Below are 49,499 nucleotides of genomic sequence, written 5' to 3' on the forward strand. Positions count from 1 at the left end.
GCGGGGCATTTGCCCCGCTTTTTTCATGGTGGCTGATAGAAAAATGCTCTAAGTGTTTCATACGTCACGCTTTTATCCCCTGCAAACCGGGCAAAATATTGCGTTAGCTGACTTTATATTTGATACTACGAATCGCTTATGAACGGAATCTATAAGTAAGCTGGGTCAGGATCATCTAAAAAGAAAGCGGTTTTTCGAAAACCTGCGATACATCGTCGCGAACGACAACAAGGAAGCAATAATGAAGCGCCTACTTGCTAAAAGCATTCTGTTGGCTGGGGGAATGTCCTTATCATCTCATATTCTGGCGTTGGGCCTGGGTGAGATGGAACTGGACTCTGCACTGAATCAGCCCCTGAGCGCAGAGATCAAGCTTATTGATACGCAAGGTCTGACCAGCTCGGAAATAAAACCGAAACTTGCCAGTGCGGCCGACTTCGAACGTGCAGGTATTGATCGTTATCAATTCCTGACGCAGATGAAATTTTCGGTCAATGGTGACCGCATTCTGATCACCACTCGTGATCCGGTGAATGAACCTTTTCTGAATTTTCTCGTAGAGCTCAACTGGCCTGCTGGTCGTGTGCTTCGCGAATACACCGTTCTTCTTGATCCTCCAGTATTCGAAGAAGGGCGAGTTCAACCATTGGTTGCAGTGCCTGCTGGCTCTGTTCAGTCTCAGGCAACGGCGACAGCGCCTGAAGCGCGCCCTCAGCCTACGCCGGCTCCTAAGCGTTCAAACAATTGGCAGACGCCCGCTGCGCCTGGTACTTATAAAGTCCAGCCGAACGATACCCTCTGGGAAATCGCTTTAGCGACTCGCCCTGATGCGTCTGTGACTCCACAACAAATGATGATTGCTTTGCAGGACGTTAACCCTGGCGCGTTCATTAATGGCAATATCAACCGTCTGAAAACCCATACTGTTCTTGATATCCCTGACGCGTCCATCATCGAAACGGTAAACAACCGTGAAGCTGTTGCTGAAGTGGTACGTCAGAACCGCGAACTCAAGGCAGGGGTTGCTCAGATTGACGCGACCGGCCGCAATACCGATACCTCCGGTCCTCGTAAATCCACTGGCAATGGTGAAGTTCGCCTCCTTGCTTCCGAAGCAACGGGTGATTCGAATCAGTCGGGTGGTAGCGTCGCCGGTAAAGCGGGTGCTGCGGGTGCCGCTGAAACAGATCTTGCGATCGCTCTCGAGAACCTTGATAAGAGTCAGCGTGAGAATCAGGAACTGGTCGAACGTCTGAATGCGCTTGAAGAACAGCTTGCTAAAATGGAACGCTTGATCACACTGCAGAATGATCAGCTGGCCAGTATGCAGGCAGGAACCGAGTCTGCCCCTGAAGCAGCAGCACCGATCGCAGATTCAAATGCCGCTGTAACCGGTGAAGAACCGAATGCAGACGTCCCGGATGAAAGCCCAGCAGAACCTGCTGCCCAAACTGAAGAGGCTGAAGCAGGCGCGCCTGTCGCAGAGCAGGAAGCAGTATCTGACGAAGAGGCGACCGCGACTGAAGATGCAACGCCTGAAAGTGAAACTGGCGCAGTGGCCGAAGGTACCGATTACAACTACAGCGAAGGCGCAGCGGCTGAGTCTGAGCAGGCTGCTCCGGTTCAAACCGCAGAGCAGAAGGCCATGACTGAACGAGCGGCTGCTGAAGCTCGTCGTTCTGCAGCTGAATCAGACAAGAGTATCGCCGATAAGATCATGGCGATCCCGTATCCGTACTTTGCCATTGCAGCAGGCCTGTTGCTAACGCTTGTTTACGCGATAATGAAGCTGAAGGCGCGGAAAGAAGAAGACGCCGTTGCAGAAGCCGAGGCAGAACTGAATGCTGCTGAAGCCGCGGCTATGGCGCCTGATAACACTGAGCTTGATCTTCCTGATAATTCCGATCTGCCAGATTTCGATGACAACCTGTCTTCTGAAGCAAATGATGCTGGTTTCGGTAATTTCGATCTGGGTGATGAAGAGCTGGATAGCAATATCGAGTCTGATCTCTCTGATATCGACCTGGACGCATACGAAGATGCTGATGGTGAATATGAGACTGTCGGCCAGACAGAAGATGCCATCAGTGAGTCTGATATTTACATCGCCTATGGTAAGTTCGATCAGGCGATTGAGCTTCTGAAAGGAGCAATCGCTGCAGAGCCAGAACGTACGGATCTTCGTTTAAAGCAGCTTGAAGTACTCTCGTCCCTGGATGATGCCGAGGCGTTTGCTGAGGCAGAGGCCAACCTGATTGCGATTGGTGATACCGCTGCAAATGCAGAGGCTGCTGAGTTCAGACAGCAGCTGTCTAACCCGATTGAGCCAGAAATCCGCGCTGATGAAGCAGATGCATTAAGTCTTGACGGTGAGTTGCCTTCGATTGATGAATCGGCCGAAGACGAGTTTGAAGGTGGTATGGACTTCGGTGCGGCACTCGACTTTGGTGATGATGCAACGCCTGAAGATGATGGCATTGGTGCTCAGCTTGAAGAAGTGCCTGATCTGAAACTGGATGAGTCTTCGGACTTTGACGCGGAAAAAGAGGGCGTAGATATGTCCCTCGAAGATGACGCGCCAGAGCTGGATGATGACCTTCTTAATTTCGACATGGGCGATGATGACGAACTCTCCGCTGCGGCTCCTTCTGAACTGGCAGAAGACGAACTGGCAGCAGAAACGGATGACCTGGCGTCACTGGACGATGCTGGTGAGTTACCTTCTTTTGATATTGAGTCAGGTGATGATCTTTCTGCGGATCTCGAAGATATTACCGCTGAGCTTCCTGCGGAATCCTCTTCTGCGATTGACTTCAGTGTTGATGATTTTGATCTTGATGCAGACGAGCTCGTTGATTCAGCCGAAAGTGTCAAGGGCCCAGCTGATTCACCGGTTTCTGGTGAGTTGGCTGATGCAGATAATGATTTGTCACTGGATTTTGAAGTTGATGAAGCGTCACCTTCTAAGACCAATGAAGCGCTGGATGACTTGCTCGATCTTGATGAGGAGCCGGAAGCAGACTTAGATTCTCACTTAGCTGCGGACTTGGCCGACAGTGCCGATGAGTCGGATGACGACCTTCCGGAGCTGACTTTCGACACTGAAGAGTCTGCTGAGGTTGAAGTATCAGACTCAACTCAGGATGGTGTGGTTGAAGAAACGTCAACTGAAGACGTGGTAGATGAGAATTCAGAAGCCACAGAGCTGGCTGAGTCGTCTGATGAAAAGGCTGGTTCAGTTGATGAGGACGCGTTTGTCGCAACGTCAGATGAAGATGATCTGTCGGATGACAGTGTTTCAGAAGACCTTGAAGCTCTCATGTCCAGTGATGATGATCTGGCGGCTGGCAGTGATCTGATCGGGGGTATCGATCTTGATGAGCTAGCTGCAGCGGATGACGAGTTTGACTTCCTTGCCGGTACTGATGAGTGTGCAACGAAACTTGACCTGGCGCGTGCCTACGTCGACATGGAAGATGTCGATGGTGCGAAAGAACTTCTGCAGGAAGTTGTCCAGGAAGGTAATGACGCTCAGAAGCAGGAAGCGAAAGACCTGATGGATAAGCTCGCCTGAACGCATGACTGACTTAGAAGATGGCTACCGTCGCTACGCGGCGGTGGTCGAGTATAACGGTGCCTGTTTTCATGGCTGGCAACGTCAGAAACATCACGATGAACCCACCGTTCAGGCCGCTCTCGAAGCGGCCATTTCTGTTGTAGCCAACCACCCTGTCAGTGTCTCATGTGCCGGTCGTACTGACACCGGTGTGCACGCCACTCGTCAGGTAATTCACTTCGATACGAACGCTTATCGCAAAGACTATGGCTGGATGATGGGCGTGAATACACACCTTCCTGATGGTGTTGCCCTGCAATGGGTGGGAGAAGTCGGTGGGGATTTTCATGCGCGGTACAAGGCTCAGGCGCGTCGTTACCGCTATCTGATTTACGATAATCCATCCCGTATGGCACTGATGCACGATCAGTTAACCTGGTGGAAGTATCCCCTTGATGCTGAGCGTATGCATGAAGCAGCCCAGCACCTGGTGGGGACACACGACTTTACATCCTTCAGAGCGAAGGACTGTCAGGCGAAGTCTCCGGTAAAAGAGATGCATGCCATCTCCGTGAAACGTTTTGACCGTATACTGGTCGTAGAACTTGAGTGCAGTGCTTTCCTGTACCACATGGTGCGTAATATTGTTGGTGTGTTATTACCGATCGGGGAGGGCCATAAATCTCCTGATTGGATGAAAGAGGTTCTCGCGCTTAAAGATCGCTCGAAAGCAGGAATCACCGCGCCAGGTGGCGGGCTGTATTTCGTCGGGGTGAAATACCCAGAGCAGTTTGAATTGCCGTGTCAGCCATGGGGGCCTGCATTGTTACAGCCCCTGTTTGATCGTTAACGCTTAGGAGAGAGTCAGGTAATGCAAGTAGGTTTTCCGCGGTTTCTGGTCATGACGGTGTTGTCGTTGGTGTTGGCGTCCTGTGGTGGCGACTGGGGCCCGGAGGATGACGGTGATGGCTTTGGTGATCGGGATACCCCTGTCAGGACTGATGTTGCGCGACTGGCGTTGCATCAAGGAACGAATAACGGAACCGGTGCCACACATGAGCGTCAGGTGCGCTTCTTGCCTGATCAAGCGAGTTATGAGGATGCCTTGCTGAATTATGCCTCTGATGACAGTACGGCGCAGGACGTGGATTTCGATGTGTTCCAGCTACTCCTGATTGACATGGGTACTCGCAGTACAGGTGGTTACGCTATTGCTGTCAGTGATGTGTACGAAGAGGAGGGTATCGTGACGGCTGAGTTACGTTATACCTACCCGGAGTCGGACTGTTCGGTCACCGACGTTGAAACAACGCCATATCTTTTCTTACGACTGGAAACTCAACTACCGGTCGTATTGTCAGAAGAAGTGTCTTATACAGAATGTTGAATGGTTTCTGCTAAGGGCACGATTGCGCTTCTGGTATCATCGGGTGTTTTAACAGACTGAACGAGTTGTTATGCGCCGCACCAGGATCAAAATTTGTGGAATTACACGTGCTGAAGATGCAGATGCCGCTGTTGAGGCGGGCGCTGATGCACTTGGTTTGGTTTTCTATCCGCCTAGCCCACGTGCAGTCGATGTTGCTCAGGCTGTAGACGCAGTCGGCAACGTACCGGCTTTTGTCAGTGTAACTGCTCTCTTTGTAAATCCTACCGTCGAAGAGGTGCAAAGAGTACTTGATAGCGTTAGAATTGACCTTATCCAATTCCATGGTGATGAAGATGACGACTTTTGTCGACAGTTCAAACGCCCCTACATCAAAGCCCTCCGTGTCCGGCAAGCGTCGGATGTGGTGGCGTCGTGCATGCGCTTCCCTGGCGCACTGGCAATTCTCCTAGACAGCTATAAACCCGGAGTTCCGGGTGGTACAGGAGAGACCTTTGACTGGTCACTGATACCCGAAACTCCACCTAAGCCCATTATTCTTGCCGGTGGCCTTGAGCCTGACAACGTCGCATCTGCGATAACTCAGATTCGTCCTTTCGCTGTTGATATCAGTGGAGGTGTCGAAGCCTCTAAAGGCATCAAGGATCACCGCAAAATCGAAGAATTTGTGAACGAGGTGTATCGTGTCGATCAACACTACCGAGAAGCAAGCAACTGACTTCAATGTTGAAATGCCAGATGCCAATGGCCATTTTGGTATTTTTGGGGGACGCTTTGTCTCTGAAACCCTGACAGCCGCATTGGACGAGCTTCAGGAAACCTACGAAAAGCTGCGTAATGACCCAGAGTTCCAGGCGGAATTCGATAAAGAGTTGGCTCATTATGTTGGCCGCCCATCACCGCTCTATTTCGCTGAGCGCCTGACTGAGGAGTGTGGTGGTGCGAAGATTTATCTGAAGCGTGAAGACCTGAACCACACGGGCGCGCACAAAGTAAACAACACCATCGGCCAAGCCTTGCTCGCCAAGTTTATGGGCAAGAAAAAAGTGATCGCTGAAACCGGAGCAGGCCAGCACGGTGTCGCTTCGGCCACTGTCGCAGCCCGCTTTGGCCTTGAGTGTAAGGTGTTTATGGGCTCGACTGACGTCGAGCGACAGAAGCTTAATGTCTATCGAATGAAGCTGCTTGGTGCTGAGGTTGAATCAGTGACCTGTGGTACTAAAACGTTGAAGGACGCCATGAACGAGGCCATGCGCCACTGGGTGACCAACGTTGATGATACTTTCTACATCATTGGTACCGCTGCGGGTCCACACCCATACCCAATGTTGGTACGTGATTTTCAAAGCATTATTGGTCGTGAGACTCAGCGCCAGTGTGACGAACAGATAGGTCGTCAGCCTGACGCTGTGGTTGCATGTGTGGGCGGTGGGTCTAATGCCATTGGTATGTTCCACCCTTACATCAAATACCCAGAAGTCGAAATGTACGGTGTCGAAGCCGGTGGTCTGGGACTTCAGGGAGACGACCATGCGGCACCCCTGAGTAAAGGTAAGCCCGGCGTACTGCATGGGAACCGTACTTACCTGATGGAAGACGAAAACGGACAGATCATGGGTACACACTCAGTCTCGGCTGGTCTCGATTATCCGGGCGTGGGGCCAGAGCACAGCTGGTTAAAAGACGTCGGTCGTGCGAAGTACGTCGCTGCGACGGATGATGAGGCAATTGCTGCCTTCCATAAACTGACTCGCCTTGAGGGGATTATGCCCGCATTGGAGAGCTCACATGCGATTGCCTATGCCATGAAATTGGCGGCGACTATGGATAAAGACAAAGTTATCGTCGTAAATCTGTCGGGGCGTGGCGATAAAGACATACACACCATTGCAGAAATGGATGGTGTAACTGCATAAGCTGGAGTTTGACTGATGGATATCGTTTATTTGTTGGCTTTGGCCGTTTAAGATCCATCAGTCAGTTCCATGTCATCCATTTGTGCCTGCTTTTTGCTATCTACCTCATGCGCGGCAATTTCTTGTTGTGAAGTTGTAAGGCTGTTAAAGGCCCACAAGGAGCGTAGAACTGCAGGAGCAGACATAGCCGGAGTGGCGGTTGTACCTGTCGCAACGGCTTAAATGGATGTTTCAGCTTATCCACGGATTGACGGTATCCGGAAACAGATACCGGCTACAAGTAGAGTGAAAGACATGAGCCGAATTACAAAAACGTTTGAGCGTCTCGCCGAAGAGGGCAAAAAGGCGCTGATTCCATATATAACTGCGGGTGACCCGGATAAAGCCACCACTGTACCAATGATGCACGCCCTGGTTGAAGCAGGTGCGGATGTTATTGAACTGGGTGTTCCTTTTTCTGACCCGATGGCGGATGGCCCAACCATCCAGCTGGCCTGTGAACGATCTCTTAAACACGGTACGTCCCTGCGTGATGTTCTGGGTATGGTTGCTGAATTCCGCAAGACCGATAAAGATACGGCGGTCGTGCTGATGGGGTACCTGAACCCGCTAGAGGCCATGGGATATCCTGAGTTTGTCGAGCAAGCGTCAGCTGCCGGTGTTGATGGCGTACTGGTGGTGGATATGCCGCCGGAAGAGGCGCGAAGCGTCGATTCAATGTTTGAGGAAGCGGGGCTCGACTTTATCTACCTGCTTGCTCCGACCAGCACAGAAAAGCGTATTAAAACCATTGGTGAAGTTGGTCGTGGATACGTGTACTACGTGTCGCTACGAGGTGTAACCGGATCGGCTGCAATCGATGTTGACGATGTCGAACGGAATCTTGACCGTATCCGTCAGCACGTTAATGCGCCTCTGTGTGTTGGTTTTGGCATTCAGAACGCTGAAGCTGCTGCTAGGGTTTCAGAGGTCTGTGACGGCGTCATCGTTGGTAGTGCGCTGGTGAGTCGTATTGCTGATCAGGCTGATAGTCCGGCTCAAGCGATAAAAGACGTCTCTGGTCTCGCAGGCAGTATGCGCGAGGCGATGGATGCGAATGCCGCCGCGGAAGCCTGATCCCTCTGGAACTGTTTGATGCGCTATAGCTCCCCTGATGAATGGCTTCGATATCTCGAAGCCATTCACCCCTCTGGTATCGATCTTGGTCTTGAACGTGTTGCCCGTGTTGCGGCTCGCCTGGACTGTATAAAACCGGCGCCTCTGGTCATTCTGGTCGGTGGAACAAACGGTAAAGGTACGACCTCTGCGTTAATTGCTGCGCTGCTCCGAAAGCAGGGTAAACGAATCGGTATGTACAACTCTCCTCATATTCACCGCTACAACGAGCGGGTATCAGTTGATGGTGCTGATATCTCAGATGCCAATCTGTGTCGATCGTTTGAAGCGGTTGAGCGTGCGCGTGACGATATCACTCTGACATACTTTGAGTTCGGTACGCTGGCGGCACTTTGGCATTTTAAACAGCAATCGCTTGACGCGGTTGTTCTTGAAATCGGCCTGGGTGGTCGGCTCGATGCTGTGAATGTCGTTGATCCTGATATATCGGTGGTGACCAGTATCGGGCTCGATCATCAAGACTGGCTGGGTAACACCGTCGATGAAATTGCCTATGAAAAGTGCAGCATCGCACGCGCAGGAAAGTGGCTGGTCTGCGGCCAGCCAGATGCACCCGCGCGGGCGCTGGCAACGGTTAAGAACCTTGGCGGATATTTTGCGGCACGCGGTGATATGTTTGATGTGGCTGAGTCTGAGCAGCAGCTCATCGTGAGCTATACGGCTAACAATGAGCCTCGTACCGTCACTCTGGCTGAATATCATATCCCTCATCATAATGTGGCGACCGCTATACAGGTGCTGGCGCTTATTGATCAACTACCTCCGTCTGACGTTTTGTCAGAAACAGTATCGGGCCTTCGAGTCCCGGGTCGTTGGCAGAGCTGGAGCGATGGTTCTGCTAAGGTAGTGCTTGATGTGGCACACAACCCTCAGGCGGCCGCCTATCTGCGTCACCACATCGAAGAGCTGGACTGCCTCGTACTCGGGATGCTGAGTGATAAAGACGTCGCGGGCGTGCTAGAGGCGCTGCCCCCGTTCAAACGTCTTTACGTCGTGACTCTCACTGGCTGGCGTGGACTTGACCGGGAGGAGCTGGGAGCAAAAAGTCGCGCGGCAGGATTTACAGTCGATCAAAGCTTTGAAACTATGAGTGCCGCGCTGGAGTCAATTCCAGCAACGGGGACAACCTTGGTTGCCGGATCATTTCATACGGTTGAGGCCGCCGCTGAATGGCTTAAAGCCGGAGAGGGTAAATGGAACTCCATTTAAAAAAGCGAATTTTAGGTGCATGGCTGACAGTGACTGCGATTCTGGTCGTTGCGCCCATTGTATTGGATGGTTCGCGTACCCATATTCTTCTTGAGTCAGATGCCCCTGCGATGCCAGATACAGAACGGTGGGCGACCGAAGAATACGAACGTCAGGTAAGAAAAGATGTTGAGGCTCTGGCTTCCGGTGAAGCAACGGCGGATATATCTATGCCTCAGGTAGACGTTGTGGACCGGGATGATACCCCTGTGCCGGGCGTGCCAGCGGATCAGACGAAACTGGATCAGGATAACATTCCGTATGCCTGGACGTTACAGGTTGGTGCGTTTGGGCAGAGAGACAACGCCTATCGGTTTCGAGACCTGTTACGTCACGATGGTTACAAAGCCTACGTTCAGGAATTTCAGCAGGAAAAGATCACCCGGGTGTACGTTGGGCCTGAGCTGCGCAGAGCAGATGCCGAGAGAATACAGCGCCAGCTGAAGCAGCGGGGCGATATCTCTGAAGCCTATCTGCGTCGATACAAAGCAGAGAGCTGACGCGCTGCAATTGTCAATTCTTTTATAGCGCGCAGGCTCTGGTATACTGCGCGCTTTCTTTTCCTGCCGGGGCAGTAAATGACCATAATCGACTGGGTGATCCTGGGTATCATCGGCGTCTCAGGCCTGATCAGCCTGGTGCGTGGTTTTGTTAAAGAAGCCCTGTCTCTCGTGTCCTGGCTGGTTGCCTTTCTCGTTGCTCGCTATTTCAGCGGCAATCTCGCTACTCTTCTTGAAGACAGTATTGCGACAAACAGTGTTCGGTGGATGGTCGCTTTTGGTATCTTGTTTGTTGCGACTCTGGTCGTTTTGGCTATGGTAAATTTTCTGGTGGCTCAACTGGTGAAAGCCACTGGCTTGAGTGGTACCGACCGGGTATTTGGCATGGTCTTTGGCATCCTGCGGGGTGTCATCATCGTTGTTGCCCTGGTGTACGGAGCTCAGCTGACAGGGATTCCTCAGCAGGATCTCTGGTGGCAGGAATCGACAATTATTCCATATCTTGAAACGCTGGCGGACTGGGCGCGTAAAACGCTGCCTTCTGCGGTGAGTCAGGTGTTGGCAGCTTAATAAACTTCGCTTGTTTGAGGTAATACGCGCATGTGCGGAATAGTGGGTGTAGTTGGTAAGTCCCATGTTAACCAGGCAATCTATGATGCTTTGACGGTGCTTCAGCATCGTGGTCAGGATGCCGCAGGAATTGTGACCAGCTACGGCAACAAGCTTTGTCTGCGTAAGGACAACGGTCTTGTTCGTGATGTGTTCAGAACCCGCCACATGCAGCGGCTGTTGGGGAATATAGGTATCGGTCATGTCCGATACCCAACGGCAGGTAGCTCCAGCTCGGCCGAGGCTCAACCCTTCTACGTGAACTCGCCGTACGGGATCACGCTTGCGCACAACGGTAATTTGACGAACACAGAGCAGTTGGCGGAAGATATTTACCGTGAAGATCTGCGCCATATCAACACCACATCAGACTCTGAAGTTCTGCTGAATATTTTCGCGCATGAGTTGCAGGAACAGCGTCAGCTGAAACCGTCCCCGGAAGTTATCTTTAAAGCCGTGCGTAAAGTGCATGAGCGTATTCGCGGCGGTTATGCTGTGGTCGCTATGATTACCGGTTACGGCATTGTGGCTTTCCGTGATCCTCACGGAATTCGTCCTGCTGTATTTGGCCACCGTGATACGGAAAAAGGGCCGGAGTACATGGTTGCGTCAGAGTCCGTTGCACTTGATGCGCAGGATTTCAAACTGGACCGAGATATTGCGCCAGGCGAATGCGTTATTTTTACTGAAGATGGACAGCTGTTCACAGAACAGTGCGCTGAGCAGACAGAACTGACGCCATGTATCTTTGAGCATGTTTATTTTGCGCGTCCGGATTCAATCATTGATGGCATCGCCGTTTATAAAGCCCGCCTGCGCATGGGCGAGAAACTCGCTGATAAAATTATGCGTGAGCATCCTGATCACGATATTGATGTCGTGATCCCGATTCCTGACACCAGTCGTTCTTCGGCATTGGAGTTGGCGAATCATCTCGGTGTGAAATATCGCGAAGGCTTTATGAAAAACCGCTACATCGGTCGTACCTTCATCATGCCAGGTCAGCAGCTGCGCAAGAAGTCGGTTAAGCAGAAGCTCAATGCGCTTGACCTGGAATTTCGCGGTAAAAACGTACTTCTTGTCGATGACTCTATTGTGCGTGGTACCACGTGCGAACAGATTATTGAGATGGCACGGGAGGCGGGCGCGAAAAATGTGTATTTCGCTTCGGCAGCCCCTGCGGTTCGTTTCCCGAATGTGTATGGCATTGATATGCCGGCGAAAGAAGAATTCATCGCCCACGACCGGTCAACGGAAGAAATTGCAAGAGCCATTGGTGCAGACTGGCTCGTTTATCAGGATATCGAAGACCTGGTAGAGGCTTGTCTTGAGGGCGCGACAACCGATGCTAAAGCGTTCGACTGCTCCGTGTTTAATGGTGAATACGTCACCAAAGACATCAACGATGAATATTTCCGCCGCTTGAATGAATTACGTAGCGACGCAAACAAAACATTGCAGGTTATCGATAATGAAGCGATTGATCTGCACAACCAGAAAGAGGCCTGAAGACAATGGCAGACTTACCTGATTGGCCAGAGCGCTACCAATCTGACCTGACGGATGCAGAGTTCGATACTCTGGCAGTCCGTGCTGGCCAGATGCGCTCGCCGGAAGGTGAGCATGGGGAAGCGATTTTCCCGACGAGTAGTTATGTGTTTTCTTCTGCGGCCGAAGCGGCAGCGACCTTCGGCGGTGATCGGGACGGTAATGTTTACTCCCGTTATACCAACCCAACGGTAAGAACGTTTGAGGAACGTCTTGCCGCTCTCGAAGGCGGGGAGGCCTGCGCAGCAACTGCCTCAGGAATGGCAGCTATTTATGCTCTGTGCATCGCCCACCTGCAGGCTGGCGACCACATGATCTGCTCCCGCGCGGTGTTTGGCTCGACGACGGTTCTGCTGGAGAAATTTCTACGTAAATTCAACGTGGATATTACCTACGTTGATTTACTGGATCTTTCGGCTTGGCAGAATGCTGTTCAGGAAAATACCAAATTACTGTTCCTTGAGTCGCCATCCAACCCGTTGACGGAAGTTGCCGATCTCCGTGCAATTTCGGAAATCGCAAAATCAGCCGGAGCCTTGTTTGCCGTAGACAACTGTTTTTGTACACCTGCTGCCCAGCTTCCTCTGGCATTAGGTGCCGATCTTGTTGTGCACTCAGCAACGAAATACATCGATGGCCAGGGGCGGTGTCTTGGTGGTGCGGTGATTGGCTCACACGAGTTAATTGAACCCGTTATCGGCGTGCTCAGATCTGCAGGCCCTACGATGAGCCCCTTTAATGCATGGGTATTCCTGAAGGGATTAGAAACGTTATCGCTGCGCATGAAAGCGCATAGCGAAAATGCGCTGGCACTTGCTGAGTGGCTGGCAAATCATCCGAAAGTCGCGAAAGTGAATTATTGTGGCTTGCCTGATCACCCTCAGTACGAACTTGCAAAGAGCCAGCAGCGTTTATTTGGCGGTGTATTGTCGTTTGAGGTAAAAGGCGGTCGTGAGGAAGCCTGGAAAGTTGTCGATGCAACACGCATGATTTCAATTACCGCCAACCTGGGTGATACGAAAACGACAATCACGCATCCTGGAACAACGACGCATGGACGTTTGTCGGATGAGCAACGCGATGAAGCTGGGATTTCTCAGGCCTTGTTGCGCGTATCCGTCGGGCTTGAAAGTGTGGAAGATATTAAGCGGGATCTCGCACGTGGACTGGATGCTCTTTAATTTCCATTACACGCTGATGGATCAGACAAAAGGCTGCTAATTGCAGCCTTTTTTATTGCTGTCTGACGCTATTCGACCGGATTCGTACACTCGCTGTCTCCCGGAGAAAAGCGGCAGCGAATTTTACGCGCCAGTCTCAACATAACGGGATCATAGTAGCCTTCGCTGCGCAAACTCAGGCGAACTTTTTGAGCACTTTCACTGAGCGTCGTAAGATCCTCCGGCGATGGATTTATCCAGAAGCTCGCCGGTATATTACCCAGTTCTTTGTCGAGCACCCGCGCGTAGCTGTTGAATTTAAATAGAAAGTCTTCACGTAGAATCTGCGCCAGGCCCGGCGGAAAACGATCAGTATGACCAATTAACTGCAGTGTCGACTGCCCCAGAGGCATCGATAGCCCGCGTGTCTCACTTCCTGTGCGGCCGTTGGCCATTGCCAGATAGCTGATATCTGGAGCAACCATAAGTTCGGTAAGATCATTGGTAAACGTCTGTACTGTTGCTGGCATATCGCCGGTGCGGGTTCGGCCGCGAAGAGTATCCACCAGGCGAATAAAGCCGGTATCGGTATTTGCAACGGATACCGATTTTCCATCCAAAGAGCTGAGTGATGCTTTGTCGGCCGAATCGGCGTAAAGGCGGCTGTATCCAAGAGTGACCAGGCCGAGTGCGGTGTATTGGGTATTGGTCATGTGCTCAGCAATTTCTGGTTTAGCCAGTACTTGAGCCAGGAGTTGCAGGTGTTGTCTGTCGGGAAGGGCGCCGGGCGCTTCTGTGGTGGCAAGAAAACGGTTGAAGCGTTGTGCCGTCGCGCCACGCACAAGAATGGCGTCACAGGCCTCTTTGCTCACAAAGGCATCGACCATTTCCTGTTCATTCTGGTAGACGTCGATGGTCAATTGCATGCCATAGTGAAGTGAACGCAGCACCTGATCTTTCGCCGCCGTTGCTATTGGGCCTGCTTTACCAATCGGGTCCCAGATGCAGAACGTTCGCGGTAGGCGGCCGTCGGTCATCTCATCGCTGAGTAGTGTTTTGAGTGCCTTGACTCGCTTCTCAAGGGGCAGGTTCTGATTGAGAACAGCCGCTTCGAGAGTCTGGTGAGTCCGGATCTTATTCGTTGTATCTGCGATGCCTGGTCCAGCCACCAATAGAAAAAATAAGCAGAATGCCGGGAGTATTCGAGGGTTCTTCATTCAACGTCCTTTTTGTATACCCAGTTTACTCAGATTGAATGCAATTATACCGAGTCAGACACCTGTCTGTATTCGTCCTATGGATGTCTGGCTCAAGATGGCCCATAGCCTGCCTGAATGAAGGTGCGACTGGCAAGAGTGATCCATCCGTGAGTGATTTTTGCGGCTGTTTTTATGTGCGCAGTGTCTGTTTTTCGGAACGTTTCCCGATATTGTCGTTAGCTAAGCACTTAAAAACAGTCTGAGTGTCAGATACTCTTAGTGCTCTAATTTCCAGAGGTTTTTGCATGTCTGCCATTGAAGGGGCGTTATCCAGTCTTTCGAACGTAATACTCGGCAAGAATCAACAGTTAAAATTGTCTATGTGCTGCCTCCTTGCAGACGGACATTTGTTGATTGAAGACTTACCGGGGATGGGGAAAACCACGTTATCGCATGCTCTGGCTCAGGTGTTTGGACTCAAATACAGCCGGATTCAGTTCACCAGCGACCTTCTTCCAGCAGACATTATTGGCGTGAGCATCTTTGAAAAGAGCCCTGACTCAGGCGAGGGGGCCTTCCGGTTTCATCAGGGGCCGGTATTTGCTCAGGTCGTTCTGGCTGACGAGATTAATCGCGCGACGGCTAAATCTCAGAGCGCGCTTCTTGAGGCCATGGAAGAGCGACAAGTGACGGTTGAGGGACAAACCCGAAAGCTTCCCGAACCATTCTTCGTCATTGCGACTCAGAACCCTTCGTCACAGGGGGGAACCTTCCCATTGCCTGAGTCTCAGCTTGATCGTTTCCTTATGTGTCTTAGCCTTGGCTATCCGGACGCGCGTGCAGAGCGGGAATTACTTGAGGGCGTGAGTCGTCGTCACCTGGTGGATGAGCTTCAAGCCGTCATCAGTCCAGAGGCCCTTGCAGGGCTTCGTCAGGCCGTCGACGGGGTAAAGGCCTCGTCCGCTGTTCTGGATTATCTGCAGCGCATTCTGGCGTTCAGCCGCAATGACACACGCTTCACTCACGGACTCTCACCACGGGCCGGAATTGCCCTGCTGCGTGCGGCCAAGGCCTGGGCTGTCATTGATGGTCGTAGTTTCCTGATTCCCGAAGACGTGCAGGCGGTACTGGCACCGGTTGTCGATCACCGCCTCAAGCCGGGTGCTGCACGGCATATTCTTGAAAATGTCGCAGCCTTAGCCTGATATGGTCAAACGATTAAAGTCAGATAAGGATGGGTGGGGCAGGCGACTGTTTCAGTCTTGGCTGAATCGCAGAATTCCCCCCGTATCGCGGCTGGCTTTGTCTCACAAGAATGTTTTCATTCTTCCGTCGCGAACGGGGTGGGCTTTTGCTGGTCTGCTTCTGGCGATGCTGCTCACCGCCATCAATTATCAGAATTCATTGATTTATGGGCTGACGTTCTGGCTGGTCAGTCTTGGGCACGGCACGATCTGGCTGACGTTCCGTAATCTGTCGGGCCTTGAGATGTCTGCTGGCAAGGTGGAGCCTTGCTATGCAGGGGAGAGCCTCCAGTTGCCGCTTAACGTCTCTTCCGCCAAACACTGGTCCGTTGCCATTACTGTAGGGTATCCGGGAGAGACCGAGCAGGACTTCACACTGTCTCCGGGGGAATCCCTCGACGTCGCTATCGCTCGGCAGACCCGTAAACGAGGGCGCCTGCCGTTACGCCGAATAAGAATCGAAACGGAATACCCATTCGGTTTATTTCGCGCATGGAGTTGGGTTGCGTTGGATTTTGATGTGGTCATATACCCGAAGCCAGAGTATACGCCGGTGCACTTGTCTGTAGGTGACGGTGATGAGCTTGAGGGCTCAACGTTGGCATTGATAGGCCAGGACGATATATCGGGCATTCGTGAGTACGGGCGAGGGGACAGTCTGAACCAGATTTCATGGAAGCATACCGCACGAAGTGGATCACCCAAGTCGTTCGAGCGCGAGCAGGAACAAGGCGTAATGTGTCAACTGGATTGGGGGAGTCTTACGGGGCTTGAGCCCGAGGTACGACTTTCCAGGCTGGCCTCATGGGTCGATCAAGCTGAGGCCTTGGGTTGGAAGTATGGTTTGTCGATACCAGGCGTAGAAATACCAGCCGGCACGGGCAATGAGCATCGTCATCGCTGCCTGACGGCGCTGGCTGTCTGGGGGACTGAATAGTGATCGCAGTTGCTCTTCCAAGAAAGGCATTACTGCTTCAGGTGTTGGCCGTATTAAGTTCACTGTTGCCGCACTTAAGCTACTTGCCAATATGGCTATACCTTATGGTGGCCTTTGTTCTCGGCTGGCGTTGGTTGGTGTATACCGGGCATCTTTCATTTCCGGGGCGCTTTGCAAAACTCATCACGGTTATTCTTGCCTGTGTGGGTGTCTACACCTTAAGTGGTGGGCAAATATCGCTCGAGGGCAGCAGTGCCTTTCTTATTTCCGCAGGCGTACTGAAACTTCTTGAACTGGCGACAAGGCGTGATGGGATTGTTGTCGTTTTCATTGCTCTATTTATTCAAGCATCTGGGTTTCTTTTTCATCAGAGTATCCTGTACAGCCTTCATGGCATTGCGACCCTGGTATTAGCATGTGCAGCGATGGTTGCGACTCAGGCTGCGACCAGAACCGGCCTCGCTTCGCAGGTGCCTGTGTTCGGTGTGACTGCGAAACTTTTATTGACGGCTTTGCCGTTTATGCTGATCGTTTATTTTCTGTTTCCCCGCCTTGGGCCTTTATGGAGTGTCGCACTTCAGTCTGACTCTGCTTTGACCGGTCTGTCTGAACGACTGCAGCCAGGCGATATTTCGGAGCTTAGCCAGTCTTCTGACGTCGCATTCAGAGTAACCTTCGATGGTGATAAGCCATCCCGTAATGAACTGTACTGGAGAGCAATGACGCTCGATGAGCATGATGGGGATGGCTGGGATAAATCAGTGTTAGATGCTGCTCAGTTGCCTATGCCTGCGCTGACTGATGAAGCAGCCTATCGCTACGAAGTAATACAGGAACCAACCGGGCAGGCGTATCTTTTTTCACTGGCGGGGTCTGCCAGTCGTGATGCAGATATCGAGCTGACGGCAACTCGATTGCTGAGGTATGAGCGGCCCGTTTATCAACGTATCAGGTACGACGCAACGGCGCCGGTTAATCCCATCATTGGTCCGGCGTTTGATTCTGAACGGAGAGCCGCTCCCGATCTTTATCTCGCGCTTCCGGATGGTGTTAATCCGATGATTCGCGAGTGGGCCGTTCAACAGCCTGCAGAAGCCCGTCAGTTTGCGGAGGTTTTTCTCCAATACGTTAGAGAAAACCCCTTTTATTACACACTTAAACCGCCTCGCTATAGCGGCGATGATATTGATCAGTTTCTATTTTCAGGGCGCAGAGGTTTTTGTGAGCATTACGCGTCGGCGATGGCATTTGCGGCGCGGGCCGCGGGTATTCCATCGCGGGTCGTAGCTGGATATCAAGGGGGAGAGTGGCACCCGGACGGTTATCTGACAGTCAGGCAATACGATGCTCACGCATGGGTAGAACTCTGGGATGGCGAGCAGTGGTTCCGGGTGGATCCAACCTCTGCGGTAGCGCCTGACCGTATTGAGTATGGCCTGCAGCGAGCCTTGCTTGAGGAGGATACGTTTCTGGAGGAAAGCCCGCTATCTCCACACAGATATGCTGATATTGGATGGGTGAACAGTCTTCGCCTGCTATTGGATAATATTAACTACCAATGGAGTCGTTGGGTATTGGCCTACGACGGTGAAAGACAGAAAGGGCTTCTGTCTCGGTGGTTTGGGATCGATGCTCTCGTCGACGGTTTGTATGTCATCGCCGGTTCTATTGCGGGTCTGTTCGTCATTGGTGCTCTCTGGCAGTGGTGGCAGCAGCGGCCAGAGAAACGAACGCGTTTGATCCTCGGTTGGTCTGAGTTGCGCAACACTGCGGATAAAAAAGGAATTACGGTGGCCGAGGGAACCGCTCCTCTTTCACTATTGGCCGACATTGAGAGGGCGTACCCTTTGCTAGCAGATCAGTGTCATATAGCGCGATGCGCTCTGATTCAGGTCTACAAATCAGACGAAGAGCCAGTGTTGGAAAGAGCCGAGAAAAATCTGACTCGTCAGCTTCAGTTACTTAACCGGCAATTGCGCCGGGTTCGGCCAGGCACAGAAACAGCCGCTGCCGGCAATGTTAAGAAAAGGCCCGTATGACTCGCCAGCGAGCAGGCGCTCAATCATATTAGTAAACAGGGCTTCGTCGGAGAGGCTGCACAGTGCACCGAACCCATAAGCGCCAAAGTAAGCCAGTCTGGCGTCCTGATTCAGGACCGCCAGACCCGGGCTGGCGGTCAAAGGTAATTGATCAGCACCAGACGCTTTCACGACCAGAGCGTTAGGGTTGAGTTTGCGCGCTTCTGACAGGCGGCTTTCCGGCAGCGTTGCTGGTGCAAGAATAATAAAACGCACCTCTTTGTCCTCTGGCCATTGTTCAATGATGGCTCGTGTATGTCGGGCACTGACGTTATTGCACAAACAATCCGGGTTCCACAGATGAACGACTGTGACCGGAGCGTCTGCGCTAAGTGGATATTCAGCAGATACCCTTTGCAGTAGCGCTTTCAGACCTTGTTCAACCTTGTCTGGATTGCGCGCCTCAGGTGGAGCATCAGCTTTGACGAAGGGGCGAAGAGACTGCTGCTGAAACCACCACAGGCCAAATAGAGAGCCTGCCAGCCAAATAAGGATCAGTACTGAAACCAATAACGTTTTTTTGCGACCAGGAGCATCTGGGTCGAGAGTGACTGACATTGTTTCATGGCTCTGAAATAGGGGGCTTTTCTCAGCTACCCAATCACGGGCAGCCAGCGTTATCATACATGGCTTTTCAATTGTAACCGATTATTGGGAGTAGCCGTGCCTTTCCGGGTGTTGACCGCTGAGCAACTGATGGCTGAGTCACAGTCACGCGACCACTGGTTTCTGGTCGAAGTAACCGGTGAACATTGCGCGCCTTGCCGTGCGGTGGAGCAGCTCCTGTTGTTGCTCAAGCCCTCGCTGGATTCTCGTTGTTCCATTGTTCAGGTTCGCTCGGAGGAGTCGCCGGAATGGGTATCTGCTTGTCAGATCCGGACGGTTCCCTTGTTGCTCTTATACCATCTCGGCGAGGAAGTCGCGCGTGAGCAGAACAACCTGTCGATAGCGGGAATCAGGCACTTCTTAAAAGATCATTTGCCGTTCTCTGTAGAGCCTCAGGTTGGCGCTCTTCTCAAAGAGGGGAAGTTCGATCAACTGCGCACTGTCCTTGATCTGATGACCGATGAGGAATCACGTACAACAGAGGTACAGCGCGCCCGCTCATGGTTGTCGATGCGTGATCTTGAACTATACGGGTTTGAATCCAGCTTGCGGGATACTTTCTTTGACGAAGCAATCACCGGCGACTGGGATCGTGTCCTGGGTTCGCTAGAGGTCGCGGCCCGTACCGAGGGCCTTCGGGATCTGACTATCGCACTGGCGGACCTCATTCCTGATCGGAAGCTGGTGGCGCAGTGGCGTCGTAAAGTTACTTAGTTATACCGTTATCTATTTCAAATCTATCCACTTTAAGCACCTTTGCCAGGCCCAGCAAGAGCAATTAGGCCTGGTCGGATAATTAATCTGGAAGCCTGCGAGCGGCATTCTATAGTCAATCCTGATGACATAACGATCAATAGTGGAGTGACTATGCAGGGCGATCGCCTGAGTATTCGTCAGCGTTTATGGATAATGCTGTCAGCTGTATTTCTCATGGGTGTTATTTTTATGGCCATTGATTTTCACCAGTATCAGAGCCAGCTGGTGGATGAGAAAAAGCAGCAGTTGTCGGCTTTAGTTGAATCGCAGGCTAGTCTGCTTAGTGAGTTGCTCAGCAATGGTGGTAGCCTCAAGGATGGCCTCTCGGCACTTAATGGCTCGCGCTACCACGGTGAGGAATATTTTTTCGTGATTAACGAACAGTTAATTATGAAAATGCATCCGTTTAAACCCGTGCTCAATGATACCTCTGTGTCTAAGGTGCGCGACCCTGATGGGGTTTATCTGTTCCGTGAGATGAAAAAAGCGGTCGCAGAGGGCAATACCGGATTCGTTAATTATAAATGGCCACGCCCAGGGGCCGACGAGCCAGTGAGTAAACTCAGTGCGATCACACCAGTTGCTGGTTCAGATTTGTATATCGGTACGGGTGAGTATATAGACGATATACAAGCCGCTATCTGGGGTCGGGGAAGCTGGACTCTGCTTTCTCTCCTTATCTGGGGGAGCTTTATGTTGATCTGTTCACGATATATAACGGCGGCAATTTCGAAGCCCATTCGCAGAATTGAAGAAACAATGGCCAATCTCGCAGAGGGCGATCTCTCGTTTCATTGTGAGCGTTCTGGCGTTCCAGAATTTGATCGTATTTCTACGGCCATTAATAAAATGCGCTCGCGTCTGTCAGAATTATTAAGCCGTATTCGCGAAGACAGTGATCGTTTGAACAGAGAAGCAGACATTGTCGCGCGTTCGACGTCCGAGGTCAGTGCTGGTTCCGATACCCAGTCCCGTGAGCTGGATCAATTGTCAGTAGCGATGACGGAAATGGTTCAGACGACTCAGGTGCTTGCGGGTAATGCACGCGATGCTGCGAAACGAATGACTGAGGTTACGGATGCTGCGTCTAACGGTGCGAATTCGGTTTCAGCGGTGCGTAAGCGGGTTTATACGGTACTGAATCAGTTGGAAGGTGCATCGATCGCTATAACTCAGATGAATGCATCCGCCGAGCAGATTTCAAATGTCGCTGAGGTTATTGAGAGCATTTCCGAACAGACGAATCTTCTCGCTCTGAATGCCGCGATTGAAGCGGCACGTGCAGGCGAGTCCGGCCGTGGGTTTGCCGTGGTTGCGGACGAAGTACGCACACTGGCCCAACGGACGGGAGTGGCTACCAGCGAAATTAAAGACGTGATTGAAACCATAACGCAGGTCGCGAATGACTCTGTTCGCGCTATGCAGTTGAGTGCTAACGAGACAAAAGCCTGTGCGGATGAGGTGAATACAACGGAAGAACAGCTCGCTGGAATTTCAACCAATATGACATTGGTGAAAGATATCAATCATCAGGTAGCAGCAAGTGTTACACAGCAGGAACAGGTGGCTGCCGAAATGGATAGCAATCTGGCGAGGGTGGCGGAATCCGCTGATGGTCATAAGCACATTTCAGATATGTTGCGAGGCACTTCTGAAAACGTTGAACGCCTCGCGGAAGACCTCGCTGAACAGCTGAAGTGTTTCCGTATGGACGCAAACTGATCCGCATAAAAAAAGCCCCGCAGTGCGGGGCTTTTCTATTTCAGGTGACTTGCTGGGTTACCGGTCGTTATCGACTTTCCAGCTGCTCATCATTTTCTTCATGACCTTAGGAATAACGGTCAGATTTAAACCGATCCACTCGAACGCCGAGCGCGGCTTGGCATAAGCGGTCATTTTTAGCATCGTGTTGTACGACGCCTCATCAAACGGGAACCACCAAGCGTTGTTTTTACTGAGGGTCGGTAAAATATCCCAGTTCACAATTTTTGATTCAGCCACCTCAAGCAGCCCGAGTGCGCCGTGCGTGCGACCGATGCCTGATTCTTTTGGGCCGCCCCATTCTGTATTGCTCAAACCGTGGGTGTACAAGTGATCGTTGACGGTCACTGCACCGGCATGAAGCTGCTTAGCGACTTTTTTGCCATGAGCGTTGTTGCGTGTCCAGACAGAAGCTGTGAGACCGTACTGTGATTTATTAGCCAGTTCAATCGCTTCTGCTTCGGAGCGGACTTTAACGACGGGCATAAATGGGCCGAAGATCTCGTCCTGCATAAATTCCATGTCGGACGTTACGTTCGTCAGCAGTGTGGCCGGGAAGAAATACCCTTTTTGTTCACCAACTGCTTGTGACTGTGCGGCGATCTGAGCGCCGTTATCCAGTGCCATCTGAAGTTCTTTTTCAAGCTGCTGGAACTGTTTTTCTGTCGTTACTGAGCCCATGTCCGCATCGTGGCCATTATTGCCGTGACGCAGAGCCTTGGTTTTAGCGACCGCCATTTTGATAAAGTCGTCGTAGACTTTTTCATGAACATAAACACGCTTTACGCCACCACACGACTGCCCAGCGTTCTGATACGCAGCCCACATGCCGCCATTAACAGCACGTTCGATAGGGGCATCTTCGAGTACGACCATGGCATCGTTACCGCCCAGCTCGAGGCTACAAGGCACGAGGTATTCTGCACACGACTTCATGACCTGCTTACCTGCAAAGGTTGAGCCGGTGAAGAATATTTTATCGGCGCCGTTTTCAAGCATTGAGGACAGGACTTTAGAGCCCGAACCAACCACATGAGTAAACAGGCCATCCGGTAAGCCAGACGCTTTTACGACGCGCTCGATAGCTTCGCCGACCATTGGAGTCTGAGCGGCAACTTTGAGAACAACCGCGTTACCTGCCATTAAGCCCATAACAAGTTCACCGAACGGAATGCTGAATGGGTAGTTCCATGGGCTAATGATGCCGAGAACACCAATAGGTTGGAAAACCCGCTTCGACCATTTATTGAAGAACATCATAGATGCGGGAGGAAGCAGCTCGTCTTTCAGCACCTTAGGTGCATTTTTCGCGTACCAGGTACAGCTCATGATCGACGGAATAACTTCGGTATTCAGTGCATCGATTTTCAGTTTACCGTTGTCCTGGCTGATAATGCTGGCTAGTTCATCTGCGTTATCACGAATGTAATCCGCCATTTTTAATACGTAAGATGCACGCTCTTTATAGGACGTTTGTGCCCAGATTTTCTGAGCATCGCGCGCGCGATCAAATACCGTGGTGAACTCTTCCTGAGTTGTCAGTGGCAGACGACCGATTTCTTCAAGCGTCGCCGGATTGATACTGACTTCATACGCCACGTCTGGATTGGCTACATTCATGGTGAATTACCTGTGCGGGTTTCTGTAACTTTTGACGGCCAGATGGTAGCACAGTAATCCCCGCGCTGAACAAGTCGGTTCCGGCCTCACGGAGCGGGCGATATGGGCCAGTTTGTCGCCATGTCACACAGTGGGTATGTCGGGATAGCGGTGACTGACAATACGAAGTCTTAAAAGTAAGCAAATAGCTGCGCAGCTCAGACCAGCGATCAGGCCTATCCAGAATCCAGCGGCGCCCATAGGCTCGCTGAGGCCATAGGCCAGATACCAGCCGGTACCAAAACCAATGACCCAGTAAGAAAGAAAGGTAATTAACATGACCACGAAGGTATCTTCATACGCCCTGAGTGCCCCAGCTGCAGCGATCTGAATCGCGTCAGGAATCTGAAATATAGCGGCGTAAATGAGCAGGGCGGTACCGATTGAGACAACGGCTGGATCGGGCGAGTAGAGATTGGCGATCAGGCCCGCTCCCGAAAGAATCACCGCAGCATTAAACAACGCCAGGAGCAGATTGATCTTTACACCCAACCAGGCGCATTGGCGCGCTGGGTTGAGCGAATTTACGGATTCTCTGTTTTGTTCGCCGATGTAGTGGCCAACCCTGACGGTCAGGGCCATGCCGAGGCTCAGAGGCAACATAAAGGTCACTGACGAGACATTGAGTGCTACCTGATGTCCAGCGACGACGACCGGACCCAGGTCCGTCAGAAACAGGGCAATCACGGTAAACAGACTGACTTCGAAGAAAATAGCGACGCCAATAGGAAGACCGACACGACTCAGGCTTTTTACATGGGATATGACCGAGGATTGATAGACAGCCATCATGCGGATGCTTTGTTCGCTGCGATAGCGTCGGCAATCCCATTGCAAAGCCCATGTCATAAAACATACGACGATCGCACTTCCGATACCGCACCCAATGCCGCCCAGTTCCGGGAGAGGTCCCCAGCCGTAGATCAGAGCCGCATTCACTGGGATGTTAAGTAGCAGTCCCGTCAGCATGATACGCGTGACGTGGTGCGCCTGATCCACCGCCTCTGCATGAAATCTGAGTGCCAGGAAAATGCCGGAAACCGGCATCGCGACAGCGATGGCAAGCAGATAGTATTTTGCCGTTATTGCGGTATGCGCATCGGCAATCCAGTATGGCAGGGCGAACGCTATGCCTGCTGTTATGCTGCCGAGGAGTGCACCGGTGATCAGCCCTAATGAAATACCGGATGCAAGCAGCGCCTGTATCGCTGGTGAGGAAGCAAGTCCTGAGCGTGCTTTGGCGATGGCGGGTGATAGGGCGACAAGAACGCCTGCAAGAAACAGCCAAATCGGTGTCCAGACTGCACTGCCGATGGCAACGGCCGCGAGATCCCGTGTACTGACATAGCCCGACATCACGGTGTCGATGGTCCCCATTCCCACCTGTGCCAGCTGGGTGAGCAGAATTGGGCCAGTCAGTTTCAGAATCGCTTTGAGATCTGATGTTTGTTTATGCTGGAGCGGAGCTTGCTGTGCGGTAGACATGGCGAAACTGAGGTTGAACCGTATAATTGACAGGCGACGCTATTGTGCCTGCGCTTGATATCGAATAACAGAAAGAAAATGAACCCGCTAAAACAATCACACTCTGTCCCGCTGATCCCGGCAGATTTGATCGCTATTTTCGACCGGATCTTCAGCGATGCTGAGAATACACGCCTGGTGTCTGGTAGCGGTGAGCCTGAATACCTTCCGGCTGACACCGAAGTCGCCTATCACCGAGTGATATTTGCGCATGGGTTTTACGAGTCAGCACTGCATGAGATCGCTCATTGGTGCATCGCAGGCCCTGAAAGGCGCAAGCTTGTCGATTATGGTTACTGGTATGAGCCGGACGGTCGCTCAGCCGAGCGACAGCGGGAGTTTGAACAGGTTGAAGTGAAGCCCCAGGCGCTCGAGTGGATACTGTCTGAGGCCTGTGGCCGAAAATTTCATATCAGTACTGATAATCTCGATGGCGACCCGGTCTCTGTAGAGCAAGGGCGACAAAACTTTCGTGCGGCGGTGGTGACTCAGGCAGCTCTGTATCTCGAAAACGGGCTGCCAGCGCGCGCTGAGATATTAAAAGAGGCGCTATTGGATTATTATCATCGCCATACACTATTTGGTACGCACTTGTTCGTGCCAGAAGATATCTGAACGGAGATAGGTTTGTTAAAGAAACTGTTCAAATCCAACGCCTCAAAGCCGGCGCCGGAACCAAAGAAGCCCGCTGCTGCGAAAAAGGCCCCGGCTCAGAATAATAAGCCAGCACAGAACACGAAGAGTCATGGTTCTTCGCGCAACGCAGGGGCTGATAAGTCCGCTGCACAGAGTAGAAAGCAAAAGAAAGAGACGGTAGAAACACCATGGTCTCTGTCTGACTTCAATGTTGAGCCTCAGGAGGGCAAAACACGCTTTCATGATCTGCAGCTACCAGATTCTGTCATGCGCGGGATTCATGAATCAGGGTTTCAATATTGTTCACCGATTCAGGCCGAGAGTCTGCCTGCCGCTTTGACTGGTCGCGACATGATCGGGCAGGCCCAGACGGGCACAGGTAAAACAGCAGCGTTTCTGCTGACGATTTTTAACCGCCTTCTGACAGTTCAGCCGGAAGAACGTTTTGCCAGTGAACCCCGCGCCCTGATTGTTGCTCCAACGCGCGAACTGGCGCTGCAAATCGGTAAAGACGCCGATGCCTTGGGTAAGTACACTGGCCTGAATACACTGACTGTCGTTGGTGGTATGAATTACGACTCCCAACGCAAAATGCTGCGCGATCATGTAGTCGACGTGTTAGTAGCGACACCTGGGCGCCTGATTGACTTTATGCGTAGTCAGGACGTTTTTCTGGATCAGGTTGAAGTCCTGGTTCTGGATGAAGCCGATCGTATGCTGGATATGGGGTTCATTCCCGATGTGAAGCGTATTGTCCGTGGAACGCCGCCAAAAGAGTATCGTCAGACTCTGCTGTATTCAGCAACCTTCAATTTTGATGTGCGTATTCTGATTGATCAGTGGACCACAAATCCGATGAAGGTCGAGATTGAGCCAGAGCAGGTGACGACCGATCGTGTTGATCAGAAACTGTATCTCTGTGCTGAGTCCGATAAATATGGCTTGCTTGAACGGGTACTGACCGAAGAAAAGCCTGAGCGTCTGATTATCTTTGCTAATCGTCGGGACCTGACCCGTAACCTGTGCGATAAACTGAACAAAAATGGTCATGTAGCCGTTCTTCTATCTGGCGAGGTCAGCCAGGATAAGCGAGTCCGCACGCTGGAGCGCTTCCGTGAGGGGCGGGTGAATATCATGGTTGCAACCGACGTTGCTGGTCGCGGTATCCACGTTGACGGCGTCAGTCACGTTATTAATTACACCTTGCCTGAAGACCCGGAGGACTATGTTCACCGGATCGGCCGGACTGGTCGTGCAGGTGCCAAAGGTGTCTCTGTGAGCTTTGTGTCAGAGGATGATGCGTTCGTTCTGCCGGACCTCGAGAAATATCTCGGCACTAAGCTGGAACTGACGCAACCCTGAGGGGCCGGTTGGTTATGTACTGGCGGGTAATTCTGTGCATAGTGTTCATGGTTCCAGGTGCAGCAGCGCTGGAGCCGCAGGATGCAGCGAGTTATTTTGCAACCGACGCTGTAACCCCTCAGCAGGCTGAACAGTGCCTTGAAACCATGAAATCCCCGTTGATACATAACAGCGAGGGGGATCATGTGAATTCGTACTATTACTTTGGCGTGCATGGCGATCGGACCCTGATCGGCCTGGAGCGTGTGAAGGGTGCGGATTACTCTCAATATTTCAGCTTGTTAGTATTCGATCAGACGACCTTACTGGGTTATTACCGCAATATTGCCAGCCTGCCGCTGTTTATCGAGCAGGATGGGCAACTGTCGTTTCCGCGTGGTGTTGAACTGGCGGATACTATCTATATTCATCAGGGGTCCTTCCCGGCGCTTTGTCTGGCTGGTCAGGATTGCGTCGACTGGGTGTCAGTAAGTGCTGTGTGTGAGCTGAGTACGGATTGACCGTTCAAGCCATTCTGGGTCGTCTGCTGGTAAGTCGTGTCCTGCAGAAGGGTGCGTAAACAGGGGTTTCTTCCAGCGTCGTGCAATTCGCGCTGTGCATCCCGGTTTCACCAGTCTGTCGCCGGCAGCGTTATAGAAAAACACATCATCGACCGGAGCACTCGTAGGTCCCTTATAGCGACTTGCAGCAATCAGCTGGACGAATACGTTACGCCAGCGCAACGGGTGCTCGCTCGCAAAAGTAAGCCAGGGGGCGGATTCTCCGACGCCCAACTCGCGATTGATGGTCTGATCGAAAATGGTTCGCTCAAGCCGCAGGCGATCACCAAAACAAAACAGCAGCCTGAAAAATGATACTGCCGTCATGCGCTCCCACGGATAAGACATATTGGCCAGGCTGGTATTGATCATGTGGAGTGAGGTGATTTCATCGGGGTGCTGTCGCGCCCATTCTGCAGCAATCATTGCTCCCATAGAGACAGCAATAATGGTTACAGGACCTTGATGTGTGCTGCGAACCTGAGCGCGCACGCTCTCCATCATGGCTGGAATGTCCGGCGGGGTTGTTTCTGTATACAGGTAGCCGTTGCCCGGTAACTCCGGCTCAATAATCTGAAAGTCTTCGGCAAACCTTTCTGGGAACTTCAGCCAGTGATACCGACTGCGAATCAGACCTCGAAGAAAAACGAGTACCGGTTTGCCAGTGGAAGACTTCAAGTGCTTAACCTGTCACCAAATGCGGAAGAAGCGGTGAACGCTGAATTGAATCAGAGTGCCGGCATCGAAATCACCACCCAGGTTAGTGCGCTCGAGAGTGAGGCGATAATCCCAGTGGTTCCAGGTTCTGGCTGCACCAACACGGAAGTGCCAGTAATCATCAGCGGTTGAGCTACCAAAGTTGGTTGTGTCGTCAGTACCATCGAGGCGATGGTTGGCACCGTAAAGCTCAATGGAGAATGATCCGGTCTGAAAGGTGTAGGCTGTTTCCAGTGTGTGCAGGTTGTAGTCACTACCGTAGTAGCCATCAGCAGCACGATATCCCAGTGTCAGATTGTTATCCCACAGGAGTCGCAGTGCGGTCTCATTGTAGGCATCGCCTTTTTCGTCTGCGTCACCATGGAAGGTGAAGCGCGTGAGGCTGGCATCGACAGACCATGCCCTCCAGAGAGGAAGGTTGGCGCCAGCGTACATATCCCATTCAGAGTGCAGGCTGTCTGCGCTGCCGTGATCTACATTACTGCCCCAGGCGCCGGCATAGAACCCGGAGTTATGGGTGGCTGTCATGCCTGCCTGCCAGGCGGCCTTACCGCTGGTCTGACTGATGCCGTCGCGCACAAATTCAGAGGTGACACCGAGGTCGGCGGTGACATCGGCCAGGACAGAATGATGGCAGGTCAGTAAAGCGACTGACGTGAGTGATACAAGCAGGTGTTGCAGGCGTGGCATAAAATTAGGAAATCCGTCAGATACATCAGGCGCCTAGTGTAGCGGAAGCGACGCTCGCTTCACACTGCCGGTGTGATATTTCCACTCATTCCTGGATACCAGCGTTCCAGTGCTGACTGAAGAGCTCTGGTCTGGTCGGCGGCGGACTCCGGTGCCCATTGCGGCATGGTGCGTGCGGCAGACATCAGGAAGTCAAACAACACCAGGTGCCGACGCAGAATACGCTGTTGGCGGTGGGGTAATACCGGGTTAAACAGACCATGATAACGCAGTAGGTGGCGAGGATTTTTCTTTACCCAAAGCCAGGACCCCATTTCCAGAGTGATAGGAATAAAACACCCTTCTGGTTGCATGGCCCGGTAATCATCGTAGAGGTAATCCCACATGTCGCCGTTCGTGGTATAGCTGTGCGCCTGAGGTTCAAATAGATATTGCTCATGACTGGGGAAACTGTGTTCGAACAGCTCTGTCAGTGTATGCGCCGCACCTATGCCGGGCCATGGTGCTGTGCTTTTTGCGTAAGGAAACCACAGGCGATCGCGTGTGCCAAAGCCCGAGTGGCAATCAAGGCTGATGCAGTATTTCTGATCGCGCAGAGCGTGATGAATCGCGTCCGTTAATGCTTGATTTTCTGGCTCCATAGGCCCGCCTGCGATACCTCGGTACCACGGCAGGGAGGCGCTGATACGTTGCCCTCCCACCAGCCAGGGCGTTTTGCCCTCAGCTTCGACCGGTGCGTTTCGCATCAGGTCGACACCGTTTGGGTTGCAGCGAGTATTTTCTGCCATGCCGCCTGGATTAACTATAGGGATAATCAGCAGTCTTAGATGTTCAAGCTGATCCCGCACGACCGGGTCCCAGTGCAGTCGACGCACAAGGCTTTTCATAAATGAAAGAATGACCTGGGTGCCAATTCTTTCGACCCCGTGAACTCCACCAACGAGTGCGAGGACAGGCGCGTCTTTGGCTACGCTGCCCATTTCAAGAACGTAGAAAGGGAGGTGCTCGCCTTTATGCTGAATGTGAGCAGGCACGCGAATCCGCATGTACTGTTTGCCCTCTTCAATGAGGGACTCAAGTTCTGCCAGTTCTGGCAAAGCCGCGTTAAGGCGGGAAATGCGTTGAATCACGTTGAGGTGAACCTTATGCTCTTTGGCCTTTTGACTATATCTAACAGGTTATACCGCCAATGAGAAGCTTCCAGTCAACACCGGTGGACATGCCTGACAAACTGCGCGTTCGTCGTTGGCTGACTACTATCTGGCCCTTTCTTCTGGAGTATCGAGGTCGCGTCATCGGGGCGATGGCCTGTTTGTTGTTGGCTAAGCTGGCCAGCGTCGTTATGCCTTTTCTACTTAAGTATCAGGTTGATCATCTGGATGCCTCGGGCACCATTGGCGAAAACTGGTGGGCGGCCTTTCCGTTATTGCTGTTGCTGGCATACGGCGCTGTCCGTTTCATGACCGTGTTTGCAGGGGAGTTGAGGGACTTATTGTTCGGACGTGTTGCTGAACGGGTGATGCGCAGAATGTCGCTGGCACTGTTTCGTCATCTTCACAGTCTGAGTTTGTCATTTCATCTTGATCGGCAGACTGGGGCTCTGCAGCGCGACATCGAACGAGGAACAAACGGTATTTCGTTCCTTATGCGTTTTCTGATTTTCAATATTCTTCCGACGTTTCTTGAACTCGGTCTGGTTATTGTTCTGCTGCTGATTAATTATCCGCCCATTTTTGCGGGCATCACCCTGGTGGCCGTTGTGCTCTATGTTGCATATTCGGTGAAGATCACAGAATGGCGCACGCGCTATGTCCGTGAAGCAAATCAGATGGATTCATCAACGCATGCCCGTGCGCTTGATAGCCTTCTGAATTACGAAACAGTGAAGTACTTTACTGCGGAAGAGCGCGAGTCGAGTGACTATGACGGTTCACTGGCACGCTGGGAGAAAGCCAGGAGAATGAATCGTCTTTCTTTATTTACTCTGAACAGTGGGCAGGCACTGATTATTTCGGTGGCGATGGCCTGTATGTTGATGTCGGCAGCTCACTATGTGCTCGTCGGTGAAATGACTCTTGGTGATTTTACTCTGGTTAACGCCTTTATGTTTCAGCTGTTTCTGCCACTGAATTTTCTGGGGTTTGTCTATCGCGAAATTAAAGCGTCAGTGGCTAATATCGAGCGGATGTTTGTTTTGCTCGATATTGAAACCGATGTGCCTGACCGATCTGAGAAAACACTGAATATCAGCCGTGGAGAGGTGGTGTTCGATCATGTGGGGTTTGACTACGGTAATGGTCGAGAGGTGCTCAGAGAGTTGAGCTTTGCTGTGCCGGCGGGGAAAACACTTGCGCTTGTCGGTGGCAGTGGCGCAGGAAAGTCGACCATCACTCGCTTGCTGTTTCGCTTTTACGACGTGACTTCCGGACATATTCGTATTGATGATCAGGCGATTGTTGATGTTTCGCAAACGTCGTTACGGCGTGCTTTGGGGATTGTTCCGCAGGATACCGTTCTGTTTAACGATACACTCAGGAATAACCTTCTCTATGCCTGTCCTGATGCCAGTGACGCCGAACTTCAGGATGTGGTTCAGATGGCAAGCCTTGATCGGTTGATCGCAGAAACCCCTGCTGGCCTGGATACCGTTGTGGGAGAGCGCGGATTGAAGCTGTCTGGTGGTGAAAAGCAACGTATTGCTATTGCGCGTATGCTGCTCAAGAAGCCCGCCATTATGATCTTTGATGAGGCGACTTCCTCGCTGGACTCTGAAACAGAACGCAGCATCATGAAAGAGATTCGCAGGGTGTCTGAAGGACATACTGCGTTGATTATCGCCCATAGATTGTCGACGGTGGTTGATGCCGATGAAATAGCAGTTCTGGAGGATGGTCAGATCGTGGAGCGCGGCAAGCACAAAGAGCTATTGCAGCGGAATGGCCGGTACGCCGCACTATGGCAAGCCCAGCAAGCGTCGGGCGAGATTGACTGATGCACTTATTATTGATTGATGCAATGAATCTGATACGCAGAGTCTATGCTGCGGTCGAGGATTCTGAGTTTGCTGCCGAAGCCACGCGAAATAAAGTGATAGACATCATCGGCGCCAGTCTTCATGGGCGGGGTGCGACGCACCTGCTGATGGTATTTGAAGATCAGAAAACCACCTGGCGTCATCGTCTCTGGCCAGAATATAAAGCCGGTCGGCTACCTATGCCCGATGCGCTGGCCAGCGAGCTTGCAGCACTGCGAGCTGATCTCGAGCGTAATGGCATTCATACGTACCAGATGTCAGGCTGGGAGGCAGATGATGTTATTGCGACTGTCGCTGACAGGGCGGCTCGCAGCGGCCTTCAGGTCACTATTTTGTCCACTGATAAGGGGTTCTGTCAGTTGGTTTCAGAGCGTGTTTCTGTGCTCAACCACTTTGATCGCTTGCTTTGGGATGAAGAGACCGTCCGCCAACGCTGGGGCTTGGCGCCGGATCAGCTGACTGACTATTGGGCTTTGTGTGGCGACCAGACAAACCATCTTCCGGGTGTGCCTGGTATTGGAAAGAAAGGCGCTGCTCAGGTTCTGGATGCCTGTGAAACCCTCGACCGTGCGATCGGCTGGCCAGATGCATTACCAGAACGGCAGTCGACAGCTCTGGATAAAGGGCTGTCATCGGCGATCCGCACACGCGTCCTGGCGACTTTGCGTACTGATCTTGAGCTGGGCATACGCCTCTCTTCGTTGAGAGCAAAGGCGTGATCGGCTAAACTTGCCCGCCATTTTTCCAGCCTCAGTGGAGCAGACATGTCCTCTCAGATTAAAGTTCGTGGATTTCATATTGATGTGTATCAGCACGTCAATAATGGTCGCTACATGGAGTTTCTGGAAGAAGCCCGCTGGGAGTTTATGGGGCACACTGGCTTTGCCGATAAAATCGCGGCACTGGGGTTGTCGATGGTGGTTGTGAATACCAACATCAATTACCGTCGCCCTGCGGTGATTCATGATGTACTCGATCTTGGCATCCGGGTTGCGAAAATCGGTAGCAAAAGCGCGGTGTTTGAGCAAACGGTTACCCGGAACAGGGATGGCGTACCAGAGATGATTGTCGATGCGACAGTCACTTTCTGCGTTATGGACCCGGTGGCTGAGAAAGCCGTCCCGTTAGAGGGGGAAATCAGACATATTCTCGAACAGGTGGCGGAGGAAGCTCAGGCATGAACCTCGATGATGTGCTGGCGGAAATTAATGAGTTTCTCCTATGTCCAACACCTGCCGGTTGGATTGACGTTGCCTTAGACAATCAGGAGTTGCTGCTTATTGATCACGCGAATTGCGAGAAGAAAGCAGCGTCTACAGCAATGAATCTTTTGTATCGGTACATCGATCGCGATGACCTGCTTAAAAAGATGAGCCAGCTTGCCCGTGAAGAATTGCTTCACTTTGAGCAAGTGGTCGGCATCATGAAAGAACGTGGCATCAACTATCGTCATGTGTCGTCGTCGCGATATGCATCAGGCCTGCGTGAGGTCGTTCGCAAGGGTGGGGATGATGAACTGGTGGATGTGCTTATCTGTGGTGCGCTTATCGAAGCGCGGTCCTGTGAGCGGTTCGCGGCACTGGTTCCGCACCTTGATGAGGCTCTGGCTAAATTCTACCGCTCACTGCTTCGTTCAGAGGGGCGTCATTACCAGGATTATCTTGAGCTTGCCCGACAATACGCGGGCACAGATATCCAATGGCGGATTGATGAGTTCCGCGAAATTGAGCGTGAGCTGATTTTAAGCCCGGACCCGGAATTCCGTTTCCATAGTGGCGTTCCTTCTGCCGCTTAATCCTGACTGGCGCGAATGATCTTTACGCAGATGTCTGTTTCGCGCTGAAATGTGGCCTCATCTATCACGCCAGCCTTCAGGTCGCGACTGGCTTGCTCCAGTCGCGCCTCTGCATCCTTAAGATCGGTAAACATGCGGTTGGCTTCTAATGCTTTTAACGTTACTGCTGCGGTCATGGCTGGTTCCTCGGGTCGTTCGGATATCACAATCAAACTAGTCCTCCTCTCTGAACTGCACCAGTGGCTATCGTTCCCAAGACCTGCAATGATTACAATTTCTTTAACAGGGTGGTCGCAAAGTGAACAAACTCCCGTTAGATGGCGCAATTTGCGCGGGGCGTCCTCTGGACACCCGACAGATTGCCGGGCTGGCCACATACGACTGCACTGAGGGGCAAGGTGAGCCGCTTCATTTTCTGCATGGTAATGGCTTTTGCGGCCTGACTTTGGCACCTCTTGCCGAAGAACTTTCACAAGGCAATCAGCCCCTACTTTTCACGGATTTGCCAGGACATGGTGGTTCGGCAGGGCCTGATGTATCCACGCAGCCAGATTGGAACAGAATGGCTGACCGAGTTGCCGACAGTATCGCTGCCCGAATAGACAGGCCAGTGACCGGCATAGGTCATAGTATGGGAGGCGTGGTAACACTGCTCGCTGCGGCTCGCTACCCTGATCTCTTCACCAGAATCGTTTTGCTCGATCCGGTCCTGTTCAGCAGGGAGGTTATTTTCTACCAGAGATTGATGCGTAAAACAGGGTTGTGGCAGCGAACGTCTCTGGTGCGGTCGGTCTCACGGCGCCGTGCAGAATGGCCCAGCCTAGATGCGTTGAGGACAGACCTTTCAACAAAGTCTCTGTATCGAAACTGGACTCCTGGTGCGCTGGAAGCCTTTTCGCATTACGGGGCTGAGATTACCGATTCTGGGGCGGTAACGCTTGCTTGCGATCCGCGCTGGGAGGCTTCTATATTCGGATCATACCCTCGTGGACTGTGGCAAGCCGTTCGTGCCGTGAGCATACCTGTTGACATAATTGTTGCTACGCGGTCGTATCCATTTATTCGTCCGGCGGTGAGGCGAGCGGTGGCACGTAATAAACAGATAGTGCAGCATATATTCGATGGAGGGCATTGCTTTCCTATGGAGTTGCCAGAAGCAGCCGCGGTGCAAATTAATGACATATTGGTCGATTCCGGCCGTGAGGCATGAAAACCTTTGTCAATTGAGGCTTGCTGGGCTAAGGTGGTTTTTACTTGGGCAATTAAGTGAGTTTCGAGTAGGACCCTATGAACATGGAGATTCAGGCAGCCTTGGATGTTGCCGATGAGACTGATTCCTTTCTGCAGATCACAGATGTGATCTACGACAAAGAAGCCGAGAACGGTTTCGATTCCTTGAATGAAGCAGAGAAAACTGTCTTCTGCCTCGATCAACTACTGAGAGAGATGGAAAACGGTGGATTTGTGCAGTTCGTTCACCACGAAGCAGGCGCGCGGGCGGAAGATACGCTCGAGTCACTGGAGCGCATTAAGGCGCCAGTGTCAGCAGCTCTGCTTGATCAGATCATAGGATTATTCCCAGATCGCAATGTCCCTGTCGATGAAGACGATCGTATCGATGCGTTTGATAACATCGAGAGTGAGCACGCCGATAAAATCGCGCAGCTGGATGACCGATTCTATGATAGCGGTGAAAATCTGGTTGGCCTGACTTTAAGATTTGTTCAGAAAAACCTGCGCGATTTTCACTGATTGTTTCGCTGGGAAGGCCATTTAATTGGATGGCCGCTCGGGCCAGACTGTGTGCACGTTGAGGCTTATCTTGTAATGTTCATGGCAAACGCTGAAACTATGTCTCAGCATTAAAGGAATTGCCTATGATTATAAAAATGGTCTCATCATGTTGTCTGGTCGCTGCGCTGGCGCTTTGTGCTTCCGGTGCACTGGCAGACGTGAAACTCAAAGGTGTATCTGTGCCGGAAGAAGTTACCTTCTCTGGGCATACGATGGTCTTAAATGGCGTCGGCGTCCGCTCTCGTTTTTTTGTGGATGCCTACGTAGCTGCTTTATATCTTCCGGAAGTGTCAACAGACGCTGACGGGATTCTTGCCTCAGGCAGTCCGCTGGATATTCGGGTGGTTATCATCTCCGATATGGTGACTGCTGATCGTTTTGCAGAATCTGCAATGGATGGCTTCGTCAGGTCCACACACGGAAATTTGGGGCCGATTCGCTCTCAGGTTGAAACTATGATCAAAACCTTCCGGAACTCTTTGTCCGTGGGTGATGTCTTTGATCTCGTTTACAACCCCGATGCCGGAACCGAAATATACCGCAACGGTGATCTTCTCGAAGTTGTTGAGGGGTTGGACTTCCGTTCGGCGATGGCCGGTATCTGGCTGTCTGAAGACCCGGTGCAAACCAGTTTACGGGAGCAGATGCTGGGTCTTTGAGTGCAGATGGGGCTTTGAGTATAAAAATGGTGCAAAGGATTGCTGAATGACAGAAACAGAACTCAAGCGCTCAGGCAGTGATCTGTTGCCTGACGCAATACCAGTCCTGATCGTTGATGATGATCAGTCGGTATTGGATGTTACGAAGCTCGTCTTATCACGTTACCGTTTCGAACAGCGGACGGTCTCCGTTATTGAGGCGAAGTCAGCGGTCGCCGCAAAAGAGATGTTGTCTACCCGCAGCGATATTGCTGTTCTGTTTCTGGATGTCGTCATGGAAGAGGACGACGCAGGTCTTAAGCTGGTCGAGTATATTCGTGAAGAGCTCAACAACCAGAAAATCCGGGTCATCCTTCGTACGGGACAGGCCGGCTTTGCTCCGGAATATCGTGTTGTTCAGAATTACGATATTAATGACTACCTCGCCAAGAGTGAATCTACTCAAGAACGACTCTATGTTTCTCTGACGACTGCGCTTCGCGGTTATCGGGACATTCTTCTGTCAGAACATTACGCCACGCTTGCGATGAATGCAGAGCGGGAGCGAGAGCTTGCCTCTGAAGCTCTGGAAGAAAAATCACGGTTTCTGGCTCACCTCAGTCATGAAGTACGCAACCCTCTCACGGGGATGGTTGGTATTATCGAACTTCTTGGTGATGCCGATGAAGCCGAGCGGACTGAGCTGCTTCAGGGACTTGAATTTACCACGCAGACATTGCTGGGTGTGGTGGATGATGTGCTGGATGTCGCTAAAATTGAAGCCGGTAAGTTCCGGCTTCAGGAATCAGCGTTTAATGTTCGCTACTGGCTGGAAAAAACAGCGTCAACTTACGAAGCGATTCTGCGTCAGAAAGGTATCCGGCTCTCGTGCGAAGCTTCGCAGGAAGTCCCTCTGAATCTGGTAGGCGACCAGGCCAGGCTGCGTCAGGTGTTATCTAACTTCCTCAGTAATGCGGCACGATTTACACCGGCAGGCGGTCAGGTTGCCGTGCGCTTGACGGGTACGCAAACTAGCGATAAATGGGCCTTGTTCGTTTCCGTAACGGATACTGGAATAGGCATCGCTCCGGATCGTCTCACCTCGGTCTTTAAACCATACGTTCAGGAAACGGAAGCCACGGCAGAAGTGTATGGTGGAACCGGACTGGGTCTGAGTCTCTGTCATGACCTGGCTTCATTGATGGGCGGAAGCGTTGGAGTCACTAGTCGTCAGGGGAAAGGATCGACATTCTGGCTTGAGGTGCCACTCGGTATCGACAGTTCGCCAGTGGCCACTGCTCAGGGAGGGCCGGCCTATCAGGTTCTTGTGTGTGAAGATGACGCGACAAATCAGCGAACCCTACAGGTGATCCTCGAAAAGAAAGGCCTGATTGTTGCTGTTTTTGATAATGGTCGGGCGCTTCTTGATAGTGGGGCATGGCGAGGTGCAGATGCCATCATTATGGATTGCCACATGCCTGAACTTGGAGGGATGGATACCACACGAATTTTGCGAGCAGAGGGCGGAGAGTTGCCGGTGTTGGCTTTGACTGCTGGTGTATCGGATGCTGAGCGGCAGGAGTGTCTGGAGGCGGGTATGGATTGTGTGATCAGTAAACCCGTTGATTATTCAATGCTCTACGACCAGTTGGTTTCACTCATTGTTAAAGGGCGCCACCCTGTTCGGATCGCTTAAAGCATATCGTGTGTTTTCAGGGGTGGGCATCAAAAAGGGCTGAGATTTCAGCCCTTTTTTTGGGCTTATTTATCGCCGGCGTTATCTTTCTGAGAGTTGTCAGTTTTACTGGACGGGTCTGCCATACGTGCGATGGCCTCCAGTCGCTTGATGATCTCTCCGTTTACGCTGCCCTCGGGGAAGTTTCCGTCGGCGTCGGCGATGCCTGGTTCGCGGTCCAGTAGCAGGTGAATGGCTTCGTCAACATGGCGAACACAGTAAACATGAAACTCCCCAGCTTTTACCGCCTCCAGTACATCGTCATGTAAAACCAGATTCCGCTGGTTCGCGGCAGGGATAATCACCCCTTGCTTGCCTGTCAGTCCGCGGGCTTTGCATAAACGGAAGAATCCCTCGATCTTTTCATTTACACCGCCGATAGCCTGGGCTTCACCGTACTGATTAACTGAGCCGGTAATGGCAAAACTCTGGTCGATGGGTGAGTGGATCAGCGCTGAGATCAGGCAGATTAATTCGGCCATTGAGGCGCTGTCGCCATCAACATAGCCGTAGGATTGTTCCATGGCGATGTGAGCGGAGATTGCTAATGGGAACTTCTGAGCATAGCGGTTGCCGAGGAAGCCAGAGAGAATCATGACGCCTTTCGAGTGAATTGCCTGGCCCAGAGCAACCTCGCGTTCGATATCGACAATGCCTTTCGAGCCGGGATAGACCGAAGCTGTGATTCGGGCGGGGGAGCCGAAGCTGGTATCGCCCAGTGACATTACCGTGAGCCCGTTGATCTTGCCGATGGCGGTGCCGGTCGTCTCTAACAGAACCGTACCGTCCAGCATCTGTTCAAAGAGCTTATCGTATACACGCCCGGTACGTTCCTGCTTTGCTTTTAGTGCCCGGTCGATGTGCGTCGTGGTAATTAATTCGTCCTGTGCCAGCTTACGGATGAAGTCTGCTTCTGCGAGCAGGTCAAACTGATCGCCGATCAGTGCACTGAGTGTATCCTGCTGTTCTGCAAGGCGTGCGCTGTGCCTGACCATACGTTCGACTGCTTCTTTGTCGAGGTCAGCGTACTGCTGTTCCTCAATACGGCTCTTCAGTAGCTGAGCATAGGCCTGCACATGAGGCTCGGTTAATTCGATGTCGCTATCGAAATCAACCAGAGTCCGGAACAAGCGTTTAAAGTCTTCATCGTATTCCTGCAACAGGTAGTAAATCTGGCGTGAGCCTATGAGGACCAGCTTAAAATCGAGCGGGATGACATCGGGCACGAGCGATGTGGTATTAAGAAGACCCACCTCCGAATACGGCGATTCCATTTTAAGTTCGTTGGACTGCAGTGCGCGTTTCAGTGCGTCCCAGACAAAGGGTTCAGACAATACTTTTTCAGCATCCAGAATCAGGTAGCCGCCGTTGGCTTTATGCAGGGCGCCGGGTGCAATCTTCTGATAATTAGTAACCAGAGCCCCTTGCTCACTGACGTATTCGATTCTTCCTACCAGATTGGCATACGAGGGATGTGGCTCATAGATGACAGGGGCGCCGCTGTCAGGGGCATGATGTGTTGCGATATTTGGCAGCAGTGAATCTTCAAGGCTGCTGCGTTTCGCATACTCTTCGCGCAAGTCCATCAGGCGCTCTTCGACCAGTTCTTCGAGGACGACAGACGGCAAATGCTCTTCCATTACGGTGATGTAGTCCATCACGGGTTCGTGATGTGAGAAGGCTTCGCGAATTGGAGCCAGTAGCGGTGTAATGGCTTCGCGGATGGTTTCCTGATTCAGGCGGCGAAGCTCGTTACTGCTTTCGCGTTTCCACTGAGGCAATTCTGCAAGCTGCTCGCTGAGCATGTGCTCGAGTTCAGCAATGTCGTTATGGAATGTCTCTCGTTCTTCTTCGGAAAGCTGCGCGAATTCTGTCTCATCCAGTGCTTTGCCTTCCCGCATCGGGGTGAAGCTGATGGCGTTGGAGTCCCGGTATACGGCGACGCCACGCTTATGAGCTTCACGTTCTACTGTCTCTATCGCCCGGTCGTAACGGCGGTTAAACGTATAATCAATCGCCGATTTCTTTTGTTGATAGGTCGGGTGCTCCAGAACAGCAGGGAAGCTGGCAATCAGCTGATCAATCAATTCAGTCATCAGACCGCGGAAGTCGCTGGCCTCCTGGGGAAGCAGTGCCAGAACTTTTGGTTCACGCGGATTGTTGAAGTTGTTTACATAGCACCAGATGTCAGGCGTTTTCTGGCGCTTGGCTTCGCTTTTTAAATAGTCGCGCACGTAAGAGGAGCGTCCTGTACCGGTATCGCCCATAACAAAAATGTTGTAACCGGGGCGTTCCATGGCAACGCCGAACTGGATTGCATTGACGGCACGCTCCTGGCCCAGAACACCATGAAACGGCTCAATGTCCGCGGTTGTTCTGAAGTCGAGAGAGTCTGGGTGAATCGTTTGTGTCGCGAGGGAATAGGGTAACGCTTGAGGCTTCTGTGTCATTGCAGCTCTGCTGTCGCTTTTTCAATAAAGTACTCGGTTACAGTATTGTGCTCGCGGCACTATGACAAGTCTGATTCGTTAAAAGCGGGGACTGGTAAGCTCTGTCAGTTGCTTTTGTGCATTTCTCGGGGATAATTCACGCTTTGGCGGCGCTTGCTGCCAATCTTCATGATCGCAGTATTCAGAATGTGCAGTTAAGGTAGCTCCATGTCGGTCCAGCCGGAAGACAGAACAACGATAGATATGTTCAGCTCGTCAGGGCCGGGCCGACCACGCAGTAACCCTTATGACAGAACTCATCAGTCCCGGTTGAATAAGCGCAGTCAGCGAATGCGTGATAAGCACGCCGGGCTGCACCGTCTTGAGGTGAAACTTCCTGCCCATGTCGTTGCTGCTCTTGATGATGCGGCGGATGAGTTAGGCTTGTCCCGCGCTGAAGTCATTACCAAAGCATTGGAGCAGTGGCTTCATCTCTGACGCAATGAATTGTTCATAAGATCTTGATTCTGAAGCGTGTTTTGGCTAATGTACGCCTCCCCGCTGATCGCGGGGCGTTATGGTGGCCTTTGTCGGTCCCCTCGCAACGATACACCGCGAACCCCGCCAGGTCCGGAAGGAAGCAACGGTAGTGGTCGACTCGTGTGCCGGGGTGTGGCTGGCAGAGGTCATCTCCAGTTTTTCCTTTCCATATTGTCACTGACTTTACCCGCTGATCCAGTTATCATGCGACTTGAATACAGGTATTCAGGCCGAATAGATTTTCATGAGTTATCAGGTACTTGCGAGAAAATGGCGTCCACGTTTCTTTGATGAAATGGTCGGACAAGAGCACGTCTTGCGCGCGCTTATCAATGCGCTCAATGAAGGGCGTCTCCATCATGCGTATCTGTTCACTGGCACGCGCGGCGTGGGCAAAACGACAATTGCCCGGATTCTGGCTAAATGCCTTAACTGTGAGCAGGGCGTCAGCGCCAGGCCGTGTGGTGAATGCTCCTCCTGCAGAGAGATTGCGGAGGGACGTTTTGTCGATCTGATTGAGGTGGATGCTGCATCCCGCACAAGGGTCGAAGATACTCGTGAACTTCTCGATAATGTGCAATACGCACCGACCCGCGGCCGCTTTAAAGTTTATCTGATTGACGAAGTGCATATGCTGTCAACGCATAGCTTCAATGCACTGCTGAAGACGCTGGAAGAGCCTCCCGAGCACGTTAAGTTTCTTCTCGCGACAACCGATCCTCAGAAGCTTCCTGTTACGATTCTTTCCCGCTGCTTGCAGTTCAGCCTCAAAAACATGACGCCTGAGCGTATTGTGGGTTACTTAGGCAAAGTACTGCAGGCAGAGTCAGTCCCTTACGACGAGCCCGCGCTGTGGTCTCTTGGGCGCGCAGCACAGGGCAGTATGCGAGACGCTTTGAGCCTCACCGATCAGGCCATCGCTTTTGGCGAAGGTGAGGTGCACGAGTCTCAGGTTAACTCCATGCTGGGGAGTATGGACCGCGGAAGATTGTTCAGGTTGGCTGAAGTTATGGCCAAAGCCGATGCCAGTGAAATTCTGGCTGAAACCGCATCAATGGCAGAGCACTCACCAGACTACGATGAAATCCTCCAAGGGCTTCTGCATATCTGGCATCGTGCATCGCTCGCTCAGGTTGTTCCCGATGCGATTGATAATGCCGAAGGCGATCGGGAAGCGATTCTGCAGTTGTCGATGGCAATGCCTGCTGAAGATTTGCAGCTGTGTTACCAGATCGCGCTGCAGGGCCGTCAGGATCTGGCGATGGCCCCCGAGCCGCGTCAAGGATTCGAGATGATTCTACTGCGCATGTTGGCCTTCCGTCCTGCGCCTGACGTTGTACCTGAACTTGACCTGGTCTCGGCGCTCGAAAAAAAAAAGCCACTGACGACGGTTCCGTCTGAGACAAAGGTTGATCCAGAAATTGGATTGAATGCTGAATCAAAGACTGAAACAGCCGTCGACGATGCCCAGGATATCCCAGTGGCTGAAGCGGCCGCTACTGAGTCAGTCATCTCTGAGCCAGCTGCTTCCGTGCAGGCATCAGAGACAGCAGAGGCCTCTCCGCAGCCCTTTCCTCAGACCTCAGCGTCTCACGCTGCACCGGTACAAGATCCTCCTGCTGATGCAGAAACTGCCGACACCAGAGTCAATTCTTATTCTGACGTGGCCAATACAGATGAGAGTGATTCGACGGAAGCTGATCACGCAGACGATCATGTTGACTCGGTCGATGATGTGCGCTCTTTCGATGATGTTAAAGAAGCCGCAAGTCCAGAAACAATTTCGCCGGAAGCAACGAAACCTGAATTAATTCAGCCAGAGCCAGTTAAGTCAGCGGACGTTCGTGCTGGAGGTGCTCAGGATCGACGGGATGGATCACTGGCAGATCTGATGGATAATCCGGTCGAAACGGCTGTTGCCGATGGCACTTCGCAAAATACCGAACAGCCAACTCCTGATGAGGATGAAGCGGGCGTCGTTGCCAGTGTCGATGAGCTGCCGGAACTTGCTCCCCACACCTGGCATATGTGGGTTGACCATCTCGCTCTTGCTGGCCTGCCAATGGCAATTGCCAGAAACAGTGCCCTTATCAGAAGGGACGATTCATCCGGCGCTGCAGTGCTTGAATTTGATGTCGACCCCGCACAAGGGGCGTTGTACAACGATACGCAGCGGGAGAGAATCACGGCTGCGTTGAGGGAGCTTTTACCGGGCGTCACACTCATCATGACGCTGACTGCGACACGCGGTGAAACCCCAGAGCAGCGTCGTCAGCGTTTGCTGGCAGATGCGCTGTATTCCGCGCGTCAGGCAATCGATAGTGACCCGCTGGTAGACCAGATTATTAATGAATTAGGCGGACAGGTTATTGAAGACACTGTACGCCCGAATACCTGAATGTTATCTAAGAATTGACCAGAAGAATTGAAGAGAGGTACGCATGATTAAAGGTGGAATGGGCAACCTGATGAAGCAGGCGCAGAAGATGCAAGAGCAGATGGCCAAAGCTCAGGAAGAGTTGGCCTCTGCGGAGGTGACGGGTGAGGCTGGAGCGGGCCTGGTGAAAGTGGTTATGACTGGCCGTCACGATGTTAAGCGCGTAGATCTTGATGACTCAATCATGGAAGAAGAGAAAGAGTTACTGGAAGATCTTCTGGCAGCAGCAGTCAATGACGCTGTTCGTAAAATCGAACAGAACAACCAGGAGCATATGTCGAAACTGACTTCTGGCATGGGCCTTCCAGCGGGCATGAAGCTACCGTTCTGATCTATGGCCAGCCGACCGCGTGATTATCAGCTGCTCTGCGAAGCAATAGACGGCCTGCCCGGAATCGGAGCGCAGGCCGCTGAGCGCCTGGCTGAGTGGTTGGTGTATCGCGGTGATGTCGGGCAGTTATCTGACATCCTTACCCGCATAAAGCATTCAGAGCATTGCAAGCACTGCAATCGGATACAGTGCCAGCAGGACTGTCAGTCTGGTGACGATGCCGCCAGATTCTTTGTCGTTACGTCGACAGAAATGCTACTTGAACAGCTTTCGATGCTTGTCGATTATTGTGGTCCGCTTTTTGTGTTGCACGGCGAGTTGTCGCCAGCTAATGGTACCGGCCCGTCACAATTATGTATGGACGACCTGCTTGCGTCCGTAGAGGCTTTCCCCGACGCATCATTATTGGTGCTCAGTAGTGATTCGGTTGAAGGGCGAACGACGGCTGAATATATTTTCCGTCGCACGGGTCGGGGAGGAGAACGCGTCAGTGTTGAGCGGGCGTGCGAGATATTAAGGGGTCATGATTGACTGAATATACAGAACAGACTGAAGTACCCGTGCCAGAATGGATAGCGACGGACAAGCAGCTGAATGATGCTTGTGCAAAGTGGTCTTCAGCGGTCTACCTTGCGGTCGATACCGAGTTTGTCAGAACCAGCACTTTTTATCCTAAGCCAGGTCTGATTCAGGTGGCTGATGATAAATCATGCGCACTGATTGATCCTCTGGAAATTAATGACTGGAGTGCCTTCAGAGCCTTGATGTTATGCCCGGATGTGGTGAAAGTATTCCACTCCTGTGCGGAAGATCTTGAGGTATGCAAACGGATATTCGATTCAGTGCCCACGCCTCTGTTTGATACTCAGATAGCGATGGCGCTGTCTGGATATGGTGGCTCTGTGGGCTTTCAACGTGCCGTCAGCGAGTTGCTTGAGCTTGATATCCCCAAAGAAGCGACCAGAACCGACTGGCTACAGAGACCGTTAACGTCGGTACAGATGGAGTATGCGACGGCCGATGTTTTTTACCTTTTTCAGATTTATCCTCTGCTAAAACACAGATTGGAAAAACTCGGTAGGGAATCCTGGGTTGAGGAAGAGTGCGCCCGGTTAGTACTGGCAGCAAGTCAGCCGGACACCGATTACAGCAGTGCATTTCAGAAAGTGAAATCGGGCTGGAAACTGCGACCTCAGGAACAAAGTATTCTGCAGCAGTTGGCAATATGGCGCGAGGAAGAAGCGCGTTCACGCGATGTGCCTCGTAACAAGGTTGCAGATGATCCCGCACTTTGGAATCTCTCCCGGTTCAGAGCGAGGAATCGGGATCAGCTTTATAAAGCCGGTCTGCGTGCCAACATCATTAAAGAATGCGGAAAACAGCTATTGCAGATAATTCAGCGTGCGCAGAGTCTGGATTCAGAGGAATGGCCTGAACTATTGCAGCGACCACTTTCTGTTGAAGACGGCAATCTGATGAAGTTGCTTAAAAAAGGCGTGGTGAAAAAAGCAGAGGCGCTCGACATACCGCCCGAAATGCTGGCAAATAAAAAAACACTGGAAGCACTGATTCGTGCACCAGAAAATGAGTTGCCGCCCTTGCTCATGGGGTGGAGAAAAACAGAAATAGGTGATGCCCTGTTGGTGCACCTGAACGAAATCAGGCAATAAATTATGACGGCGAATAAGCGCGTATTGTGTGACGTTTATAAAACACGTCGCAAGGATGAGATGTACCTCTACGTTGAAAAAAAAGAGGGTATGGCAAGAGTGCCTGAAGAGTTGATGGAGATGTTTGGTAAGCCCGAGCTGGCTCTGACTTTACTGCTCACTCCAGAAAAAAACCTCGGTAGAGCCGATGCAGAAAAGGTACTGGCGGATATCGAAGAAAAGGGTTTTTATCTGCAGATGCCTCCAGCTAAAGAGACTTATATGCTTGACCTCTTTTGTCGTAAGGACGATGAATGAGTGCTGATAAGCGCTTCTGGGAAACAACGCCGTTAAACGAGATGAGCCGTGAGCAGTGGGAGTCTCTCTGTGATGGCTGTGCTTTGTGTTGCTTGCATAAACTCGAAGACGAAGACAGTGGGGATGTTTATTACACGGATGTGCACTGTCGCTATATGGATAAAAGCAATTGCCAGTGCACCGTCTATCAGGAACGCCAGGCCCATGTTCCTCATTGTGTCTGGTTAACACCTGAGCAGGCCTCTGAGTTTCATTGGCTACCGGAGACCTGCGGTTATCGCCTGGTTGCGGAGGGCAAGCCTCTCAAGGAGTGGCATCCCCTTATCAGCGGAGATGCTGAGTCTGTGCATCGTGCAGATATTTCACTGCGAGGTAAGGGTATTGCCGATAATCTCGTGAATGAAGAGGACTGGGAAGATCACATTATATGGAAAGCCTGACTGATTATTTTGCCTTTTGGGCCGTTTATGTTCTCGCAGGCCTGCTTGGGTTCTGGTGTTGGGGAAAAATGGCGTTCTGGGTGAAGGCCCGTGGTATTGGTTACCACATCTACAGCGCTGTAGGCGCCATCATTATTTTTACGCCGGTGCCTGTTCCAGATGCTGATACAGAAGTCTTATCGCCTGGGTTTATCGCTGCTCCTTTTGCTTTGATATCTGAGGGTGTGGCTGGGCTTGAGCCGTTTATTCCCTGGTTTGCAGTCTCTGCGGGGATTGCTCTGTCGGTGACTTTCGTCGGCCTGTTGGCAGGACTTGCTCCCAAGCCTGACAAGCAGAAAGAAGGGGATAAACCTTCTGCGAAAGCGGTCAGGAAGACTGCGCCCGTTAAGGGGAATCCTTTCCGTTGATTCAGGGGCAAGGCCTGGTGCCTTGCCCGTAAGTCAACGTCTTTTTGCCTGCCAGCGTGCTCGTTGTGCCACAACAGAACATGCTTCCGTGTCCTACCTGTATCTTAGTTCTGCTGTGACTTACACGCTGATACGTACTTTTCTGGCTAACTCTCAAAACTTTGCTAGTTTTAATTCATACCGTGCCCAGATTGGGCACAGAATTTAAAACGCATGTCTGATTAGTGACACAGGCACCTCGCGGTGCTACTGAGGGTTTAGAAAATGGCTAACCATATATTCATTCTTGCTACCGTAATGCTTCTTGCAGGGATCTTCGGCGGTCTGGTGAACTTTTACCTGTACGGTGATAAAGACCCGGATTCGGCAAGCCTTCCGCGATTTCTGGTGGTCGGTGTGGGCGCATCTTTCCTGGTACCGGTTGTTCTGGATATGGTGAACAGCGAGCTGGTTCTGGAGAGTCAGGGTGATCCCTCGCAACTGCTGATCTTTACGGGTTTCTGTCTTGTTTCTGCGCTGCTTAGCCGATTTGTTATCGATAACATGTCGGACCGGATTCTCAACGAAGCGAACGTAGCTCGTCAGCGTTCAGAAGAAGTCGAACAGGATTTGCGTATCATTCAGAATGAGCTTCTTCCTTTGATTGATACAGAAACCGAGAAGGACATGAGCGGCTATGACCCGCAAATGGCAAACGTATCCGAGGAGCTGGACACCACGTCTACCCAAATCCTCAAGATTCTGTCGAATGGCCGGTATATCTTCCGATCTCTGGCGGGGGTGTGTCGTGAGTGTAATCAGGAAGAATCTACTGTTCTTAAAACACTGCATGTACTGACGACCCGAAGTCTGGCCGGTAAGGTCAGTGGTAAAAATGGTGTGCGTTGGCACATCACAGAGAAAGGTCGTCGTGTTCTCGAAAATAGCCTCTGATTTTGACTGAGCTGGATTTTGACTGAGTTAAAGGGAGTCGGAGCTTCTATGCTGTTTTTCCGAACGATTTGCCTGACGGTACTGTTTACCCTCTTGTCCGTAAGTGTTTGGGCCGACGAGGGACCTGCGCCGGATGTACGAATCGTGATCGACATCTCTGGCAGTATGAAGGAAACGGACCCGGAGAACCTCAGACGCCCTGCACTGAATCTGTTGACGGAACTTCTGCCGGAGGGGGCCCGTGCAGGCGTATGGACCTTCGGACGTTACGTAAATATGTTGGTTCCCCTGGGTACGGTAGATGAAGCCTGGCGCCAGAAGGCACGTGCGGCGAGTGGGGATATCAGTTCAGTTGGCCTCAATACAAATCTCGTGGATGCCCTTGACCGAGCACTTTACGAGGCAACTCAGAACAGTCAGTTTGATCAGACAGTCATTCTTCTGACCGACGGTCGGATTGATATGGATACCTCCGGTGGTGACCCGGAGACAGCGGCGAATACTGCCGCTCGCGAAAGGCTCATCAGCGCCGTTCTTCCTGAGTACATGTCGAAGAATGTCCGCATTCACACGCTCGCATTATCGGACGCTGCCGATGTCTCCATGCTTGGGCAGTTGGCTATGGAAACCGACGGTCTCGCCCTGAAAGCCCATACTAATGACGAACTGATGCCTGCTTTCCTGAAAGCATTTGATCGCGCGGTACCAAGCGAGCAGGTCCCGCTTGTTGGTAATACCTTCAATATTGATCCAAGCGTTAACGAATTTACCGCGCTGATCTTCAGAGCGGCTTCCAGTAAACCTACAGAGCTGGTGTCGCCTTCAGGTTTGCGTATCTCTCAGAATTCTGCGGCGACCTCTGCGGATGTTCGCTGGCATCATGATCTTAATTTTGACCTGATTACCGTTAAATCTCCCGAGGACGGAGAATGGGCTGCCGACGCTGATGTCGCGCCAGACAGTCGTGTGCAGATCTTATCGGATCTCAAATTGAAAGTGACGGGGCTTCCGGGGAGTTTGTTTTCAGGTGTACCAGTTCAGCTCGAAATGTCCCTTGAAAATGAGGGTGAAACGGTCGATGAAGAAACCATTCTGCAGTTGACGGATGTCAGCCTGCAGGTCACAGCCCCCGATGGGCGCACCGGAAGTAAGTTGTTGTCCGACCCGGAAAGCCTCCCAGTTGACGGTATCTTCAGAGAGACTCTCAGTCGATTGAATCAGCCAGGGGAGTACCGACTCGAGATTAACGCCCAGGGGCGTACATTTGAGCGTAAGCAGGTCCTGACGGCGACACTGGCAGAGCCGATGCGCGTGGAGGTTGAGCCCGATGTGAATCAGCAAATTCTTAATGTGCGTGTTTACCCTCAGAGCGACCTCGTTGATACCAGTTTGTCACGTGTGATTTCCAGAATATCGAGCCCGGATGGCAGTTCCATGATTAATGCGATGGAGTATTCGGGAGAAAACGATGCCTGGGAGTTGGCGCTCATGGCCGACAAGGGGCCGGGGAACTACGAGATCATGCTTAATATTCGGGGAGTGTCTGCCAGCGGTAAGACATTCAAAAGTAAACCCGAGAGCATCCCTGTGACTTTTCCTCTTGTGTCTGAAAGTGCTCCTGAAAGAGCGGCCTTGGCATCTATGATGCCTGAGCAGCCGCAAGTCGCAGGCACGGCCAGTTCGGAAGATGATCCCGCCGAAAACGAGGGGGGTGCTGCAGAATCCGCTGCGTCGCCTGATAATCAATCTAAGCAAGAGCAACCTCAATCTGAAGAGGTGCCTTCGCAGGATGTGAGTACTCCGGCACCAGAGGAAGTCGTCCCCGACCTTGCGGCGAGGTATAGCGAGCAGGTTGCGACAGAAGAAGTTGAAACCGAAGAAGAGTCTGGCGTCGCCTGGTGGATTTACGTACTACTGGGTGTAGCGAACCTGGCGCTTCTAGGTGGTCTGGCATGGTGGTGGTTGATGCGGCGCAAAGGAAAGGCAGAAAGCCCGGAGGATGTTGCGGCCCGTGAGTCGCTGGATCTTGAAACAGGCCAGCTTGATGACGCCGACCTGGACTCAGCGGACTTCGATAACTTTGACGGCGCAGAGGAAGAGGAAATCCCAGCTGCTGAGGAAGAAAGTCGCGTGACTGCGTCTATGGGCGGCGATACTGACATGGGAAGCCCTGAGCCAGCTGCCGATGCAGCAGAGTCTGCCGATGACGAT

General features: G+C 52.0%; 46 protein-coding genes and 1 other RNA gene. 38 read left to right on the forward strand and 9 right to left on the reverse strand.

Features of this window, described 5'->3' with window-relative positions; translation table 11 throughout:
* Positions 1-241 precede the first annotated feature (241 nt).
* From B2R29_RS11895 to B2R29_RS11945, 11 genes are all read left to right on the forward strand, one after another.
* Positions 242-3,574 carry a FimV/HubP family polar landmark protein gene (locus B2R29_RS11895; RefSeq protein WP_301181259.1) on the forward strand — a complete coding sequence of 1,111 codons (3,333 nt, stop codon included), beginning with the start codon at positions 242-244 and terminating at the stop codon, positions 3,572-3,574.
* 4 nt (positions 3,575-3,578) lie between these two features.
* Positions 3,579-4,406: a tRNA pseudouridine(38-40) synthase TruA gene (gene truA / locus B2R29_RS11900; protein WP_301181260.1), complete on the forward strand. Its 828-nt coding sequence runs from the start codon at positions 3,579-3,581 to the stop codon at positions 4,404-4,406.
* Positions 4,407-4,427: 21 nt separating this feature from the next.
* Positions 4,428-4,943: a protease complex subunit PrcB family protein gene (locus tag B2R29_RS11905; protein WP_301181261.1), complete on the forward strand. Its 516-nt coding sequence runs from the start codon at positions 4,428-4,430 to the stop codon at positions 4,941-4,943.
* 70 nt (positions 4,944-5,013) lie between these two features.
* Positions 5,014-5,661 carry a phosphoribosylanthranilate isomerase gene (locus B2R29_RS11910; RefSeq protein WP_301181262.1) on the forward strand — a complete coding sequence of 216 codons (648 nt, stop codon included), beginning with the start codon at positions 5,014-5,016 and terminating at the stop codon, positions 5,659-5,661.
* 13 nt (positions 5,662-5,674) lie between these two features.
* On the forward strand, positions 5,675-6,859 hold the full coding sequence (gene trpB / locus B2R29_RS11915; RefSeq protein WP_301181306.1) for a tryptophan synthase subunit beta: 1,185 nt from the start codon (positions 5,675-5,677) through the stop codon (positions 6,857-6,859).
* 294 nt (positions 6,860-7,153) lie between these two features.
* Positions 7,154-7,975: a tryptophan synthase subunit alpha gene (gene trpA / locus B2R29_RS11920; protein ID WP_301181264.1), complete on the forward strand. Its 822-nt coding sequence runs from the start codon at positions 7,154-7,156 to the stop codon at positions 7,973-7,975.
* An 18-nt stretch (positions 7,976-7,993) separates the two neighbouring features.
* Positions 7,994-9,244, forward strand: a complete 1,251-nt coding sequence (gene folC, locus B2R29_RS11925; protein ID WP_301181265.1) for a bifunctional tetrahydrofolate synthase/dihydrofolate synthase — start codon at positions 7,994-7,996, stop codon at positions 9,242-9,244.
* Positions 9,229-9,783, forward strand: coding sequence for an SPOR domain-containing protein (locus tag B2R29_RS11930; RefSeq protein ID WP_301181266.1), 555 nt, complete (start codon positions 9,229-9,231; stop codon positions 9,781-9,783). The genes folC and B2R29_RS11930 overlap by 16 nt, the downstream gene beginning before the upstream one ends.
* 78 nt (positions 9,784-9,861) lie before the next feature.
* On the forward strand, positions 9,862-10,353 hold the full coding sequence (locus B2R29_RS11935; RefSeq protein WP_301181267.1) for a CvpA family protein: 492 nt from the start codon (positions 9,862-9,864) through the stop codon (positions 10,351-10,353).
* A 30-nt stretch (positions 10,354-10,383) separates the two neighbouring features.
* Complete coding sequence (purF, locus tag B2R29_RS11940; protein WP_301181268.1) at positions 10,384-11,901, forward strand: amidophosphoribosyltransferase; 1,518 nt, start codon at positions 10,384-10,386, stop codon at positions 11,899-11,901.
* Between the two features lie 5 nt (positions 11,902-11,906).
* Positions 11,907-13,121, forward strand: a complete 1,215-nt coding sequence (locus tag B2R29_RS11945) for an O-succinylhomoserine sulfhydrylase (RefSeq protein ID WP_301181269.1) — start codon at positions 11,907-11,909, stop codon at positions 13,119-13,121.
* Between the two features lie 68 nt (positions 13,122-13,189).
* Here the strand turns inward: B2R29_RS11945 and B2R29_RS11950 are convergent, their stop codons facing one another.
* Positions 13,190-14,317: a putative solute-binding protein gene (locus B2R29_RS11950; RefSeq protein ID WP_301181270.1), complete on the reverse strand. Its 1,128-nt coding sequence runs from the start codon at positions 14,315-14,317 to the stop codon at positions 13,190-13,192.
* Positions 14,318-14,604: 287 nt separating this feature from the next.
* Here B2R29_RS11950 and B2R29_RS11955 point away from each other — a divergent pair, with 287 nt between their 5' ends.
* The 3 genes from B2R29_RS11955 to B2R29_RS11965 all read left to right on the forward strand — a co-directional run bounded on the left by B2R29_RS11955 (position 14,605) and on the right by B2R29_RS11965 (position 18,519).
* On the forward strand, positions 14,605-15,504 hold the full coding sequence (locus tag B2R29_RS11955) for an AAA family ATPase (RefSeq protein WP_301181271.1): 900 nt from the start codon (positions 14,605-14,607) through the stop codon (positions 15,502-15,504).
* 97 nt (positions 15,505-15,601) lie between these two features.
* Positions 15,602-16,480, forward strand: coding sequence for a DUF58 domain-containing protein (locus B2R29_RS11960; RefSeq protein WP_301181272.1), 879 nt, complete (start codon positions 15,602-15,604; stop codon positions 16,478-16,480).
* Positions 16,480-18,519, forward strand: coding sequence for a DUF3488 and transglutaminase-like domain-containing protein (locus tag B2R29_RS11965; protein ID WP_301181273.1), 2,040 nt, complete (start codon positions 16,480-16,482; stop codon positions 18,517-18,519). Before B2R29_RS11960 ends, B2R29_RS11965 begins: the two co-directional genes overlap by 1 nt.
* Here B2R29_RS11965 and B2R29_RS11970 read toward each other — a convergent pair.
* Positions 18,439-19,182 carry a DUF6436 domain-containing protein gene (locus tag B2R29_RS11970; protein WP_301181274.1) on the reverse strand — a complete coding sequence of 248 codons (744 nt, stop codon included), beginning with the start codon at positions 19,180-19,182 and terminating at the stop codon, positions 18,439-18,441. The genes B2R29_RS11965 and B2R29_RS11970 overlap by 81 nt on opposite strands.
* A gap of 51 nt (positions 19,183-19,233) precedes the next feature.
* Between B2R29_RS11970 and B2R29_RS11975 the strand changes: the two genes are divergently transcribed.
* Positions 19,234-19,878 (forward strand): thioredoxin family protein, encoded by a 645-nt coding sequence (locus B2R29_RS11975; protein WP_301181307.1) that lies wholly within the window; start codon positions 19,234-19,236, stop codon positions 19,876-19,878.
* A 153-nt stretch (positions 19,879-20,031) separates the two neighbouring features.
* Positions 20,032-21,642, forward strand: a complete 1,611-nt coding sequence (locus tag B2R29_RS11980) for a methyl-accepting chemotaxis protein (RefSeq protein WP_301181275.1) — start codon at positions 20,032-20,034, stop codon at positions 21,640-21,642.
* Between the two features lie 57 nt (positions 21,643-21,699).
* Here the strand turns inward: B2R29_RS11980 and B2R29_RS11985 are convergent, their stop codons facing one another.
* Together B2R29_RS11985 and B2R29_RS11990 are read right to left on the reverse strand one after the other, a co-directional pair.
* A complete protein-coding gene (locus tag B2R29_RS11985; protein ID WP_301181276.1) occupies positions 21,700-23,301 on the reverse strand; it encodes an aldehyde dehydrogenase family protein in 1,602 nt (533 codons plus the stop codon).
* A gap of 123 nt (positions 23,302-23,424) precedes the next feature.
* Entirely contained in the window at positions 23,425-24,825 is a 1,401-nt protein-coding gene (locus tag B2R29_RS11990) for an MATE family efflux transporter (protein ID WP_301181277.1), read from the reverse strand.
* Positions 24,826-24,903: 78 nt separating this feature from the next.
* Here B2R29_RS11990 and B2R29_RS11995 point away from each other — a divergent pair, with 78 nt between their 5' ends.
* From B2R29_RS11995 to B2R29_RS12005, 3 genes are read left to right on the forward strand one after another with little or no spacing between them, the layout of a single operon-like run.
* On the forward strand, positions 24,904-25,479 hold the full coding sequence (locus B2R29_RS11995; RefSeq protein WP_301181278.1) for an elongation factor P hydroxylase: 576 nt from the start codon (positions 24,904-24,906) through the stop codon (positions 25,477-25,479).
* 12 nt (positions 25,480-25,491) lie between these two features.
* On the forward strand, positions 25,492-26,862 hold the full coding sequence (gene rhlB / locus B2R29_RS12000; protein ID WP_374047295.1) for an ATP-dependent RNA helicase RhlB: 1,371 nt from the start codon (positions 25,492-25,494) through the stop codon (positions 26,860-26,862).
* A 47-nt stretch (positions 26,863-26,909) separates the two neighbouring features.
* Positions 26,910-27,362 carry a hypothetical protein gene (locus B2R29_RS12005; RefSeq protein WP_301181279.1) on the forward strand — a complete coding sequence of 151 codons (453 nt, stop codon included), beginning with the start codon at positions 26,910-26,912 and terminating at the stop codon, positions 27,360-27,362.
* Here B2R29_RS12005 and B2R29_RS12010 read toward each other — a convergent pair.
* The 3 genes from B2R29_RS12010 to B2R29_RS12020 are packed head-to-tail and all read right to left on the reverse strand — an operon-like array spanning position 27,327 to position 29,938.
* Positions 27,327-28,079 carry an alpha/beta fold hydrolase gene (locus tag B2R29_RS12010; protein WP_301181280.1) on the reverse strand — a complete coding sequence of 251 codons (753 nt, stop codon included), beginning with the start codon at positions 28,077-28,079 and terminating at the stop codon, positions 27,327-27,329. The two genes, B2R29_RS12005 and B2R29_RS12010, sit on opposite strands and share 36 nt — an antisense overlap.
* Before the next feature lie 12 nt (positions 28,080-28,091).
* Positions 28,092-28,808 (reverse strand): TorF family putative porin, encoded by a 717-nt coding sequence (locus tag B2R29_RS12015; RefSeq protein WP_301181281.1) that lies wholly within the window; start codon positions 28,806-28,808, stop codon positions 28,092-28,094.
* Between the two features lie 59 nt (positions 28,809-28,867).
* Entirely contained in the window at positions 28,868-29,938 is a 1,071-nt protein-coding gene (locus B2R29_RS12020; RefSeq protein ID WP_301181282.1) for a M14 family zinc carboxypeptidase, read from the reverse strand.
* An 89-nt stretch (positions 29,939-30,027) separates the two neighbouring features.
* On the opposite strand from B2R29_RS12020, the gene B2R29_RS12025 reads away from it, so the two are divergent.
* From B2R29_RS12025 to B2R29_RS12040, 4 genes are read left to right on the forward strand one after another with little or no spacing between them, the layout of a single operon-like run.
* Positions 30,028-31,800 (forward strand): ABCB family ABC transporter ATP-binding protein/permease, encoded by a 1,773-nt coding sequence (locus tag B2R29_RS12025; protein ID WP_301181283.1) that lies wholly within the window; start codon positions 30,028-30,030, stop codon positions 31,798-31,800.
* The gene (locus tag B2R29_RS12030; RefSeq protein ID WP_301181284.1) at positions 31,800-32,561 is read left to right on the forward strand and encodes a 5'-3' exonuclease H3TH domain-containing protein; all 762 of its coding nucleotides are present in this window, start codon (positions 31,800-31,802) and stop codon (positions 32,559-32,561) included. Before B2R29_RS12025 ends, B2R29_RS12030 begins: the two co-directional genes overlap by 1 nt.
* Before the next feature lie 45 nt (positions 32,562-32,606).
* Positions 32,607-33,023, forward strand: a complete 417-nt coding sequence (locus tag B2R29_RS12035; RefSeq protein WP_301181285.1) for an acyl-CoA thioesterase — start codon at positions 32,607-32,609, stop codon at positions 33,021-33,023.
* A complete protein-coding gene (locus B2R29_RS12040) occupies positions 33,020-33,637 on the forward strand; it encodes a tRNA-(ms[2]io[6]A)-hydroxylase (RefSeq protein WP_301181286.1) in 618 nt (205 codons plus the stop codon). The genes B2R29_RS12035 and B2R29_RS12040 overlap by 4 nt, the downstream gene beginning before the upstream one ends.
* On the opposite strand, the gene B2R29_RS12045 is transcribed toward B2R29_RS12040, so the two are convergent.
* Positions 33,634-33,813, reverse strand: coding sequence for a hypothetical protein (locus B2R29_RS12045; protein ID WP_301181287.1), 180 nt, complete (start codon positions 33,811-33,813; stop codon positions 33,634-33,636). The genes B2R29_RS12040 and B2R29_RS12045 overlap by 4 nt on opposite strands.
* A gap of 122 nt (positions 33,814-33,935) precedes the next feature.
* On the opposite strand from B2R29_RS12045, the gene B2R29_RS12050 reads away from it, so the two are divergent.
* The 4 genes from B2R29_RS12050 to B2R29_RS12065 all read left to right on the forward strand — a co-directional run bounded on the left by B2R29_RS12050 (position 33,936) and on the right by B2R29_RS12065 (position 37,765).
* Positions 33,936-34,847: an alpha/beta fold hydrolase gene (locus B2R29_RS12050; protein ID WP_301181288.1), complete on the forward strand. Its 912-nt coding sequence runs from the start codon at positions 33,936-33,938 to the stop codon at positions 34,845-34,847.
* Positions 34,848-34,924: 77 nt separating this feature from the next.
* Entirely contained in the window at positions 34,925-35,389 is a 465-nt protein-coding gene (locus B2R29_RS12055) for a DMP19 family protein (protein WP_301181289.1), read from the forward strand.
* Positions 35,390-35,514: 125 nt separating this feature from the next.
* Entirely contained in the window at positions 35,515-36,090 is a 576-nt protein-coding gene (locus B2R29_RS12060; protein WP_301181290.1) for a chalcone isomerase family protein, read from the forward strand.
* A gap of 46 nt (positions 36,091-36,136) precedes the next feature.
* Positions 36,137-37,765, forward strand: a complete 1,629-nt coding sequence (locus B2R29_RS12065; RefSeq protein WP_301181291.1) for a response regulator — start codon at positions 36,137-36,139, stop codon at positions 37,763-37,765.
* 65 nt (positions 37,766-37,830) lie between these two features.
* On the opposite strand, the gene B2R29_RS12070 is transcribed toward B2R29_RS12065, so the two are convergent.
* Positions 37,831-40,254: a Lon protease family protein gene (locus B2R29_RS12070; RefSeq protein ID WP_301181292.1), complete on the reverse strand. Its 2,424-nt coding sequence runs from the start codon at positions 40,252-40,254 to the stop codon at positions 37,831-37,833.
* 207 nt (positions 40,255-40,461) lie between these two features.
* Between B2R29_RS12070 and ybfE the strand changes: the two genes are divergently transcribed.
* From ybfE to B2R29_RS12125, 11 genes are all read left to right on the forward strand, one after another.
* Positions 40,462-40,731, forward strand: coding sequence for a LexA regulated protein (ybfE, locus tag B2R29_RS12075; RefSeq protein WP_301181293.1), 270 nt, complete (start codon positions 40,462-40,464; stop codon positions 40,729-40,731).
* Between the two features lie 90 nt (positions 40,732-40,821).
* Positions 40,822-40,918, forward strand: an RNA gene (gene ffs / locus B2R29_RS12080) — signal recognition particle sRNA small type.
* Positions 40,919-41,017: 99 nt separating this feature from the next.
* Entirely contained in the window at positions 41,018-43,171 is a 2,154-nt protein-coding gene (gene dnaX / locus B2R29_RS12085; RefSeq protein ID WP_301181294.1) for a DNA polymerase III subunit gamma/tau, read from the forward strand.
* A 43-nt stretch (positions 43,172-43,214) separates the two neighbouring features.
* Positions 43,215-43,541, forward strand: coding sequence for a YbaB/EbfC family nucleoid-associated protein (locus B2R29_RS12090; protein WP_068442809.1), 327 nt, complete (start codon positions 43,215-43,217; stop codon positions 43,539-43,541).
* 3 nt (positions 43,542-43,544) lie between these two features.
* Positions 43,545-44,072 carry a hypothetical protein gene (locus tag B2R29_RS12095; protein ID WP_301181295.1) on the forward strand — a complete coding sequence of 176 codons (528 nt, stop codon included), beginning with the start codon at positions 43,545-43,547 and terminating at the stop codon, positions 44,070-44,072.
* Positions 44,069-45,211: a ribonuclease D gene (rnd, locus tag B2R29_RS12100; protein ID WP_301181296.1), complete on the forward strand. Its 1,143-nt coding sequence runs from the start codon at positions 44,069-44,071 to the stop codon at positions 45,209-45,211. Before B2R29_RS12095 ends, rnd begins: the two co-directional genes overlap by 4 nt.
* A 3-nt stretch (positions 45,212-45,214) precedes the next feature.
* Positions 45,215-45,508 (forward strand): YcgL domain-containing protein, encoded by a 294-nt coding sequence (locus B2R29_RS12105; protein WP_301181297.1) that lies wholly within the window; start codon positions 45,215-45,217, stop codon positions 45,506-45,508.
* Entirely contained in the window at positions 45,505-45,948 is a 444-nt protein-coding gene (locus B2R29_RS12110; protein WP_301181298.1) for a YcgN family cysteine cluster protein, read from the forward strand. The genes B2R29_RS12105 and B2R29_RS12110 overlap by 4 nt, the downstream gene beginning before the upstream one ends.
* Complete coding sequence (locus B2R29_RS12115) at positions 45,936-46,355, forward strand: hypothetical protein (RefSeq protein WP_301181299.1); 420 nt, start codon at positions 45,936-45,938, stop codon at positions 46,353-46,355. Before B2R29_RS12110 ends, B2R29_RS12115 begins: the two co-directional genes overlap by 13 nt.
* Positions 46,356-46,619: 264 nt before the next feature.
* Entirely contained in the window at positions 46,620-47,288 is a 669-nt protein-coding gene (locus B2R29_RS12120) for a YEATS-associated helix-containing protein (protein ID WP_068443108.1), read from the forward strand.
* 48 nt (positions 47,289-47,336) lie between these two features.
* On the forward strand, positions 47,337-49,499 hold a 2,163-nt coding region (locus B2R29_RS12125; protein WP_301181300.1), incomplete at its 3' end, for a vWA domain-containing protein.

This window comes from Thalassolituus sp. UBA3500, assembly GCF_002377545.1.
Lineage (GTDB): Bacteria > Pseudomonadota > Gammaproteobacteria > Pseudomonadales > Oceanobacteraceae > Thalassolituus.

Excerpts from the sequence above, each read along its gene's own strand:
- B2R29_RS12110 (WP_301181298.1), top strand. The coding sequence starts at position 45,505 with ATGAGTGCTGATAAGCGCTTCTGGGAAACAACGCCGTTAAACGAGATG.
- B2R29_RS12065 (WP_301181291.1), top strand. The coding sequence starts at position 36,137 with ATGACAGAAACAGAACTCAAGCGCTCAGGCAGTGATCTGTTGCCTGAC.
- B2R29_RS11980 (WP_301181275.1), top strand. The coding sequence starts at position 20,032 with ATGCAGGGCGATCGCCTGAGTATTCGTCAGCGTTTATGGATAATGCTG.
- B2R29_RS12105 (WP_301181297.1), top strand. The coding sequence starts at position 45,215 with ATGACGGCGAATAAGCGCGTATTGTGTGACGTTTATAAAACACGTCGC.
- ybfE (WP_301181293.1), top strand. The coding sequence starts at position 40,462 with ATGTCGGTCCAGCCGGAAGACAGAACAACGATAGATATGTTCAGCTCG.
- B2R29_RS12040 (WP_301181286.1), top strand. The coding sequence starts at position 33,020 with ATGAACCTCGATGATGTGCTGGCGGAAATTAATGAGTTTCTCCTATGT.
- B2R29_RS11910 (WP_301181262.1), top strand. The coding sequence starts at position 5,014 with ATGCGCCGCACCAGGATCAAAATTTGTGGAATTACACGTGCTGAAGAT.
- B2R29_RS12015 (WP_301181281.1), bottom strand. The coding sequence starts at position 28,808 with ATGCCACGCCTGCAACACCTGCTTGTATCACTCACGTCAGTCGCTTTA.
- B2R29_RS12115 (WP_301181299.1), top strand. The coding sequence starts at position 45,936 with ATGGAAAGCCTGACTGATTATTTTGCCTTTTGGGCCGTTTATGTTCTC.
- B2R29_RS12025 (WP_301181283.1), top strand. The coding sequence starts at position 30,028 with ATGCCTGACAAACTGCGCGTTCGTCGTTGGCTGACTACTATCTGGCCC.
- B2R29_RS12095 (WP_301181295.1), top strand. The coding sequence starts at position 43,545 with ATGGCCAGCCGACCGCGTGATTATCAGCTGCTCTGCGAAGCAATAGAC.
- B2R29_RS12120 (WP_068443108.1), top strand. The coding sequence starts at position 46,620 with ATGGCTAACCATATATTCATTCTTGCTACCGTAATGCTTCTTGCAGGG.
- B2R29_RS11955 (WP_301181271.1), top strand. The coding sequence starts at position 14,605 with ATGTCTGCCATTGAAGGGGCGTTATCCAGTCTTTCGAACGTAATACTC.
- B2R29_RS12070 (WP_301181292.1), bottom strand. The coding sequence starts at position 40,254 with ATGACACAGAAGCCTCAAGCGTTACCCTATTCCCTCGCGACACAAACG.
- B2R29_RS12060 (WP_301181290.1), top strand. The coding sequence starts at position 35,515 with ATGATTATAAAAATGGTCTCATCATGTTGTCTGGTCGCTGCGCTGGCG.
- B2R29_RS11970 (WP_301181274.1), bottom strand. The coding sequence starts at position 19,182 with ATGATAACGCTGGCTGCCCGTGATTGGGTAGCTGAGAAAAGCCCCCTA.
- B2R29_RS11990 (WP_301181277.1), bottom strand. The coding sequence starts at position 24,825 with ATGTCTACCGCACAGCAAGCTCCGCTCCAGCATAAACAAACATCAGAT.
- B2R29_RS11995 (WP_301181278.1), top strand. The coding sequence starts at position 24,904 with ATGAACCCGCTAAAACAATCACACTCTGTCCCGCTGATCCCGGCAGAT.
- trpA (WP_301181264.1), top strand. The coding sequence starts at position 7,154 with ATGAGCCGAATTACAAAAACGTTTGAGCGTCTCGCCGAAGAGGGCAAA.
- trpB (WP_301181306.1), top strand. The coding sequence starts at position 5,675 with ATGCCAGATGCCAATGGCCATTTTGGTATTTTTGGGGGACGCTTTGTC.
- dnaX (WP_301181294.1), top strand. The coding sequence starts at position 41,018 with ATGAGTTATCAGGTACTTGCGAGAAAATGGCGTCCACGTTTCTTTGAT.
- B2R29_RS11985 (WP_301181276.1), bottom strand. The coding sequence starts at position 23,301 with ATGAATGTAGCCAATCCAGACGTGGCGTATGAAGTCAGTATCAATCCG.
- B2R29_RS11935 (WP_301181267.1), top strand. The coding sequence starts at position 9,862 with ATGACCATAATCGACTGGGTGATCCTGGGTATCATCGGCGTCTCAGGC.
- B2R29_RS12005 (WP_301181279.1), top strand. The coding sequence starts at position 26,910 with ATGGTTCCAGGTGCAGCAGCGCTGGAGCCGCAGGATGCAGCGAGTTAT.
- folC (WP_301181265.1), top strand. The coding sequence starts at position 7,994 with ATGCGCTATAGCTCCCCTGATGAATGGCTTCGATATCTCGAAGCCATT.
- B2R29_RS12055 (WP_301181289.1), top strand. The coding sequence starts at position 34,925 with ATGAACATGGAGATTCAGGCAGCCTTGGATGTTGCCGATGAGACTGAT.
- purF (WP_301181268.1), top strand. The coding sequence starts at position 10,384 with ATGTGCGGAATAGTGGGTGTAGTTGGTAAGTCCCATGTTAACCAGGCA.
- B2R29_RS11950 (WP_301181270.1), bottom strand. The coding sequence starts at position 14,317 with ATGAAGAACCCTCGAATACTCCCGGCATTCTGCTTATTTTTTCTATTG.
- B2R29_RS11905 (WP_301181261.1), top strand. The coding sequence starts at position 4,428 with ATGCAAGTAGGTTTTCCGCGGTTTCTGGTCATGACGGTGTTGTCGTTG.
- truA (WP_301181260.1), top strand. The coding sequence starts at position 3,579 with ATGACTGACTTAGAAGATGGCTACCGTCGCTACGCGGCGGTGGTCGAG.
- B2R29_RS12045 (WP_301181287.1), bottom strand. The coding sequence starts at position 33,813 with ATGACCGCAGCAGTAACGTTAAAAGCATTAGAAGCCAACCGCATGTTT.
- B2R29_RS11945 (WP_301181269.1), top strand. The coding sequence starts at position 11,907 with ATGGCAGACTTACCTGATTGGCCAGAGCGCTACCAATCTGACCTGACG.
- B2R29_RS12030 (WP_301181284.1), top strand. The coding sequence starts at position 31,800 with ATGCACTTATTATTGATTGATGCAATGAATCTGATACGCAGAGTCTAT.
- B2R29_RS11930 (WP_301181266.1), top strand. The coding sequence starts at position 9,229 with ATGGAACTCCATTTAAAAAAGCGAATTTTAGGTGCATGGCTGACAGTG.
- B2R29_RS12090 (WP_068442809.1), top strand. The coding sequence starts at position 43,215 with ATGATTAAAGGTGGAATGGGCAACCTGATGAAGCAGGCGCAGAAGATG.
- B2R29_RS12035 (WP_301181285.1), top strand. The coding sequence starts at position 32,607 with ATGTCCTCTCAGATTAAAGTTCGTGGATTTCATATTGATGTGTATCAG.
- B2R29_RS11895 (WP_301181259.1), top strand. The coding sequence starts at position 242 with ATGAAGCGCCTACTTGCTAAAAGCATTCTGTTGGCTGGGGGAATGTCC.